This is a genomic window from Massilia sp. MP_M2, from assembly GCF_039123635.1.
GTDB lineage: Bacteria > Pseudomonadota > Gammaproteobacteria > Burkholderiales > Burkholderiaceae_D > Telluria.
This window is the reverse complement of sequence record NZ_JBCHJF010000013.1, coordinates 56,128-113,798: the sequence shown is the minus strand read 5'-3', so window position 1 is coordinate 113,798 and position 57,671 is coordinate 56,128. Positions and strand designations below refer to the sequence as shown.

Below are 57,671 nucleotides of genomic sequence, written 5' to 3'. Positions count from 1 at the left end.
TTGGCTCGAACAGCAGACTCGCGTTCGTGTCGCCACCCGGCAATGACGAAAGGCTGCACAATCCCGCGCTTGCTTCGCCTTGTGTACAGAATTTGTCGCGATGGGTAGCAAGGCGCTGTGTCATGGCGGCACCGACTGACGAAACCATGCGGCCGGGAGCGAGGTCGAGCGCGGCGACGTTTGCTTTCGCAACGCGGCCAAGCGCGTCGAATGCGGCGTCGAGCGTGCGGTTCTTCGCAGTGGTCAAGCATGGCTCATGGCCCTGCCCTGTCGCCGGATTGAAGTCCAGCATCGCACTTGCAATCTGATCGCTACTGCGCTGCGCGCGCACCGCATTGACGAGCTGCGCAGCCGAATCCCTCGACGCGTCGGAGACGATGGATGCGCCGAGGGATTCCTGCTTGGTTGCCACAGCAACGGCTGAGATCGCCTGTTCGAACTTCACAGCCATGTTCGCCCCGAACGTAGTCCCGAACGTACCAATCTGGGACGAAATGGCGGTGGACAGCTTCGTGATCTGCGCAATCGTCCAGCTTTCGGCAGGGCCGAAACCGTAGAGGGCGGCACCGGCCGATCCGCTAACGAAGCAGGTTGCCAGAATGGCTGCACCGGGCGTCAACTTCTTCAAAAAATCCATCTTCACTTCCCTGTAATGACCGGCACGCGGCGCTCAAGCACTTGCCCGACAAACGTGTCGGCCACCATCGTGCCTACAGCGCTCAAGGCGAGCTGCTCTGACGCTGCTGCAGCGCACGCCGCCGATTTACAATCGAGGGCCGCTGGAGCGCGTGTGTCAGCAACCATGGCCGCATACGCGTAACCGGCCAGTTCTCCTTCTGCTGCGAGAGTAGTCTCGCCAAATGCACCGGCATAGTTCGAATCCCAGCCCTGCATGCCGTTTGCCTTCAACTTGCACAGGCCTGCCTTGGCCTCAGAAATCGTGCAATAGGAGTCTTTATGCAGTGACATGCGTTCAACTTCGGCTGCGCCCTTGGATGCAACGCGCGTTGCCGCGAACGTCGCGATTAGCTTCATGCGGTCATACGATATCTGCTGGCGGGCTTCGACCTGTAAAGTCGCGTCCTTCTGGGCCGCGCACTTTATCGTCACCGGCTGGCCGAACGTGCCATCGACCGACATCACTGCCTTGGTAATGCGATCAGACATGCTGATGGCTCCAATTGCCGTCGCCAGCTCGCGATTGGACGCGTGGCGCGATGCGGCAGACTGGTTCGCGGAAAGCGCAGTCTGCTTTACCGTCACCGACCATGCCGACATTTCGGACTGCATAGTTCGCAGCCACATGACCACGGACTGAAACGAGAATGCGTTGGCGTTGGCTGGCGCGAACGCCATGCCGTAGCCAACCACGATCACCACTATTCCTTTGACAAGTCGCTTGTTCATCGCAGGCCGTATCAGTTCAAAACGCCACTGAGCGATTCGAACCAGCTTTTTTCAGGAGCCTGCTGCGGCGCAGGCTGCTGAGGCGCGACGGACCCGGTAGGAGCAGGCTGCGAATAGGTGGTGCCGGGCGCACCAGTCGCGCCGCCCGAGCCGGAATCGAATGTGGTCTGTCCGCTGCTGAAAGGCTGTGTGTTGAGCTGGTAGGACCCTTCTACAGCGTCCGGGTGATACTCGCGGCCCAGCTCCGGATCAATTTTCGTCATCTTCTTCCGGATCGCACCATTGACCATGCCATCAATGTCGCCGAATTCAGCAAGGCCATTGATTTTGTCAATTGCCTGATTCAGCGGCGATGTAACCAAACCAGTTACCCGATTTACGGCTGTGCAAACTTTTTTCTGGGCATATTGCAACACAGCACCTTGTGCCATACTCATGACCGACGCAAGGCTTGGGATGGAGAAAGACAGGTCGAATAACTTCGACAACCCCGAGAAGCAGGAATCGTTCGCGTCGAATAATGTCTCAATCCGTGGCGTCGCCGAAGCGATCTGAATGTGGATATTGACGGCCGTATTGATTGCCGCGCCGATGCTGCCCGGCGCACCTTCCGCACACTTTTCCGCCTCTTCATTGATCGAGGCAGTCACAACCGAATCCTGCTGCGAGATTAGGGCATTGTTCGCACTGCCACCGGTTGCGCCGCTGCTGGAAAACAGGCCAGAGAACCACCCTCCGCCAGTTTGCGCAGTCGCCATCGTGGACATCATGATGGCTGCGCCGATGACGATGCCGCCAATGGTACGGCGGTCGAAACTGCCACGCACGGCTTGCGCCATGCGGTTAAGAGGTTGGTTTTTCATTCTTCAGGATTTCCCATGATCGAGACAATGCGACTGAGCCGCTTGCCGGAAAAGATTTCACCCAGCATCCGCGCCTTTGAGAACGCTTCAAAGCGACGCCGGATCGCAGCGACATGGGCATCATCGCTGTGCTGCTCAAGCAGTTTGGCGATGCTGTCCAGAAATGCGGGATTGTGTTGGCCGATATACCGGATCAGGTACATACAGCGAGTCGTTGTCAGGTGTGCAAGCACTTCGGCCAGCTCATGCGGTACTCGGTGTAAAACTGTGGCTGAGTCGGTAACGAACATCGAAAGCTCTTGCAGGTAATACTGGATATCAAAAGCGTTCGGCGCAGTCATTTCCTTGAAATCGACAGTCCAGTTGTCGTGACGATCCAAGGCGAGCAGGAACGCCAGAAGTTGCCCCCGCTTTCCAGTAGAGGCGAAGTGCTGGAAGACGGCGTGCGCCGTCAGGTCCAAATGGGCAATCTGGGGTATTTCACTCCCAGCCAATGTCTCTTCGATCATAACAAAATACACTTTTCCAATTGCCGAAACACAATTTTAGCTCAAAAGGTATGCGCTAAACGTTTTTGACAGGGTTTTTACGCAGCACGATTCATTTCCGTTGCGCAATTGTCAGCAGCACGTTCTGCTTCATACCGTGCCTTGAGTGACTTGATGGTTGCGTGGTCTGGTTCAGGCAGATAGAACTTACCAACGTGACCGCCGATCTGCATGCGGCGCAGCAAGTCGGGCAACTGCTCGCGCCGGACATCGACCGACATAAAGGCCTTGGTGCCAGAGAGCTTGAGCCGCAAGCTATCTGGGTCGGTTTTCTCGCCGACTTCGAAAATATACCCATCCGTCATCAAGCGACCGGCGCGCGACTTCGTACCCGGCATCGTCAGACGGAAGTCCCTGCCGCCGTTGAGCACTTCGAGCATGATGCCGTCACCCTTTTTCATGTCTTTGACACTCGCGTCATAGACGCGAAGGCCACCAAACATCGCGCGCGAGCGGTGATCGATGTGATCTGGGCGCAGGAATTCTTCGGCATAGGCCACGATGTCTTTCGCGTCCATGGCGATTGGCAGGGCCTTCACCTTCTCAGGCGTGATGCGCTCCTTGAGCAGCACCGCGCGCTGGCGGTTGCCCTCGGCGTCGGAGAACAGGATCGGTGAGCCCAGCGATTGCTGGCGGGCCAGCTCACATGCGCGGAAAATGTTGCCCTGCAGGACGTGGGCCCGTCGCTTCACCTTGCCGTCTTCGACATCATTGAACGGCTTGAGCGTGATCTCAACGGCCGAGCGCACAAAGGCGAATTTCTCCATGCGCTCAGGATCGATCGCACGGTGCGAATGCAGGATCAGAGTTTGACCCTGATTGAAAAGCGTCGCCAATGAGATGTCCTTGGGTTTATCGTCGCCGGGGAACACCACTTTCATCGAATACTTCGACAGCAAGAAAGCATCGTCGGGCGTGGCCGGGAAATACACCTGCGTCACAATGCCCTGCAGATCGCCTTTGAGCAGGTCGGCATAGCTCAAGCATGCGCCCGGCTTGAAATAGGCCAGATTGTTGAACAGAAACTGCTGCTTTTCCTTCGCTTTTTCAAGCTGCGGCAGCTCGTTGGCATTCATGATCGCCGCGAGACTTTGTTCCGAATCGCGCAGCTTACCCGGCAACTGTTTGCGTAGAGCATCGTCGGAGAGACTACCCAGCCGCGCCACAAAAGTGCTGATCGAACCGTTTTCATCCAAAGGCCCGTCCAACTTGTACGCACGCATGCCTGCCGTGATGGCCTCGACCAGTTCAGCCCCCCGGATCGGCTTCACGTCCTGCTCAAACTCCACCGTTACGATCTTGACTGCGTTGTCGAATGTGCTGCCAGTAGGCTCCAGCACACCGCTCATCAGCTCTTCTTCCTTAACCACCGATGCGCCCCATTCGTACACATCGACCCTGAATGGATTCTCGCCGCGCTGTTCCAGCTCTTCGATACGGTCGGAAAAACGACGACCCAGCGTGTCCAGAATTTCCTGCTGCCTCGAAACCTCGACCATCATCAGGCGTCCAAGCAGCTTGTTCACATAAGGACAGTCCTGCGAGAAGCGGCTGATGTCATCGTCATCGCCTTTTGGCAGCGAGATATCCAAACGCTCGGCCACATCCGGGTTTTCGAACAGCCATTCAAGTGCCACGCTGTCGCCCACATCATTGAGCAGGTCCAGATCGTCGCCCTCGGCGTTACCGTTCTCGCGATTACTCGTCGTATTGGCCGACAGTTTTCGCAGCTTCGCGTTGTGCATCATCGTCAGGCGCAGCTCCGCAGGCAGGCCGGAGTCCAGTGTCGTGATGACCGGATCGCATACCTGATCCTTCCGGTTGACGCGGCCCAACCACTGCAGGAACTCGGCGATGTTCGCAGCCTTCTGCAGCACGATGAAGTCACGCTGGCGGATGTCGGAATCAGCAAACCGGTCCGTTGCGTGCAGCGAGATGCCGGTCGAGCCCGACCGGGTGATGATGATCGCATCGTACTTGCCGTTCTGGAAACCAGCCACGTTCGCCACTGCGTCGGACTTCGGGTGGAATTGCGGTGCCCACTTGCCATCGACCATCGACAGCGAAGCGGTACGCCCGGAGACCTCGGAAATCGGGAAATTACGCGTCTCCAGCTCATGCTTGATTACGTCCAGAGGCATGAGCGGCAAGTCTGGGAAGTCTTGAATCAGCGCCCGCAAGTTTTGCTCGGCCAGCTCGTATTCCTCGCTCTCCGGGTACTCCGTCTTCACGTCTCCATAGCGGCCCTGCACTTTGATCTCACCAATGCGGTCCAGCATCACTTCCAGCAGTTCGCGGTACTGCGGCGGCGTTTCCAGCCGAACATCACGCAGCGCTTGACCGATCCGGGTTTGCAGCTCATCCCGGCGCACCTTCTCTTCGTCGGTGAGCGAGCCGTCTCGCTCGTCCAACTCTTCAAGCTGCTTTTCCAGCTCGTCCACACCAGCGCGGCGCGACAGCACTTGTCGCAGCAGCGATTCACCCGTGTTCTCGACCGCGATCACGGGCTTGCGACCTTCTTGCAACGCTTCGAGGCATGCGGCCACAGCCTCTTCGATCTTGATACCCAGCAGGAACTGGCGGTTCAGCGAATGCAGGCGTGAGCCGAAGTTCATGCTCGATGCGCGCATGCGCCCGCCCTTGCGTTCCGATTCCGGAATCTTCGACCAGTCCTTCTCGTATTCCTTGTTCAGCCTGTTGATCATCTTGCCGACATCACCAGCCAGATACGACATCGCAGCCAGAATCTGAGACAGCTTGTTCGCAGCGTCGATGTTGCGTTGCTGCCGCGCCTGCTCTGGAAGGCGGGTCACAAAGGTCAGCTTCGAAAAGTCATGCTCGCGCCGAATGATCACACCGTCACGTGCCATGTTCGCACTGATGGCCTCTTGCAAGGCCTCACCCCCGCCGCGCAGCGTATCGGGCAGCGACTTCAAATCGACCGATGCCGGGAACACCTTGTTGTAGATCGAGAAGTTGGTAACGCCCTTGAGCGGAGTTGCTGACGAGTAGATGACGCCCTTGCTGTTTGCAACAGCTTCACCTACAGCAGCGGAGATGTTCGAAGCACCGGAGGCAACGTGCGACTCGTCCAAGAAGAGCATCACATTCTGCTGCGATATCGCAGTGAGCAGTTGCGACTTCAGGTTCTTCGACGCGGCGCGCTGGAACTGCGAGTACGTGCCCAGAACCATGTCGGTGTCTGGGTCGATTGCCATGTCCTCCAGCGCTTTGCGGCGATCCTGCGGCGTAGTCGCCCGATACAGGATGTCAGACTCGGTGCCGTAACGCATCACGTGCACGCCATCGTTGAACATGAACAGGTTCTTGAAGATGTCGCGCGAGCCGATATCGTCGATATCGCGGAAAATATCGGTGAACAGTTCGGGCTTGATGGTCAGGAACACAGGAACCTGATCGTGCAGCTTTGCGTAGCGCATCATGCCTGCCACGAATCGCCCCTTGCCCATGCCGGTCTGGTCCGCATTGATGATGCCACGGCCCGCTTCGTTCGAACGAATGGCAAGGGCAAGTGCATCGATCTGCTCAGCACTGAAATACTGGCCGAGCTGCGCAGTGGTGTACTGGAGCTTCTTCGCCACGTAGTCATCGACCGAGCCGTGCTCGGCTTCCAGATCGTTCAGGGCCGCGTAGGTGGCACCGGCCATGTTGATCGGTATCATCCCGGAAGGCATGCCCAGCTTCGACGCCGGTTGATACGGGGTCTGGAATTCATTCACGTGTCGCTGCGGCGCAGCTTTCTGGGAAGCCGACTGCTGCAGCGCAGACTGCTCGACCTCGGCCCCGATTCCTGTACCGGCACTGGCACCGGCACCGGCACCGGCCACGGTAACGGACGGCGGATTTGCGGACGTGGTGAAAGCAGGTTCGACAGCGGCAGTGATGGCAGCAGCATCGATAGCAATGGTCTCAACGACAACCGGATCGACTACAGGATCAACAACAGGATCGGCTACAGGATCAACAACAGGATCGGCTATGGTCTCGACCGACACATCAACCGGATCGACTTCGGCGTCGGCCTCGACTTCGACCACCGGCCGGGCTGCGATCAGCGCGCGAGCCGACTCCAACATCAGGCGGGCCTGCCCGTACATGAGATCGTTCAGATTGCGGATTTTGCCGCTCAGCGCTCCGTAGCGTTCCTCGGCAGTCATCTCGCCGAAGTAGCGGTCCCTGTACTTATCGCTCACGCTCAGCAAGGCCATGGCAACCTGTTCATCGCGGCTTGCTACAAGCACGACAGACGCAGCGAGCTTCCGATTTTCTTCCATGAACCGCACGGCCATCGAATCGTCCGGAGTGACGAGATTGTAGTAGCGGCCGTTGAGGAAATCCCCTTCGTGAGCACGCGTTCCCAGAAGCGGGCGGGGTGCATTGAACACCACTGCACCTTCAGGCAAATCGTCGAACGGCTGTGTGTCGGTAATCGCCACCTGCAGCGCGTCAAGTCCCGGCAGCGGCGGCTCCGGCAGCAGCTCGACCTTACCCGCATTGGTGTAGACGATTTTCTCCATGGTGCCTCCGCCCTGCGGCGATGGCATACCGGTATTCAGACGGTAGCGGAACGCGCCAGTGCTAGTTTTGTCGGATGCGATGATCACACCTTCAACGATGCCTACCGACAGGGAATGCCCCGTGTCTTGAGCCGTGAAGCGGACGCGCTGACTGACCACAAACGGCGATACAGGCTCGACGACTTCCGCGATCTCGACGATCTCGGCCACTGGACGCGGTGCGTTGTAAGCCTCGATCACGTGCTCCGACCAGTTCCACAGGTCGTCGTAGCTCGTGAGAATCGTCAGCTTTTCCGGGACACTGACGGTGCGTGGCTGCGGCAATTTCGCGCCGATCACCACCATGCGCACGTTATAACCAGCCCCGTTTCTCGCGTAGAGACGACCATCGACTTCAACACAGCCATGAACCTCGTAATGATCGTGCAGGTAGTTCAGGAACGATTTTGCACCACCCTTGATGGTCCCATCCGAATGCGGGCTATCTGCTCCCATAATCAGAACCGAGCGACCGCCGTCTTTGCGCGCCTGCAGCGTGCGCAGCGCAATCAGATGATCGATACGGCGAACAGACGGGATTTTGTCGAAAGCCTGCGGCGAGTCCAATTGACCGAACGGCGGATTGGCGATGGTGTAGTCAAACCCATCAGGTTCGCCGAAACGCGCACGAAACGGCACCGTCGTTGCATCGCCTAATTCGGCGTGGATACGCGGGTTCGACTGCAATACCTCGACCCGCTTGCGATCCAGCTCCAGTGCATACAGTTTGATTGATTCTGGCATCAGGCCCAACAGCCCACCATTACCGCCCGTTGGCTCCAGTGCACTTTTCCCGGTGGCGTCATCATTGCCAAGCAGCAGGCGTTGAGCGACGACAGCCATCGGCAGCGGAGTCGAATATTGCTGGAGAAATACTGACTCCGCCGTACGCATGCGCGCGACAGGAAGACCGAAGTAGAGGTCGGACGCGATGCCCAAGGCTTGCTTGTCGGGCAGGGACGCTCGCGCTGCGAACGCGGCATAGGCCGATGCTTCAACCGCTTCTTGAAGGCGATGCATCTCGCCGTCCGTTGCATCGCGGCCGAATACCACATTCCCGAACTTGACCAGATCGGGCCAAGCCGCTTTACCGCCGTCAAGGATCGCGCCGAGGAAGCCATCGGCACATTCGCGCAGCTCGCGGTCATCACTGGCACGCAGGAAAATCTCCTTGCCCAGCGCGCTCCCTTCTGGCGAGCGCTCGACGACGACTTCGCTTTTCGAAGTGCGCACGAAACGGCCAGCAGGCGTCTGGTACACGTATTTGCCATCCTTGTTTCTGCCCAATACTTCGGAGCGCAGCGTGACCGCGTTCAGGTTCGCCTGAAACATCTCCAAGCACTTTGCACGAAATACCGATTCGATCTCGCTCACGGCAACTTCGATGACTGGGCACTTCGCAATGCCGAGGGCGGCAGCAATGCTGCTGGGGCGCAAAGCCTGATCGCCAGCCAGATAATAAATGCCCTTGTCAAATCGAGGCGACCCCTCGAACGGCAAAAAGCCGGTATCGCGCAGCTTGTGCGGCGCAATAGCGTTCTTCATATCGATAAGCGTCAAGCGCTCGACCCCATCGGCCATTTTGATGCTGCCAAGGTACACATCGTGTTGGGACAAATCGATCCAGCGTTGTTTTTTCATCGCGCGCTTCCGCTTATCATTTTCAAATTGAGTACATCATTCATCACGTGCTGACACGCAAACGGCCGAACCATGCAAACACATGATCCGGCCGTGGGTACAACCTAAGAGCTAACTACACCCGCGTGCATCACATGCCCGGACCTTCGTCGTCGTAGCGGTTCTCGCCCGCTTCGGCCAACGCAGGTTCCTGCTGTTCTTGAGCGACTGGTTCAGGCTGCGGCTCTTCGCCGCCGACTTCGCTCACCAGTTCGGACGACACGTCCAGTTTCGGCAGCGATTCCATCGGCAGCTCAGCCATCTTGGTCATGGTGTTTTTCGGCCACAGCGCGACAGGCGACGCGAAGACCGCGTACGGCTCGCCATCCGGGTGACGATGCACGCCGATAACGGTCTCGACGAAGCCGACCGTACGCTTGACGGTATCGTTCGCGCCGGGCTCTTCGATGGTGTAGGCCGACAGGTGTGGGCGAGCCTTGTCTTTCAGGTACGTCATGCCCGAATCGACGCCGAAGTCGATTTTTTCGGCAGCGATCACTTCGACTTCCAGTTGGCCTTCTTTCGCGCCCCAGTAGTAGTTCGTCATTTTCTCGATGACAGCAGGATCGGTCGATGTCAGCGCTGGCTGCTCTTCGCCTTTCAGACCAGCGATCACGGCGCGAACCATGTCTTTGCCTTGGGTATCGAAATCGCTGAAACCTTCCTTGCCAGACAACAGGCTTGCGATGGTGACAGCGGCATCGGATTTGACGCTGATCTCGCGGTTTTCGCCGCGTGCTTGGTCGAAGACTTGCTTAGCTTCGCGCTCCGGATAGATGCGCACGGCGGCAAATTGCTTGGCTTCGTGGAAGACACGCACGATAGCGAACGGATCGCGGGCGCGGCTGGCTTCGTCACGAATGCTCAGGGCCTTGAACAGCGCTTCATCCACATTGGTGCCATTGACGGCCGTTGCACCTTGCAGCATTTCGACGTAGGCCTTGGCCTTGACACGCTTGCCGTCAAATTCGGTGGCATCAACCAGCTTGATGTGAGCCATGCCGCTCATGATTTCAGCCGATGGATCGGTCGAGATCACTTTCGGCCAGTGGGCACGGTATTCCGTCAGGCCGTCTTCGCCCTTGGTCACTTTGAGCGCGTCGTCGAACGAAATCAGACGAATCCCGGCCTTCTTCTTGTCCGAGATGGTGTCGCGATGATTCGAATCCGAGATGTACTGGCCTTCGATCTTGTCGGCCTTCACGTCTGGACGATCTGCAACGCGCTCGGCGACGGTCGTGAGTCGGACGCGAATGGCCTCGCCCTCACCTGCCCCGCCGAAGCGAGTGCCGACCGCGTAGTGGAAGCCGTCAGCAGGGGTTTCGTACGAGTCAACCTGCATGAACAGGCGCTCAGGGCGTGGGCCCTGCTGTTTGTTCGAGGTACGTTGAGCCAGTTTCTTAGGGTCAAAAGTGTTGCTGGTAGTCATCAGATTCTCCGAAAGTCGATAAAAACGTGCCAATCGGAGTATTGCCCGGCGGCACTTAGTGCACAATAACAACCCTGAGATTTAAAGTCAATGCAACAAATCGGTTTTTTTACAACAGAATCAATGACTTAGTAAGTTTTTTGGAGTTATGGTTTTCTGCTTTTTTGATAGTTCTACACCGTTGTATTTTTCTTAGTTTCTGGTACAGTGGTATACGTTGACGGTCTATGTATCTATGGGTCACAATTCGCCAGCCACAGGCAAGATTGTATGTCAAGGACGTAGAGCAAACTTAGTAGCAGGCAGTACGAAAAGGAAAAGAAATGTCGTCCTTCGACGCAAATGATTGGGTAAGCAGCTTTACTGGTAGTGGTGGATCGCGTGCTGTTGCAGAACGCATGGCACGACGTGCGCAGGGGCTTCCTGTCGATGAGATAAAACCTGCTGTTCAGCAGCCGCAAGACCTGTTTGATTCCCCTCCTGCTTCACCCTCCCCTTCTACCGCCGTCGCAGTCAAACCTGTGCGGCCCCCAGTTGTCCGGCGCGGCCGAAAGCCGTTGCCAATGAATGCAACGCCTCCTACCCAACAAGAGTTGGACCTGTTTCAGCTCTCGATGGAAATCGACCAGAAGAACGCAAAGGAATCCGGCGATCTGGCCTTCATCGCAACATCGATGATCTACGCTTCTCTGCCTCACTCTGAAATCGAGGGTGGCATTTACAAGCGAACGAATGGCATCACATCCCTGACCATCATGAACGACCCCGCTATTGGGCTTCCATATGGCAAGATTCCCCGAATCGTTACTGCATTCCTCTGCACTGAAGCGCGCAAATATCACGAGTCGCGTGGTCCTGTTGTTCACCTCGGCAAGTCGCAGGCCGAGCTGATGCACAAGTTAGGCATGAGTGCCAATGGCGGAGTTCGCGGCAATGTGCCGCGCTTCAACGAACAGATCAAACGCCTGCTCACTTCCAATATCACCCTTATCGGCCAGCCCGGCACCGAGTTCCATTACAAGAAAGTCGATATCAGCAGCCAAGGCATGCTTCTCTGGAATCCGCACAACATCGAAGAAAAGTCACAATGGCAAACGACTTTGACGCTCTCACAGTCGTTTTTCGATGAGTGTAAAGACCACTCGGTTCCTGTCGATATGCGTGTACTCCAAGAAATGCGTTCGCCACTTGGCATCGACATCTACATCTGGCTCACCTACCGCTATAACTCCCTCAAATACAAAACGCCAATCACGTGGAAACAACTCAAATGGCAATTTGGTTCCAACTACAGTGAAACGCCGCAGGGCGAAAGCGATTTCAAAGTCAATTTCAAAAAACAGCTTCGCGCGGTTCTTGCCGTATATCGCGACGCCAAGGTAGAGCCAACGCAAGACGCGTTAATTCTCTATCCATCGAAAACCCACATTCCGCACGATCCGAGATAACATTAGCTGATAAGTGCTTATTACAGCCATTTCCTGATCAAGACTTCAAACGGACCTTCGGGTCCGTTTTGCATTCTACGGCAGTGTCTAAAGTGGCTTTCAACGAGCCCGCACCGCCATATTATTTCGCTAGTAGATTGGCGTCAGGATGAACTACTTTATAATCAGGTATTAAGAAAGTTAGCGAGCATACCCACAACAATTAATGCGATTCAAATGTGTCTTTTGTGTGCTCTTAGTATGGCATCATTGTGTGATCATTGTGACGTGCAAAAATGCCTCGTTCAAACGCCTCAAGCAGTTCGTGCAACGATCACACAGCTCAAGATTCCCTCAAAAATGTGGATAAATCTGTGATTAGCAAAGTTATTCACGCAGAAACGCTCTTAAATACAAAAAACGTGTGTAACTCATTGATTTATAAGGATTAATGTTGTTTTGGGGAAACTTTATTCACGCAGAAACACTCTTAAAGCATCGCAGAAACACTCTTAAATGTTCGCAGAAACGCTCTTGAAAAAAGTACGCAGAAACACTCAGACAGGCAGTGGCAGTGCTGGTTTCGGGCAGGTAGGCAACAGCCCCAATTAGGGTCTTCAAGTAGTTCTTCAATTAAATTTACAACTAAGGGCGGCTTCGCCTGTGGAAAGACCAGCCTGACCCCTTCGGCTTCGCCTCGGGGACAGCCGCCGCTTCGCGTCGGTCCGCTGGCTTACCACAGGCTCGGGCCACCTGCGCCGGGCCCCCGTGGGCAACGCTCCGCGTTGTCCACCGCGTCCGGCTACGAACCAATGTATATCAACACCTGAAAACCTAAACACCGGCAGAGCTGCATATAACTCCCAGCATAAAACCGATTAATCGATTACGCAGAAACACTCTTAAATCAGACTGGTATAAGATAAGTCGATTTTTAGACTATAGGAACATATCACCATTGACCGGTAAGAGTGTTTCAGCGATACTTCAGCAATACTTTGGATTGGAGAAAAAGTGGATTCATATTTCGGCGAAACGATGAATAGCTTGCGTGATGCTCAAAGCGCTGTTGATTCAGAAGCATCTAATTACTGGAATGCAGTTGAACATGCTGCAGACCTTATACGAGATCACGGTCTTATTGAACAGGATGCGATTGCACGCTGCAGCCGAATTTAGTCTGACGGGTGATGAACTGTTGCCAGTGCCTGAAGCCATTGCCAATGTAATCCGCCAACGAATCGAACAGGAACACCAAGTCAGCGACGACTACGAGCCGTAAAGTCTGGCGGATTCAACCCAGATCAACGAGAAGGGGTCGCCATTGAACGATCCCGCCCTTGCCCAAGGTAGTTGTCGCGCCCTACAAAAATAAACGCCTGTAGGCCCTGTAAACGGTTTTGACACTTCAGTCCTCACCACAAATTGCGAAGGAATCAATTGTGCAGTACGCATTACGCCAAATAAGCGATAAGAATTTTATTCTGATCGACGCTGTTGAGGATTCTGTATTGACAGAGCACGGGGATACCATCGTTGATGGCAAGCAGCCAGCCGACGATGTTTTTGAGCTGATCTACGGCGTTTACATGCCGCAACCGGGGATTGACCGTTACGAAGCTACCACCAACGCAAACGAATCGGTTGGCTACTGGCTTGGCGCGGTACAAGAAACAACCTGTCATGCGATTGGGCTCGAAGACGCTGTGTTCTATCCACCAGTTCAAATCGGGAATGCGATTCGTGTACCTTTTGCCGCATTGGTGTGCATCGGTGCTGATGCGTTAGCTAAAGTACGTACCGACAGCGTGCGCGCCCTCACCTGCTTTCTGCGTTTCCGGGAACAGATGACTCCGGCCACCAATATCCTGAACCGGCGCGGCCTATTCGCGTTCAAATCATTCGATAAGCGTCTGAGCGGCGTCTTGACCAAGAACAACTGGAAAGAATGCATCGATGAGGATCGCGTTCATCGGACGGCAGCAAAGGTTCGATGAGCTACCCAAAAACGAAAAAGCCCCGTTCGAGACGGGGCTTTTTTGTACGTATGCAGGATCAGTGCGGCGGGGTGCCGGGCATGTCTTCCATGTCCGACATTGGCAGGCCGACCAGTGATAAGGTAAATGGGAGCCGTCCGGTAGCTTCAACCGTGCTCAACAGCAGGTCGAGTTGGTGCGCGAGGTCCGCATCGGCGCGTTCCAGCAGGAACTGCATGCGCTGCAGGATCGGCATGCGCGCGCGGAGATTGTCGAACGTGATCGCAGGAGAGCGCACAAGGTCTGGGCCCAGTTCTTCTAGCATCTTCTGCACGCCGCCTTCTTCAGCCATTGTCAGCGGCATGATGCGTTTTTGCTGTGTCTGGCTCGCTGCTACCATTTCGCTACGCGCCCACATGGTTTCAGGTGCCATATTTCGGGCGACATCGAGAAAAGCAAAACCGATTGCTGCCAGCTCGGAGCGCTTCGCATAGAAGCTTACAGCGTCCCGTGCGCCCAGCTTGTTCTTGTCGTTCACCGGACGGATCGACAGCGTGACGCTATCGTGCATCGTAGGACTGGCATAACCGGTTCCTCCTTCGACACACACGGCCTTGCCATCACCGATGTTGAACCTGAAGTGTAGTTTTTCTTTTGACATGCATTCACCTAGAAAAAACGCCCCGAAGGGCGTGGTGTTGGATCAAGACCGCGCTTACCCTTGATAGTCGTCGAAACCGCCGCTGTCGCCGCCGCCGTTGCCGCCGCCGTTGCCGTTGCCGCCGCCGTTGTTGCTGCCGTTGTTGCTGCCGTTGTTGTTACCGCGATTAGCGGCCCGTGCTTCGGCTGCAGCCTTGGTGTCGAGGTATTTGATTTCTTCAACGGTAAATTCGAGCTGATACACCGTTGCGCCATCTTTTTCGTAGTCGTTGTTTTCGACACGACCAGCGATCAAGACTGGTGAACCTTTGGACAGGAACTTCGCCGCGTTTTCAGCTTGCTGCCGCCACAGGGTCCAGCGCACCCGAGTCGTGGTTTCAGTTTTTTGATCCGTCTCGCGATTTTTCGATACCTTGTTCGTGATGACAACCATCGTAGTGCGGGCGACACGGTTCTCGCCATGCCCCACATAAGTCAATTCGGGAGCTGCGGCCAGATGGCCGTATTGTTGAACTACGACATCGGACAGGGACATGGTACTTCCTTTCATTTGTAGGTAATTTTGACATCCGAGTATTTGTGACTTAACCAATTGGCCCACCCGGTGGAGGCATTAATCAGCTTTTCGCGATAGATCGCGTTGAAACGGGGAGTCTTGCTGTGATAGTTCGCAGCACGTGTCCAAAAATCCTTGTTCTGACTTCTCTTGTCGTTCAGGTGCCGGGACAGCAGGTAGCCAGCAATTTCTGCGTTGTAGCAGCCGCGCCATTGCAAGTCTGCAAGCTTGACGCCGTGCGGCTGCAGCTCACTCTTGTAGGTCGAGGTGTTGATCTGAAAGTGCGAGATATCGTAGGTCCCGTTGGTATTGCGTACGGTCTGCCCGTTCTTGCCGCCTTCCACCGTTGCAAGTGCGAGCAAGACATTAGCGGGGACCCGCACCTTTTTAGCGGCTTGAACCACGCATTCGACTGTTGCTGGACGAAAGGCGTAGAAGTCGTTCTGGGCAGCGTTCAGATCAGCCATTTGCCTTGCTTGAACCAGTAGGCGAAAGCGCCTGTTTCGAACAGATGTCCATTGGCGATTTGCCATGCACGGTACGAGCGTTTCATGCCAAAGACCCAGAACATGAAAGCGAAAGAAAACCAGTTCACCGAAAACATCAGCGGTGCATTGATGATCAAGAGACGGATAAAGTTGGCGAACGTCAAAGCTGCTGCGACGAAGAAGATGCGACAGCTCAGGCGATGCCGTTTGGCAATCAGTTCGCGCTCAGCCAGTTCAAGCTCTGTGAAAGCAGCTTTAGCCTGCTGTTGCTTCAAAAGGGCCACTGCCCCTCGAACAGCAGTAGGATTGCGCGGCTCGTACAGCGTGTATTGGCAATCCGAGCATACCCACGGGAAAAGCTGGGTTGATGCTTTCCCCGCGTTCTTGACGTTCGTGGGCGTTGCTGTGTCGCACAACAAGACGCCACGTTCGCACTCAGGGCACGATGGATTTACCGAGCGCGTCCAAAAGCCACGCAGGAACATGAACGTCTTCTTGTTCTGGTTCCAGCCGATGATGCCAAGAGGGACCGTGACGACTGCAAACTTTGCTGCCTTCCCGGCCTTGTTTATGAGACTCACAACGATTCCTTAGAACATGCCAACAATCAATTTTTGAATTTTATGTCCGAAAGGAATCATTGTCCACTTTTAACAAGTGTTTTCGTTGTTATCTAAGAGAATCTTTAACTTCCTGCTGGCAACGCTTCGCGATCTCGCTCAGTGTGATACGCATCTCGCCAACTGAGCGCGGTTGCGGCGTTGGCGGTGCCGGATACTCAGTGGTCTCTTCGATGGAACGGTGCATGGCCGTGATCCTGTCTTCTGCTTCGAACTTCTCTTCCAAGCTGGAGAAAGAGCCTTGTGCGGCCATTTCAGCATCGAGCAGCGTGTCGCGATCAGCGACGCCCATCTCGTCGTAGATGCTGTCCTCGTCCGTGTCCTCGTCCACGTCGTCCAACATCAACAGGCACGAGCGCAGGATCGGCAATGCCTTATCCTTGAACGCGTCAGCTTCCTGATTCGTCACTTGAATGAGGTTGGTCACAGAGCCCGCGTCGATCCTGATCTCACTGTCTGGATCATCGTCCACTGCTGGAGTAGCCGACGTGTATGCAGAGCCGGAGTCCTTCGGCAGCGTCATGACTTTCTCGGCCACGTTCGACAAGGCCTGCAGGATGTTCGCATCGCTTGGAATGATGTGCTGGATGTTCACATTGCCCGGAATCACAGTCACAGAAGGCACTGCGGGTGCTTCCAACGCGCCTGCAGCGGTCTCCCCTTGCCCAGCCTGAGTAGGAGCCGGTGTCGCCGCCACCGCGCTGCCACCATTGCCCGATGCCGAACCAGCAGACGTTGCGGCTGCAGAGCTGGCCGCTTGCGATTGGCCGTCCATGCCGCCGAGGAACCAGCCAAGCACGCCAAACGTCGCATCCTTGCGATCCATGATCGGGCGCTGCGCTTCGGCGTGATTGCGGTCATACATGCGATGAAAAGCCATCAATGTAGGGTCAGGCTTGATGCAGCGTTTGACCATCTCATTGAATGAGCCGTCGATCAGGCTTTTCAAGAGCGTTTCTGCGGCTTTTCGGTTCTGCGGCAAGTCTGCAGGTTCGGGCGGCTCCACAGGAATGAAGTCATTGATGCGCATTTCCTTGGGTGACTTGCTTGCCGTATAGAAGCCCATGCTACGAATGACGCGCACACCGCCAGTTTTGCCGCCCTCTTCCTTCTTACCGATGAGCAGCGTGAATTCGCCGTTTTCTTGCATGGCGAAGTCGTCATAGTCGATGCGGCTCGAACTTTCGATGTTCACATTGTCCTGCTGCGAGAACTTCTCGTTGATTGCCCCCATCTTGCGTTCAAATCCTGAGATCATCGCTTGCGATGCCTTCGCGGCAGCGCCTTGCACGCGCCGCCAAGTCTCGGACTCTTCGCCCGAGGTCAGGCGACCGATAGCGCGGACGTTCGTGTTCTCCCACGTCGCATCTGCTTCTTCAGCGCTCGATTTCTTGAGCGAAGAAAAATCTTGGGCTGCAAAAATTACTGCGAACCCCAAACTGCGTGCTTGAGCGGGTGCAACAGCGAACCCAACGACCGCGTAATAACCGTACTCATCAAGGATGGTATAGAACGGCACAATCGCGTTGGTTGGGCGCGAATCGATGATCTCTCGCACCACGCCTTCCACGCGGTTGCCGAGGCACCCTGCCATCATTTGCTTGATGTTCCCGACGATCATCTTGCCAAGCATGCGCAAGCTGTCTGGGGCCCGCTCCAGCGCGGGCAGGAGAGTAACTAGACAGCGACGGTTGATCACCACGTCGAAGAAGTCCACGTCGCCGACCTTGGACTTGAAAATGTGCCCGTAGTTGAAGGTCAGATCGTTGAAAATACGGGTTAGCTGCATGACGATGAAGCCGTGCTGCTCCAGTGTCTTCTGCTCCTGCTTTTTGATCTTCGTTTTCTGGTAGCCCGGCAGCGTCGTCAGGTACGAGCGCAGCGGTGCGACGATCACGTCGAACAGCTCTCCGTACCGGCCATTGTGTTCCCACACCAGCTCTTCAATCACGTTCAGCTCGAAGTATTCGAGATACTTTTCTGGCGACAGGTTGATGTAGCCCTTGTCCCGCAGATAGCACAGCGGACGCGTGAGCGAAGCCACGAAGCTGATAGCGCGGCCCTTCCACATATCGCCACCGCCCCCTGAGTCGTCCATCAGTGCGACGATCAGCTCGATTAACATGCCTGAAGACGTGTTCGCCATCAGGTTCATGTTGTTGGTCACTTTGTCGAACTGCTTTTCCACAAAGTCCCGGCCGGACGTGATGAAGTTGATGATGAGGATGTCGTCGTCGCGGCCCAGATATCGGGCGAGCCTGAAGATTTCTTTCTGCAGCTTCGGATCACCTTTGCCGTCCACGTAAATGAAGCCAGTGTTCTGGACGAGTGCGTTGAATACAAGGCCCAGCAAGAATTCGGTCTTGCCCGAACCAGTCGTGCCCAGAACGAGCATGTGCGTACGCAAGTCCGAGTCACCGGAGTACACCTGCTCTTTGGTCTCAAGGTCTTGAGCGAGGTATGTGATGCCGGTAGCAGGTTTCCATTCAAGCGCGCCAGTCTTCGAGTTTTTCTGGCGAGCGTACGAACCATCACCTACCTTCGAGTGCAGTGGTGCGCGGAACGGGAAGTCGAACCCCCTCCCCTTCACGTCGATGTAGCGACGCTTGTAAGCCCAAGCAGACAACAGGATCAACTCGCCGGAGAGGGGGACCTTGATCGAGACAAGCGCGATCAGCGGCAAGATGAAGAGCCCAAGCACGGCACCGTCGCCGGACTCGAACAGGTCTTTGAATTTGCGGCCGAAAAGCCGTGTGTCTTTTCGTCTGCGCTGCGCGCTGATCTCAGAAGAGCGTGAGGTTCCCTTGTACTGTGCCATGTTCTTCGCCCTCTTACCCTGCCAGTGCTGCAGTGTTGTAATAGTCGCTCAGGATGTCTTTCCCGATGCGATCAATGATCGAGCTAAATACTTCGTCATCAATAAACTCGGTCGTGCCGGACGTTTCCATTTTCAGCTTCTCGACCACAGCTTTGCAGGAGCCTGATGGGAACCGGTGCGCGAGCAGTGAGCGTGCCACGTTGCCCGGCAGCTTGGAATACAGCAGCGAGCGTAACTTGCGGTCTTCTGCCGTGGTGGACAATGCCCAGAGGCGCATCGGCCCGATAGTTGAGGTGAAGAGCTGGCTATACACCGCGTTCTTCGTCACGAACCGGGCGAGGAACGTCGCACCATGAGCGTTCGCGCCGTGAACGTAGTTAATCAGTGCCGATTCCTCCGTATCGGTCAGGCCAATGTTCTCGCGCATCCAGCGGCGGGTCTCTTCGGTTCCTGAATCGAGAATGAAGTAGCTGGTAGCGATTTTGGTCAGCTCGCCGAAGTCCGACATGAGCTGCGATGCCAGCACGATCTCAAGGTTCCATTTACGAGCTTCGCGACCGTCAGTCATGAGCGTCAGGCACAACAGCTCGTGACCGCCCGTCTTGTGCAATTCGTCCATGCAAAGGACCTTGTAGTCATCGACGATATCGGCGATCAAGCGGCTATAGTACGGCCGGTATATCGGATCGATGAAAGGCAGGTCTTCCTGCGAGAAAGCAACCTTCTTCATGAAGGCTTGGCGAGCGATCATGTACATCAAGGCGGTCTGTTTGTATGCTGCGTCCGAACCGATCAATGCAACGTCCTGAAGGTCAAGAGCCATGACGCGCGACGAGCCGATATCGAACTTGGTGTGCGTTTTGAAGATCGGATAGTCGTTGATGGCTTCGCGAATACCGATGCGGAAAACATCCGGGATCGCTGCGCCGGTATCGGTTTTGACCGGTCCGTATTCATCGACGATTTCCTTGTCTGAGGCAACGGCAACCAGATCATTGAGCGTAGGCATTGCATACCGCTGCGTGACTTCAGCTTCGTGGATCATGCCTGCACTGAACATTGCATCGACCAGCTCCCAATACGTTGTGGCTGGCATCACGTGGAAGCCGAGCTTTGCTACGGCCGCATCGACGAATGCATCGAAGTTGCGCTTATAGCGCTCCGGCTGCGCCTTCTCGTAGGTGTCGGACTTGCGTTTGTAGGCCAGATCGACCATGCGGCCAACGAAGGCAGACATGCCCACGTAGGCCTTGCCACGGCGCTCTGGCGGCGTCGCAAGTGTCGTCAAGAAGTTGACAAGGAAAGCGCGGTCGCGCGGCAGGCAGTCGCGCTTGCCCAGTGGCGTATCCATCGGGTTGATTGCGTCGGTATCGCTGTTTTGCAGACGCTTGTAAATTGCGAGGTACTTGAGCTGTTCCGGCAAATTGTCGCGCACCAAGTCGATGAAGCCGGAAGAGCTGACGCCGATATCGATGATGCCGATGTACGGCAGGCGTGTCAGGCCCGGCAGAATGCAGGCCTCCACGTTGCTGTTGTTCATAAGCACAGATTTGCCTGAGCCCGGTTTTCCCGCGTACAGCGTGATCCACGTGGTTTGTTCAGACGAGAAGCGCTGATACCACAGGATTTTGCCGTCCAGACTGCGGAAGGCGCACGAACCTGAAGGAAATGGCGACGCCGGGCGCGTCAGGGGCATCATCGAGAGCGCATCGTACAATGGAGCTGGTGCCGCGTTGCCGATGTGCTTCCACGTCAGCCCTACGGCATTGCTCTGGAATGCGACCATGGGATTGCCAGTGCGTTCAATGACAGTCGCACTGCCCCACCCTTCAAGCAAACGCCATAGCTTGGACTTGCGGAGAGTCAGTTCTTTGACGCCCTCTTCGCCGATGCTGGCCCAAGTCATCGCTGCGATACGCAGCTTGACGATGCACGCGCCATCGCGTTTTTCTTCGCTCAGCGCTTTTGCAGCGAGGTTGATGTTGCGGTTGATCTCCGATGTCATGCCCAGCAAATTGGAGAAGATCAGTTTCCATCCGAGCACACCCATACCGTCCGATTCGATCATGAATGAGACCGAGTACGGCAGGGCGCGAACTTGGCCCGCCTCGCGCGTTTCCGCGCGATTCAGGGCATTGAACAGGACGTTGAACGTTTGCGGATCGCGTGGCGGGATTTCGACGATCAGCGGCGCATACACACGATTGCCGATGCGAACAGTCGCGGGATCAGGCAACAAGGAATTCTTGCGCGCGCCGATCTCGGCGTTCGCCACCATGATCTGGCGTGGTAGCGACGGGTAAAGGATTTCAGATGCATCGCGCATGTCGCTGTTGTTCTTCCAGCGCATCGGAATGCGGGTGCCGGGAATTGCCGCGCTCCAGTTGCGAGCCGTCAAATCAGGCTGCACGCTGCGCTTCACCGCGCGCAGCATCTCGGTAACATCAATGCGCTCGATGGAGCAGCCAAACTCTGGCGATAAGAGGTCGTCACAAACTTTCGACACGTAGCCAACGTGCCGGTCATAGAGATACGAAATCGGCCGCAGAATGTTCTGCGCGGTTTTGATGGTCGGGAAATCGTGCGATTTGCGGAACTCGGCAACCTCGCTGTTTGCCATGCGCACTTCAGTTGGGTCGAGTAGTGCCGGGCGTGACCAGAACACCATATAGCATTCTTCGTCGTACACATACTGCGCGTACTTCGAGGTGTTCTCATCAATCAGATCGTGCATGTCCAACTGGACACGTTCGGCCGACAAGTGCTGCTGCTGTGCGTTCGCGTCCAGCGTCTCGCGTGCATCCAGATCACGGCGAAACACGAACTGCAGTTGGTGCCCGCGACTGCTCAGGAAAACACTCATCGACTGCTCCAGCAGGCCGATCATCCGATTGAAACGGTCCCGTGAGAGGACGGACTTGGTGCCGTGAAAACGCACGATACTCGCAAGCGAACCATCATTTGCCACGATGGTATTGCCATCGACGGTCTCAAGATCGCAGTAGTCCTCCACATCCGTTTTGAGTGCACTAAGGATTTGGAGAAGTACCCCTTCGAATTTAGCCATTGAAAGCTCCTTGAATCGTTTGCTGAAGTTGCGCTACCTTTTCCTCGATGGCGAGGTCGTCGCGCAAGACAAGCGCATCGATGGCGAGAAGGGTCCGGAAGTCGCCCTTCTGGCGTAAAAAAGTCTCGATAAAGTAGGTGTCGTCGTCGCCCATTACTGGCGAATCGTTGGTGTCGGTCGGCTGATTCAAAGTGTTCCTTCGGGGTGCGCGCGTCGCGCTTCAAGCAGCTTGTTCGCTGGAGCCATCAAGCCAATATCCGTGATCACATCCAGCGAATGGCGTAGACCGCCTTCTGGGTACATCACCACGACATTCCCCCCGCCGTAGCCCCAAACATTCAGGCCGCGTGAGTGCAGCTTTTGCGCATACGAAAGCATTGCCATGCGGTCTGCTGCACGGAACCATGCAGCAGCAGCGGTGTAGCGATGATCGTCCCGCCCTCCGCGCTTCATGGTCATGGCAGTCCAGATTTGCTCGGCTGTCAGTCCGCACGTGAAAGACAGCGCAGCGTATTCACCGCTTGGAAGCAGGCTATGTTGTGAGACCGGCGCAGATGGCGTGCCGCAAAGGAGAAGGCCGTTGTAATCGATCTCGGCCCACTCGTAGATGCGACGCCATTCGACATCGGTCAGCCAATTGCGAATTGTTCGTGCGCCGCTACCGACTGAAAAAACCTCGGCGATAGCAGGGCTGATACGCTTGACTTCGCAGCAAACCAAGAACGCTGTTTCCGATTGGGACAGCAACGATTCGATACCGCGTTTGCTCGCGGGAAGTCGGTCCTTCGCGATGTATTCCCAGTGCGTATCTGGAGGCACCGGCATTGACAGCAGCTCGCGCGCGTGGATCAAGCGATTACGGCGCAGCGTGAGCGTCTGGCCGTTGTTGAGGTAGTTGTTCGTCGCAACGGTGCGCACATACGAATGCTGAGCCGATCCTTCAAACATGCCATAAATTTCGGCCGGAAGCTGCGAACGAGGTGCATTGAGAACATAGGCGTAATCTTCATTCAGCGCTTTACTGCGTGGACGAACCCCATAGCGGTTACAGGCAAGGTCAACCGTCCGCTGGACAACTGTTGCCAATGTCGAGGCCACCACATCCGGGCTTACAAACTGGGGGTCCACTCCCAGTTCGCTGTATATGTGCCGCAGGGACGAGCGCAGATAGCCTTCGCTACGGAAATTCGGATGACTCATGAGTGTCGCCCGGTAGAACTGTTCTTCGGTCAAGTTCGTGACCCACAGAACATCGGACGACAGGTCGTGGATAGACGAGATGCGCACGGCTTGATCGCCGCCAGCAGACGCCCACCCGTTGTCGAGAGAGGCGAACGTCTTGTCGCCAATGGTGATGTTGTTCGCTGAATCGAAAAGGACGACGCCACAACGCATGTGATTATCCTTGCAGTTGGCGTGCGAACGCACCCCAGTTTTCCGATTGGAACTGAGGCCGCAAGTTCGCCGCATAGTATTCGAGCTGCCCGGCGTTGAAAGCCTCTTTCGTCGGAACGATGCGTAATGTCTCGATGCTCTTCAGGCGCTCCGCGTACAGCGTGTCGTCGCACACTGACAAGATTTCGGCGAACAGCAGCGGCGAGCTGATGTCGAGATTGAAAGCAGTTTTGAGCAGGTCAGCGCGAGCGCGAAACACCGCATAAAGACCCGTCAGACGGTCTTTCGCATTTTGGTCGCCGACCATCATCGACACGAAATACGCGCGCGTAATGTGGTTGACTTCGACTTGCGTCAGTTCCGGGATAGCAGCGATGAAACCGGCGTTACGCATGCCGCACATGCCGAGGTGGTGAACCTGATGGCACAGGTTGCAAACAGTAAGTAAATTGCTGGGTTCGTTGTTAGCGTGGTTATCGTCGAAGTGGTGCACTTCCTGATACTTAGCCGCTTTGAACGTGCAGAAACGGCAGGTATATGCATCACGCCGAAGCACATTTTCACGAGTCGGTGCAAATGCCTGATCAGCGAGGTGCGCATGGTCATCGTCCTTGCGCCACATTTGGCGTTTCACACCCAGCAGCGGCTGAAAGTCCCAGCGACCAGCAAGTGCAAGCGACGCTGGCGGCGCAGCAACTTCGATGGTGGAACCCTGAGTGATATTGGAAGTCTGTTGCATCCTCGACCTTCTGGTAAAGAGCGCGGGGCATGCCGCCCCGCACGGTGACGCGGCTTGTTAGCCGGTGACGGTGTTTTTCATGATCCACATGATGCTGCCGACGCCTGCCATGGCTCCGCCGATGAACAGGCCGACGACTGCGCTCATTGGCTTCTCGCGCTCATCCTTCGAGGCTTTCCAAAGCTGATACAGCGAGAGCGCGACGACCACAAAGCCACCGAGGGCGCAAAGTTGGATCAGCAGGCTTGCGCCTTGCTGCGAGGCCGTATTGACGTTGTTCATGATGTCGCCGACCTTCTTGCCGTTCGACGTGTCCTTGGTCAGATCGACCTGATTTACTTGCGCGGATGCAGCGCCGGAGAAAATCAGCGAAGCCATGGCTACATTGATTTTCAGGGCAGTGTTGTTCATGGTGTTTTGTGCCGATTTGATGAAGCGTTTCATGGTCCTGCTCTCCTAGTCGTGGTTGTGTTACTGCGGTAGTTAAAAAGCTGCTTTACAAGCATTTGCCACGCCGTATGGCGTGAAAATTCCAATTACGTTGTAGCCAAACGTGCAGTTCAGAACGTCTGTTACCCATTTGAAGTTCCACGCACAGATGCCGCCGATCATCCAGCCAAAGGCTTGGCCCTTGGATGCTTGGGTTTTCTGGTGCGCGATGTCGTTGAGCGTTGTCCAGCCCTTGGTCATGGATATAAAGCCAACGATCTGCATGATCCCGAGGATGGTCGCCAGTGCTGCCATTCTCTGTTCGTCGAAAGTGGCGTTGTGGGCGGTGTAGCTGAGGAATCTCGAATTTGCGTAGTCGTCAGTCAAACTGCGGGACAGGATGCCAACCATTTCCAGTGTGCTCATCGCAATGAGGCAGGCACCAGTGAACATCTGCATCAGCCCACCGCTCACTGAAAAGCGATCTCTGCCTGAGATGTACTTCAGCGAATTAGGATTCGAGACGCCGTAGAACTCGATCATTGAACTGATCGTAAGGTAGATGCCCATCAGCATCGCCACGGCTTGCAGCATCATGATGATCGGTGTGATCTGCGAACCGACGTTCGCCAAGAGCGTCATCATATCGGGCATGGTTTCTCCTATGTCTGAGTGGGTCTACTCAGTCGGCTACCGACGACATGATGACCACGCCGTTGGCCGCATCGACTGAATGCACGCGTGGGCGGGCAATGGGCAGCGGGTCGCCAGCAGTCACGCTGTCTTCAGCTCCATCAGCACCCCGAACCCAAGCACGATTACCGACAACAGCAAGTGCCTTTACTTCCTGCGGTTGTGGCGACAGGCGGCGCGGCTCGCTCGTGCGCTTGGAGGCCTCAGCAGCTTTGCTGGAAGACTGCGCATGGCTGACACGTCGCGCAGCGCGCGGAGGCTTTGTATGGCCGCTTGATGGGCTTGTCTGTGCCGATTCGCGCTTGGCTTCCACTGCCGCCAGTCGCGACTGGATCGACGCCAATTGACTGTCAATAGATGCAAGGCGGCGCGGCATATCTTGCTGACTGGCTTCTGGATAGACTGCTTGTGTTCCCAGACCCTGTGTCGCTTGAGCAGTTGGATTGCTCTCTGCAGCAGGCGTAATGGTTTGCTGCGGCGATAAAGCTGCTTGTGTTGGAGCTTGAATTGCTTGCTGACCGAGAACCGCAGGATCGTTCGGTACAGTTTGAGCTTGAGCAGGAGCATAGGTCTTGGTCACGATGCTTGGTCCTGCTTTCGTCTGGCTCATTTTCATGAAGACCACTGCGCCAATCAGGATCACGACGAGGAAGCCCCCGAAAATTCCCAGCAGCTTGCCAAACGACATATTCTTCATAGCCATTTTTCTCTCTCTTACTTTGGAAGGGTCACATCGGTGAGGAATATGACTCCAAGCCCGCGACGGGCGTTGATCGTGTATGTAGCTGGCTGATCCACTACTTTGCGCATCTCGCCCGAAGCGTTCGCGCCGACTTCGCCAAGCGCATACATGGCAATGCGACGACCGCTCACTTCATCCTGTTGGCTCACGCTCTGTCCGTTTGGAAGGATGATTACTGACCCTTGCGGTTGTGCAGCAGCCTTGCCCAGCCCGCCGAGGATTGAAGCGGTGAACAGCGCGCCATAGCGCGAAAGCGTGTGGTTGTCGATGCTATCCGCCACGCCCTGACGCGCGTCTTCCTCACGTATAGCGACTGCATTGATGGTCATTGTTGGACGGTCATCTTGGGGTGCGAGTACGGTAAAGCGAACCCCGATATTGCGAGGGCGAATTTCCACTTTGCCGATGAGCTTCGAGCCATCGTATGGGCCACCACGCACTGTTGCGAAGACTTCTGCGCCGTCGTCGGTATTCGTTTCGCCATCGGTCTCCGCGAAGATGGTCTTGCCTGCCTTGAACGCGATCTTCGCGCCGGAGTTTGCGGCGACACCAGCTCCGGGTGCTGCAGCAGTCGCAGCAGTAGGAGCGGAAGAAGCAGCATTTGCAGCTTTTACTTGTGGCATATAGCTGACGCTGCTGTAGGTGCCGGTGTTGCGGATGCTGCCTTTACCCTCGCCCAGTAGTTCGTCAACTGATTTCAGGACTCCCCGGCGCACTTCGCCAACATAAGCATCGCGTTTGCCGGTGCGCTCAGTGATCGCAGCTTGACGACGCTGTTCTTCTGCTGGGTCCACTGCCTGCCCGGCCTGTCCTGCAGGGACCGTTACTTGGACAGTTTGGGCACCGTCAGGTGACGGTACAATCGGAGCAGATGCCTGTGTTTGGCCCGGCAGTTGGCTTGGTTGCGCCGTTCCGGTAGCACCACTTTGCTGAGTGCCTGCAGGCGCGATGTTCGGGTCGAACGCGGGTTGATATGATTGTCCGGCCGCAGCAGCAGCCTGTGCTTCTATGCTGGATTGACTTGCGCGCCGCTCTGCCTCTTTAGGGCTGATGGCGTCAACGGAAACTTCAGTAGTCGGTGCGCCCGGCACATCGACTTGTGTGGTTTTTTCTGGAAGCGGGTCTTTCGGTGACAAGCCGCGAACCGCGAACGCTGTGCCAACGAGGACCACGACACCGGCGGCAATGAGGCCGAGTTTGCCCGCGCCATGGCCGAACACCGTGTTGAAGTTAGCCTTCAACTCGTCCATGCTTTTGCCTTTGCCTGCACTGCGTTTCGCAGGCTCTTCGCGCACGGTCATCTCGGTGCCGCCCTCTGTTTCATAGCCGTTATTCGAAGGCAGCGGTGAGCTAGGATCGGGGTTTTGTTGGTCGGTCGTCATAATTATTCTTCGATGAAAACAGTAGCCGCGCGTCCATTTGTCAGCAGCGTTACGCTGTTGTGACGCGAGGCGAAGCGATAAACTGCTTTGCCAGATGTGCTGCGAGCAGCGGCCAGATAGGCCGGGTACTGCGCATCAGCGTTTGTGCGCAGATACAGGTTTTCTTGGTAGAGCCAAGCTTCAGTGTTCGCAAGCCCCGACACCTTCAGGCGGCGAGCGTCCTTCGGCGGCACGCCGTCAAGGAACGCACTCAGCAGAACGTCGATGGTCGGCATCGACGTGAAACTAACGGCATCGACAGCATCCGGATTGTGGCCCGATACTTTCGCGTCAACCCGAAGATCAACTTCCTGCTGGCCCGAGGTGAGGACAAAAATTACTGGGGTAGTCAAACCCTTCAGACGGATGGACACACTTCCGTAAGCCGATGGGCTCAGCGGATCGATTGTGAGTACATTTGTTGGCTCTTGCGCCGCAGTCCCACTGCCGCCCTGCCCTTCCCGCCCATCACTGAACAGTTGCCGGTTCATGACGACCTGCTGGATGTTCCATGGTTGACCAGTTACATCAGAAAAGACAACGCTGGTAAGTTGTCCCTGTGACAAACGAAGTACGGGCGGTGAGACGCCGGGATCGAGGTTAATCGGCAGTGTGCGGGTGATCGGTTTGGCTGGTGATGCGTACGGAGTGGCCTTCTGCCGTTCTTTGCGCAGAAAAAGCTGCTTTAAGCGCTGGTACTGTGCATCGGTCAACTGAGCATCTTCAATGTCGTCGATTGAATCGCTCACGATTTCAGCTTGCTTCGGCATCGGAACGATGAGTTCAACGGGTTGTGGCTTGGCCTGCTGGCCCAAGCCGCTCTTAGGCTGCGTTGGAGCTTGCGGGGCTGGTGCCTGTTGCGCTTGCTGGTTTGGTGGCAGAGGCGGCTGAGGGGCATTTTGAGCGATGCTGGCGGTGGCAATGCCAGCGAGCAGAAGGCCGAGGTAAGGATTAAAATTTGATGCCATGCTTTACTTTCGGCGATTGGCTGGACGCAAGGTCACAGAATCGACACCATGGCCGGATGGACGAAGCGCAGACGCCTGCTCTTGCATGATCCTGACTTCGGCAATGAAATCTTGGGTGCTGGTTGGCGCAGCGCCGCCACCCATGTAGAACTCGATAGCAACCGGGACCTGAACCGTCCAAAAACGGTGCTGACCCTCAGTTCCCTCAGATTCCAGTTGTGGAGCGTTGGTTGCGAAAGCTTTCATGATCAAGCGGCCTTTAACGACCCGCTCAATGTTGCCGCTGTCGTCTAGCGACTTCAGGAATGCCTTGCGGCCCCGGTCGTTGTACCACTTTGACGTTGAACGGTTGATGGCATCCCGGTAGTTCACGTAGTCGTAGCTGTAGCTGTCGATGACGGCGTTCTTCGCGAAGTCTTCCAAAATTGCCGGGCTGACTGGTGCCGAGCTGGTGGAAGTGACTTCGCAAATAGCCCTGTTGTCCTTGGTAGGGATATAGCGATACTTTGGAAACCACCAGAAAACGGCCCCAACACCCATCACAAGCGCGGTTGACAGTACGCCAGCCGTGGCCCAGACGCGCAGGTTCTGCCGTTTCAGGTAGATGTTGTCGTCTTGAAGACGAGTGTTTTCGCGCAGGGTTGCTGCGTGCGCCGAAGCGTCGCGGTCTGAAAGGACGGCTTGGATTCGATCAGCTTCGCGCGAATCGCGACCGCCCGCTTCAGGCGTGATCTCATTACTTGACATTGATAATTTCCCCGGTGGCCCCATCCAAAATGCAAGACAGGCTGGTGCCGTCGTTAAAGATGGCGTTCTCGAAATTTCCGCTATACAGGAACCAGCCCACGATCAGGATGACGAGGGTGAGCACTGTAAAGACATACATCTCCCCAGCAAAGGCGAGTGCCCGAAGAATCCAGTTGTAACGACGCAGGGCGCGGATATCTTCAATTTCCGCGCCCTGCCCCCACGAACTGCCATTTGATTCGACTGCCATTTTTTCGAGTTCGATGATGTAAATTTGTCTGGAATGTAGAAAAAGCGTAATAGCCAAATTTTGACAGCAGCAGTGCAGATGTGCAAGAGATTTGTTTCCATAGGACATCTGTCTTGTTTGCTAGAAATTTCGAGTGACATCGCGCGCGCAAAAAATGCCCATTTGCAACGCGAAAATTGCATGGGCGCACTTAATGCTTCGGGCGGGATATCACTGTGGTGCGAAGTCGGCTACAGGATGCTTCTAAGCCGTGATCAATACGCTTACAGTGTGTGAACAGATGGGTTAGAGAATGACATCAACGGGTCTGCCTGATGCCACTCATGGGGATACTATGAGGCTAATGTGGGATGCCAGTCAGCCGGTGGCAACATCAAAAGATATCTAGTGATGAACAAAAAATAAGATATTTGACGTTGCCAAAAACTATACTAAATCCGTCGAGAATCACGCTCTTGGACCCAGCTTTCGATCTCTGTAGACATTTCACGAGATAGCACTTGCGTTGGACGAATCGTGGAGCTGCGTGACACTTGCGCCACACTTTCTGGTGACGCGTGGAAGGTCACTCCCCTGTTGCCGCTTCGTTTGTATCCATAGTGCTCCCTGTGTGTTTCGTCCGAGCTGTGTCCAAAAAAGGCCGCGATCTCGCGCTTTTTGATCCCACTGGCTTTGAAGTCGGACACAACCTGATGGCGGGTGCTGTACACGGAAGGGATGTCGCGTGCCGCGAAGCCACTCGCTGTCAAGGCACGCCGAATCATGTTGTTCATCGGTCTGTAGAACAGGTTCGTGAGTTTCTTGGGCTCGATGTCCTTGGGGTGACGCTCGCGAAAGTCCATGACGATCTTCCAGAAGTGAACGAGAGTCTTCAACTCGGCCGACGTGATGCCTTTGAGAATCAGCTCACGTCGCTTTCCATTGCCGCGTCCATGAGTCGCCTTGGCATTTTCGACAACGAGCATGTACTCGAAGATCGGTTTGCCATGGGCATCTCTCACAAAGGTGCCATCCTCGTGGCGTTGTATGTACGATGCCAAGCATGCATCGAACCATTCGATAGGGCGCAGGCCAACTAGCAGATTGGCATCAGCGAAAGCTGAAGCACGTCCAGCATTTGGAGCCAGATGGCCGCGTTCCTTGGCGAACTTGGACAGTGCATCCTTGCACTCGGCGGGGAAGACCTTCAGCTTCTTTGCTGATGTCCGTGCCTCGCTGCGCAGCTTGTCATGGTTGATCTCCTTCAGCTCGGCGAACGCGCGACCGTAGTCGAGCGTATCGTCGCCGCTTGCGATCAGGGCTTGGGCTTGCTGAGCGATCCAATACATGATCGCGGACTTGTAAAGCCGGAACGTGGAGGCAGCGATTTCGTTGTACTCAACCATTTCGCGAAGCCGTGCTAACACCATTGCAGGTTTCAAAGTGTCATCAGCGCCGACGCGAATCTTCTTACTGATCTCACGCATCCTCGACGTGTATTCACGTTTTGTCCGATCTGATAGCCGGTCTTCCATCTGGGCGATGTACGCCATCAAGTCGCCGTTGGAATCAGAAGTCAATCTCGTTGTTTGCATCATTCCTATCCCTGCAGTCCCATGCCATGGTGTCTTCACGCTTCTACCGTGTATTCAGCCGGACGAGCCCGGCGCGCCAGAACGTGCTGGCAGTTGAGGTGACAGTTTTTCGCGTTGCTCGGAACGTGCCGACATGGGGGTAACAGTGTGTGTTGTTTGTGCCCTCAGTGGGTCAAGTTGATCGCAAAGTGCCCGTAGTTGGTTTCAGCCCCGTTAGTGCATCCAGTCGGCGACGTTACCGTCGCCTCTAGGGATCAGTTAGAGGACTTATGCGCACATGAAGGATAGCATGTAGAGACTATAGTGCACAGCAGTATCGCAGTTAGGGCGTTTCGTTGGTCGTGTTAGAGGATAGCGTCACAAAAAAGGTGTGTGCAATTTTGATATTACGATGTGCGCGAATTAGTCGGGCAAAGCCCGCCTAGCACTAACGGGGCGAGGTCACGCTGAAAACAACGGCCGGGAGAGTTCCCGGCTGGGTGTAAGGTGCGATCATCAGTTTTTTAAGGGGTGAGGGCATACGCAGAAACACTCAGACCGGCAATCACAGTGCTGGTTTGCCAACATGAGTTGGTAGAAATTACGCGGTGCAGCGCGCACCCGAGATCAGCAGGACTTCATCCAAGCCCATTTGTTGCCTAAAAACATCAAAGGCTGTGTTTTGAGCGGCAAGCCACGGAAATTCGACAAAACGGACGAACGGTGGGTACACGTGGTCAACAATCTGAGTCCAGAGTGCTTACAGAGCGTCATCACATAGATTACAATGTGTGAATAGTCGGGTCAAAGGTTGTAAAGAGTGTGTTGTTTTTACCGGCTCTTGAGTGAAAAGTGTGTGAAGAGTATGCCTATCAATGTGCAAACTATTTTTCCACAGCAAATTTCTCTATGTTATGATTGTGCGAACACGAGGCAGATCAATGTGTCTGCTCTAAGGCATAAGTGGGTGTGTTATCTGTGTTTCGTGTGACAGGGTAGAAAACTGCCATCATATTTTTCGTACAAGTTCAGGGATGTTTTACATGCTGATTAATAAGCGCTTCACCGCTGCTGCTGTTGTCGTGTTGCTGACTGGATGCGCAGCTACGCCTGCCGTCGTGGTGACGCCAGACTCGGAAGCCCATGCACGGCAGATCGTCGTGGAGAAGGTCGATGCAGCGGTTCAAGCGTTGCGCGAGCTGGCGGCGACGACCCAAGAGGGGCGCGAAATGGTTTTGCGCAAGCAAGCCGCACTAGATAGCGACGAAGTGGACATTGATTACGCTGGCAAGCCACAGCCTCTGCTGGAGTCGGTCGCGCATCGTTACGGATACAAGTACATCGAAACCGGCAAGCGGATTGAGTTGAGAACAATCAATCTGCGTGTTTCGCGTGCGCGCGTCATCGAAGTCTTACGCGATGTTGGGCTGCAGATAGATAGCGGCGCTGACGTGGTTCTGGACAAGGATGCCAAGGTAGTCCGCCTGATCTACAAGAAGGGTTAAGCCATGTTCTTTGATCCAGTGCCAATGTCTCTCGAACAGGTGCAGCGACTCGTCGATCGTCCAGCACACGTGCGCTCAGTCGATGCAACCCCAGAGGGAGCCGGTCGAGGGGTGAATGAGGCCCAGAAAGCACGCGCCAAAGCTGTTCATGACATCGCATTGAGCTTCGGCTTGAAGGCAGGATTGACGTGGCAGCTCAAGAACATAAATTCGGTAATTACCGCAATGTCTCGTGATCTGGATCAGGTGTACGACTTCGATGCGCTGATGATCAATCAGCGAGTGGTGCCACCGGTAATCACGGAGGCGCGTAATTTATACAACCAAGAGGGCGACTATTCCGTGCGCCTTTCGGGTGCCTTTTACAACATCGAAAGGCAGGCGCGGTTGACATCCGTGCCGCCAAATTGGCGTGAGTACATCAACTTTCCAAATGGCGCGGCTTCTGATCAGTCGGACATGCTAATCGTCAGGACCGACACTGAGCGAACAGTGTGGCAAGAAGCTGTTAAGAATGGGTGGGGTCAAGGGGTAGAGCAGGCGAACCTGATGTTGACTCAAGCAATGGATCGGCTCAACCGTGACTTCAGCGGAATGGGGCGTTTCCATCGCTTCGTGGTCGAAGGCAAGGTGTCGCTTCCAGCGATTGCCTCTGAGGACATCCCGGTTAGCCGTAATGGATCGACGATGGCGGTGGACGAGACGCTTTTGCGAATCACAACGCTTCCAGAGTTCAATAGCAAGATGAGCACATGGCAGGGCGTCGTGATATCCAACAGCAAGGCATCAGCGAACAAAGGGGCTGGGAAATGAATAACCAAGAGCACAGCGGATTGCCCCTGCTGACGTACAAAACGGACTTTCAGCAATCATTCCGTTTCAATCATCCGGATCAATTCAAAACGCTCATGCTGGAAACGCTTGCTCACGGTGCTAGTGATATCTTCGTCCAGCCAACTAAGCCAATCGTCACCAGTATTGATGGCCGTCTGTATGCGGTAATGACCCGTGAACTTGACGATTCAGAAGTCAAGTTGATTTTGAAGTGGGCTGCTGATCGAGAAACGGCCCAGTCAGACATTCTCGAAGGAAGGCCAGTAAATGGCCGCTACGAGTTATTCGATCCAACGAAGCGGATGGAGAGCGGAGCAAGGCTTCGCCACGCTTATCGAGTCAACGCCGTGCCTATTTACACGGAAGGTGCCACCTCCGCCCAGATCGTGCTTAGAGCAATCCCGACTGATCCTCCTACGCCGGAGCAAGTTGGTTTGAGCGATGAAATCCTCAGCTACATGACCCCGAGGGATGGAATCGTTTATGTCGCAGGTGCTACTGGCTCCGGTAAGACCACGACGCTCGCCGCTACCCTGCACTATATTCTGATTAATGACACTCCGATCAAAGGCAATATTGTTACCTACGAAGAGCCAATCGAATTCGATTTCTCACGTATTTTGAGTAGGCACTCCATCATCGTTCAGACTCAAATTCCGACCATGATGAAGACGTTTTACGAGGCTATCCGCGAGGCGATGCGCCGGGCTCCAAAGCTGATCATGCTTGGAGAGTTACGCGATGAAGAAACAATTCGCGCAGCGGTGGAAGCATCTCTGACCGGCCACACTGTATTCGCTACTGCACATGCTAATAGCGTGGCAGCGGTCATGCGTCGCTTAATCTCACGCTTTCCAGAGACAGAGCGAGCAACCGCAATTTTTGACATCGTTGAAACCACGCGATTCATCATGGCGCAACGGCTTGTTCCGAAAGTCGGCGGCGGACGAATCGCGGTACGCGAGTATCTTGCCTTCGATGAAAGCATCCGTGAGCGCCTTAGCGAACTGTCTGACATGGGTAAAGTGACGCGAGTTGTACAGCAGATTGTTGATGGGCGGGGCCATAGCTTCGCGAAGGAGGGTGAGCGTCTGCTTGCTGCTGGCTTGATCGACGAAGCAGTTGCACGCGAACTCAGAGAGTCCTGACGCCTGAAAATTGACGCCGCCGATAGGAAGCAAGGGTGGTGCCTGTTTCGGCTGTTTTAAGCAAAGTTCTCCACAAAACCTGTGGATAAATGTAGCAAGGGGGAAGTGTGGCAAAAGGACGGTATCACTGGAGTAATGCAGCGCACTCTGCACGTTTTTTCAAGATCAACGCGGTTGCTGCTGTACCGATTTTGATTTTGGTGCTGTTCCCGTCGATGACGTGGTTGTTTATCACGCTGGGCATCATCGGCTTCTTGATCTGGGTGGAAGTGATTAAGAAGATGTCCCTGCGGGCGTTTTTCAGGTCGGTCAACATCGTATTGACCGGTCGGGTTAAAGCGTCACTTAGTCTCATAAAAGAAATCAAACGATAAATCAAATATATGAAAGGTAAGGAAAAAATGAGCAAGATTGAGAAACCGGAATTCGTCGGCGTTGATGACGGCCACTACGCGATCAAAGTGGTGACGGATAGCGGCGCGATGTTCAGCGTACCGTCGCGCGCACGTTCAGGCAAACATCTGATCGAATGGCAAGGTGGCAGCAACACTGACGGCGCAATCTACGTCGCCGAAGAGGGTACAACCTTCACCGCGCATGCGCACCTGTCTGAATATGACGACACGCGTTTCCGGGAATATCCGCAATCTGCGCTGAACCGGGTGCTGGTCCACCATGCGCTGCGTAAAGCAGGTTTAGCAGGCAAGGCAGTCAGCATCGCGACCGGCCTGCCGGTTAACTACTATTACAGCGGCGGTGTCCCCAATACCAGCCTGATCGAAGGCAAGGTAGCAAACCTGAAGAAAGCTGTCATGTGCGAGACCGGCGATTGTGCTCGTATCGTTGAAAACATGGTTGCGACCGAAGCTATTGCTGCCTACTTCGACCAGTTCATCGCAATGGATGGTACGCCGACCCCGCTTTACTCCGAAATCGAGCATTCGCACGTTGGGGTAATTGACGTGGGCGGCAAAACCACGGACTGCGCTGTTATCTTGCCGGGCGGCGCGCACGTGGACACCCAACGCTCAGGCTCTAGCGACGTGGGCGTGCTCAAGCTGCACGATCAGATCGAGGCAACCCTTCGTACCAAGTTCGGTTTTGATATGGTTCCACCGCGCGTCATCGAGGCCGCAATCGCTACTGGCCGTATCAAGGTATACGGCGCAGAAGAAGACGTGTCGGGCATTGTTCGCGAAGCCAAAGAAATTCTGGCTGAATCGATCATGAATATCGTGCGTGCGAAGATCGGGACCGGCAAGGATTTGGACTGGGTGCTGTTTGTTGGCGGCGGTTCTATCGTCATGCGCGACCAGCTCGCCAAACATTTCCCGCACTCGCGCTTCCCAGAACATCCGGAATTCGCCAACGCTCGCGGCATGTTCAAGATTGCCAAGTATATCTTCGGCCAGAAGGGATAAGCCATGCGACAGAAGCGGTATCCGCTGCTTCTCGATTCGAGCTACCCGCCTGAACAGCGGGTAATCGAAGCGATCTCACTTGTGCCTAAAGGGGATCAGACGGCTTTCATGCGCGCGCTGATCCTCCTTGGGCATCAAGACCTTGAATTGTCGAAAGGAATGGCGGCAAAGCCTGCCGCGATCCTGAATGAAAGGCCTGACAATGGCGATTGAACGTCTTGAAGTGCGCTTCAGTCCAAGCAATGCGGATGAGCAGGCAATCATCGCAGCGCTGGAAGAACAGAGCGAATACGGCGCTAAAGGACGCTTCCTGAAGGCTCGCCTGATTCGGGGATACGTGCGGATGATGCGTGAGATTGAAAGCATCAAAAGTGAAAGTGATCCGCTTGCAGCTTTAGAGCGGGTGGCCGAATCCATGGATTCAGGGACGTATTACGCGCTGCGCTCTTTGCTGTACCCGGCTGATGCCCCGTCAGCCCCAAGCGTCGCGGCCGTCCCCGCAGAGATCACCACACCGTCCACGCAGGCCGCTGCCGCCTTGGTGCCGGAAATGCCACATAGCGCGGCAAGCGCACCAGCGCAGGCGTTGGATAGCGTGGCTGCTGTGGCGATTGCTCCCGAAGCCGAGAAGGCTGCTGACGCTGAACCTGTGCTGTCTCTGGCGATGACTCGTGCGAGCAGCAACGATGCCCCTACGGTACGGGCCGAAATCCTCCCTGCAGCTTTCGAACCTGTTGATGTAGTGCCCGAGCTGGTTCCTGTTCAGCCTGACACTATTCCGGATGCCACAATTGAGGCCGCTGCCGCTGCGCCGGTTATGGCGGATGACGGGGCAATCGAACCTGAGCCTGCCGCGCCTGCCGCATCTCCTGCGATTAACTGGGGCCGATTCGCCGGTATTGCAGGTTCGAGGGGGAGCGACTGATGGCAAAACAAGGGCAGGGAGAAGGACGTACTGTCACGTTCGATGATCCCATCTTTATTGGCGTCATGTGTCTCGCGCTCTACCTTACTGGCTGGGCGATTTGGTATTTTTGGCACACGCCAATTTCGACTATCTATGGATATTGGCGTTACGTCCAGTTTTATATCCCGCACCTTTTGGGCGAGCTGGCGAACATTCCCGGCTTTTCGCACGTTCATTCGTGGATTTCAGGACTTTGCGCTCCAAACAACGGCATCGGATTTTGCACCCGAGATTTTGGTACTGTCACGTGGCCCGAGATTAGCGACAGCTCGATCTACGTGAATGCTTTTTTATTGCTGTGTCTGATCACATACTGCGTCCGGCTCTTTGTTCACACTAATAAAACCCATCCAAAGCTGAAGTTCACGCGCAGCCATAACATCAAGAGCTTTGTAGCAGAGCAAATGGCAGCAACGGACAAAGACGACAAGCTGCTTTATCCGCATCTGCGAATGTTCTCAGCCATTAATTTGATCGATGCATCACTGGATCATCCGGTTTTCGGAATGTCACAGACATCACGCCAATTCGTATCGATAAATCGGCTGATCTCAGATTGGCGCGACGAAGGATCAGGGATTTGGGCACCAACGCTGGATCGTGAAAAGACGGCCGTGATACTGCGCGAGCAACTCGGCAAGCATTGGACATCATCAGTGAACCTGTCGCCGGGCGAGACACTGATTATCGCAATTGCTATGCCGCGTGTTGCGGCCACTGACCCATCACTTGACGATAAGACATTCGAAAAAGCGATGCAGGATAGCAGAGACATGATCGCTTACTGTTGGAGCAAGTTCATTCCCTTGGCTGCAACCGAGAAAGCTGAAAATCCGGATGCATGGCTAAAGCCAGAGATCGATCTTGCGCTACCGCGCGAGGTCATCAAGCGGTACATCGGGACAAAGGCCGTGCAGAGCATCATTGAAAGGCACGCTTTTAACCGTACGGTGCTGTTTGCGCTCGTCATGCAGGCGCGGCGGCTTGGCGTTCTGCAGCCCGCTGAGATGCGGTGGCTGCGTTTTTACGACCGCGCGCTCTGGTACGTCGTGCAGACAATTGGGCGGCAGGCACCGTTTGCAGAAGCGGCAGGAGTGCTGTCGCACTACCTGTACGAAGCGAAGTGTGGGACCGGCCTTGTGGAGCCCCAGCTTGATAAGGCAGTGACGGGGGTAGATGCCGCAATCAACAACTACAAATTCACTGAGGACGATAAGAAGAAGTACGAGTCGCAAGCCCCGGCTTCGGAAGCTCAGCCAAAAAAGGACTGAGGGCAACACTTTTTCTACTGGGAAACAGGATGTTTTGTTAGAATATCTTCGCGGCACATTTCCGACAAACTGTAAGAAATCATGAAACGAAAAATTGCACTCTCGTTAGCCTGCCTACTGTCGCTTCCTGTCTTCGCACAAGCAGGGAAGGGCGGCATGCCTTTGCAACTGCGTGATCAGGGCGCGGCAGTGCAACCGCTCGAATCGATGAATCCCCGTGCTGTCATGGAAAAGTACGGGAAAGTAGTTGATCAGCGTGTGATCGGCGCAGGTGGTCTAACTGCTTGGACTCTCGAAAAAAACGGACGCCGTGTTGTGCTCTATACCACGCCTGATGTGGGAGTCATCATTTCCGGCGTGGTATGGGATGCAGCAACCGGCCAGAACTTGAGCGATCAATTTGTTGTAAGACCGGCAGGTCTGCCTGCAGGTGCGGCAACTACGGTTCCATCCCTACAACCGGTCGCCCAGCCCGACCGTGGCGCACTGGTGGGCGCATATAGTGGCGCGGTTCCTGAGTCCATCAAAGCAATTGACTCGCTTGCCGGTATCAAAGAAGGCAAGGGCAGCGCAGCAGATACCCTTTACGTCATCTTTGACCCGCGCTGCGGCTACTGCCGCGCGGCGTATCAACAAACGCGCGCTTACGTAAAGCGCGGCTTCTCAATTAAATGGATTCCAGCGATGGCACTAGGCAATCAAGCCCAAGGCGTCCCACTGGGTGCAACCGTATTGCAAGCCAAGCCGGGCCAGCAAGCCGAAATGCTGCGCAGAGTGCTCGGCAATAAAGAAGAGATCGCAACGGAACCTACCAAGGCCTCTCAGGAGGCACTCGCGCGCAACCTCGAATTCTTCTTTGCTGCATTCCAAAACAACCGCGTCGAGCAAGCAGGAGTCCCAGCGGCATTCTTTCTTGATAAGCGCACTGGAAAGCCACGCATGATGACCGGCGTATCTGAATTGCCTGTGATCGAGGCCATTTTTGGCAAACTTTAATCAACAAGGAATAGGAATGCTGGAACAGTTCAAGCCTGACATGCGCATCGTCGCAGTGGATGGCGAGCAAGCATTGGTGACTTTCGACTCTGGAGCGGCTTACGATCTTCGCCGTAGTCCAGTGGCACTGCGCATCCCCAGAAACTTTGCATCGCTGAAATTGGAAGTGGTAGAAGTCGTTGAGGTCCCTGATGGGAAATTCGACTCTAAACGCGTGTATCGGGGTGCCATTAAACTTCATGTTAAATGCGCAGCCGACACCCAGATTTATGATCTGGCCGATTTCGATCTGCTCATTGCTGCAGTAGGCAAACCGAGGCGTGGCCTTCCTCCATCCGACTTCCCGCCCGCGTCGGCTGTGACGGTCGTCATTCGCCAAGGTGCTGCTGACGCGCTGTCTCGCGCTCTGGAGGCGTTTTCGGCTAAAGAGGGTGAGGTCGCGGTGCTTCAGCGCTTACCGGTCGGCGCGTATTCCGCACCGACACAGGTTGTCGCGGCAGGGCCCAGTGCGTCGATGTCAATGCCGAGCTTCGTGCGATCCGCGATTGGCAATCGCAATGCCGCCAACGACACGCCTGCCGATGGTAAGAATTTTCGCAAGCAGATGCTTGCAGCAGCAGTATTAACCCCACTGATTGTTGTGGGTTTCATGTGGGCATTAAGCAACAATAAGCCTGCTGATCCTATTCACGATGCTGTAGCGCAGGCTATGGTGCAGAATCCAGCCGCAGCGCAGGCGCAGGTTGAGCTAACTAAAGCGACGCTGAAAGAAATGGGTCTCGATCCGGGCGCTGCTGGTGACACTGGTTGTCTCGCTGCACAATGACCTTGCCATCGCTTCCGGAGCTGAATCTCGACTTCTGCTTGATCTCTTTAGCAGAACAGATAGAGTGGCGAGATGCGCTTAGCCACTCTATCCTGAAGCAGATGGATTTGCCGGGTTGGAAGCGTGAAGAGCAGGTGGCTCCAATGAATTACACGATTGCTTGTCTTGCAAATAGTGGCTTGACCAATCCGGAAACAATCTCACAAATATTAAATACAAAGAGGAACTTGGATGCGTCCAGTCGATGAAATTTCCGATCCCGCAAAGCTCTTGAAGTTCGCACAGGAAAAGCGCCTACTTCAATTCTCTGACGGTGCTACGCTGGCCGATACTACTTCGCTGCTATATAAGATTGCCTTGCTCGCAGATAAGAACCTGCCGATCAAGGCTTTTCTCGATTTAGTCCGGCAAATCCAGAAAGGCGAGGGGCGTCGCACCTGCTTCGAAGACGAGTTTGTATTGGCTGTGTCTTACCTCGATCTTGAGATCAGTAAGCTCGGGGCGATCACTTATCTAAAAGGTGAATCGCCAGATTATAAAGAAACCAAGCGTAATCGTAGTTTACTCGACACGCGGGACGAAAGCGTTTTAAAGAGCCTCAGCTCGGGATTAACTCGCCCGAATGAGGATCGCGGCAGCGTTGAAATGGGGATGATTGAATCCGCCCATAAACGCATGGCAAAGTTGATTGATCTCCAAAACGCGATGATGGACGTGATCAAGCGGCTTGAAGAAGGTGCAACCAAGCTGGATATTCTACGTGAAGTCAAAGTCGGAATCCTTAAAGAAAAGGTGACGCTGACTGATTACGACACGATTACGCGAATGGCTCGCCGCGAAGGACGGCTGAAATTCCGCAATCGTCAAAAGGACCCGGAGAACAGCTATGAGCTTAATGTCCAGAATCATGAGCGGATTAAAAGTGTTGCTGATCGGCTTGGTATGACTCCACGCCGTGCGCTCAATAAAGTTATCGACGATTTCTTTACAATCTCGGAAAAGCAACAGCAGTTCGGTGGGACATTCGGCGGCAAAGCAAGCAAAGGCGTCAAGAAAGGTTCGTGATGGCAGGTGGTCGAAAACAGGACGATGAAGGCCCGCAGATAAGCCCAGAAGAGCAGGCACGTATTGCCAAGGCCGCGAAACAAGTTGCGGCTTACGCTAACTTTTTGAGATGGGCTGCGAACTTCCGGAAAGACGAAATCACACGTCATCCGAAAACCGACAAAGTGATGATGCTATCTCCAATGCTATCAGGTCGTTTTTCCTACTGCATTGAAGGCGATACAATTTATCTCGGGGCACAACCATTCGAAGCTGCATGGCTATCTGCAATGCCAATTGCAAAGGCTTATGTTTCGGATCGACTTTACCTCTCAGTAGAGGGGGTCGGATGCATGGATAGCAAATTGCCACCACTTGGTATAGGCGTCTTCATGGACGACCAGCGGAAACGTGCGCACATCGCTAGTGCAAAGTGGTTACAAGTCATTCGCGTTCAAGTTCGCGATGGCGTTGTTTGTGCAGTCGAAAACCAGCTCGGCCAGCGTATTGAGATCACACGGCAAGATATTGTCTTGGGATTGAAAGATGCTGCGAAAGCGAAACTTGAACAACAAGATATGTCACGGTACTTTTAATATGTATAGCTTCTGCCGTAGTTTACGTGTTGCTGCTGTTGGGATTTTTGTGTGTTTTTCTGCTGCTTGCGCGACACCGGTTTACACCTTGCCGGTGCGTACCGCGAGTATCGTGGACGTGCACCCAACACAGCGTGTCATCGCGGCACCAAATGCGGGAGGCGCGCTAATCGGCGCGCTTCTTGGTGGAGTCGCTGGAAATCAAGTGGGCAAAGGCCGAGGCAAGAAAGTTGCTACCTTGCTAGGCGCGGTTGCGGGGGCGGCTGCAGGTGCAGGTGTCAATGCTCAGCGTAATACTGTTCCAGCATCCTACTTATTGATGCGCGATGACCAATCTGGTGAGTTCTTTAACGTCACGCTCGATGGAGTATGGCAGACCGGTATGAAGGTCCGGTATTCCAACCGCGATGGCGGGTTCGTTTTGCGATGACCTCATGGCGTGCCTGAGTGGGGTCCCAGATAGGCGATCCTACCGGCCAACTCTTCCGCTTGGTTCTGCGCGAGTAGCACGCTGCATAGGCGAAAAAAAAGGGGCTCAGGCCCCTTTTCTTATGGTGTCAGGTCTTCTTCCATCCACGGGTCTTTCTCACCGATGGACTGCTCACTCAGCTTGCGGCCGGGGCCTTCACCTGCAGCCCACTGCTGATCGAGGCCGATCCCTTTTTCTGCGTTGTCGATAGCATGTTCGCGCATCAGGATCGTATCTTCGATGCTGGAGACGAGCTGCGCAGTTGGTTCGCGGTACTCCGACATCAGAGACCGCGAGACTTCGGGCGGCATGGCACTGATCGCAGCGCGTACTTCGCGGCCATGATCGGCCAGCACGGGTTGTTTCCCCAAAATCACCTCAACATCTTGGGATGGGAGGACAGATGAGAGCATTCCTTGAAACTGCGCAGCGTGAGGCATAAAGAATCCTTAGAAACTTGGGTCGTGGTCGTCGGTACGGCTTGGCGAGGCAGGCTGATATGCCGAGAGACGTTCGGTCATCATCTGGTCCAGATACGAGCGCTGGGCCGCGTCCAATGCGCTGTCGATGTAAGCGGCATCGCTGCTCGCCTCCATGGTTTGTGCTTTTAGCATGTGCAAGAACCCACGCCGTTCTGTGGTGGAGCCCGGCATTTCATCAATCGCTTGAATAGCTTTCTGGAAACTCTCTTGCAGAACATGCTGGGCAGTAGGATCGCCTGCAGAAGCACTCTGACTGTGCTCAAGCGTCGCCATAACAGCCAAACTCAGACTGTTGAGTGTGTGCAACTCTTGTTGCCTTGTATGCATGACACGATCAGTCGCAAGCGTGTGCGGCGGCGTGCTACGGAACCACGACGCCTCCTGATCGGCCAAACGTTCAATGGATGAACGTAGGCTTCCGCTGTCTCCGGCCGGGCGCAAAGCGGCCTCAGCCACGTTTGCAAAGGTGATATTCGTGCCCGGCGAGTTCTGTATTGCCATGTCACGCATGATGGCTGCGCCAATTACAAAACGGCTGGCTTCTCGGATCGAGAGCATTTCCATACAACTTTCAGTTAGGGTGAGGGCGCAGCATCTTCGGTAACAACAAGCCGCTTTTCAAGAAGCTGTTTAGCATCGGCCGCAACACGTGCGCCACCGGGCAGCATCCGCACGGCAATAGCCGAGCTGATGTCTAGCAGAACTGTATCTGAAGTAAGCGGATTTTCGACGAAGTGACGGAGGGCACCCGGCGTTTTCGACGTTTGAGCGTACATTGCGTCCAGTTGTTCCGTATCTTTGCAGACAGGGACGAGGTAAGGAGCAAGATCGCTGTGGAAGTTATCGAAAAGAGCATTATATACCGCCTGTTTTTCAGTCTCACGACTTTCGTCGATGATTCGCATGCTTGGCGCAAATTGAGCTGCTAAAGCTACTTGCACCTGCCTATCAGGATGATGCGCCAATTGCGTAAGTACATCCAGCATTGTGTTCGGATTGTGCGCCAACCCGATCATTGTTGTTTTCTGGCGATAGCAGTGTGCCAGTAGGAAATCCTGAACTTCCGCAGCCACGCCCGGCTGGTGCGCCGCTGCCGAAGTAACCGTCTCGCTGAATTTTCCCAGTTCCAATAGCTCAAGCTGCTTGGCGAGTGGGATGCGCATATCGGCCGCGTACCGGAGTTGCAGAGCTGCGCGCTGATTTTGATCGCTCATGTCAGCAAGCTTGCGCTCGATGGAAGCATCCAGCTTGTCCCATGCGCTGTGGAAAGCGTTGTCGATCTCAGAAGCAACATTGGCAACGTTCGAGAAAGCGGCACGGATGACAATACCAACCCGCAGGGGTTTGTTGCTTTCTTGCAACCTGCCAGCTAAAAAGTCACTGGCTTTGGTGAATAATACTTGGCCCATGGCAACTCCGATTAGGTTTCGAGCAGTGTCAGGCCCAGCGCTCGCAGCACAGTGCTGCGTTCTGCTGGAAGGTAGATGACTGCTTGAGCACCATCGTCGAACTGGTAATGCACCATGTCGTTATCAGAAGCCCTCATGTGCATGAGCAACGCGTTGCCCATGGCTGCGAGTGCAGCTTGTGTAAGAACGCTATCTTTGATCAGGGGATCAGGGTCGAGCGATGCGTTTTTGAGCCCCAGTTTTGGCACATAGATTGCTTCCAGCGAAGCGCCGGGGAACAGGTCCGGCACCATGATGCACGCTTCGCATTTGCCTGCTGATGCATACAGCGACGCCAATGACTGGGTGATCTCGCCTTTAGAGGCTGTTACTGGGATGCTTAAATCGTGATGTTCAAGTACCCATTGAGCTACAGATTCAAAATTTGTGTGTGGCATGTTTTTTACATTCAGCAATATTGTCGTGTAGAATTATGTACTGTTTATATCCCAACTTGCAGTGAATAACAAGGGGTTTTCGGGCTCCCGCAGGCCTACTGCAAAGCCGAAATCAAAAGGGTCGTTCTGATGCCAATGCCGTTTTCACCATGCGATCCGTCGCAGCCAACTTGCAACGACGCAACTGTTGCTCTTCTCCAACATATCTTCGGGCCGATCATCGGAACGCTTGTTACCGGTGCGGACCCGAACACAGTTTCAGCCAGTTCAAGCGTCCTTGCCGCTATGATCGGGCACTTCAATTCAGGGGTGCTTGTGGTTGCTTCGCTCATCATCAGCTATGTTGCTGCGATGGGCACAGTCAATACAGCGAATGATGGCGAAGCTATGGGGAAGGCGTGGTCGTCAGTCTGGACGCCACTTCGTATTGTGGGTGGTGGAGCGGTTTTGCTGCCCTCTGCCAGTGGCTATTCCTTCATCCAGATGTTCGTGTTGACGCTCTCACTGTGGAGCATTGGATTCGCCAACGGTGCATACAAACTTGGGATGACGATGGGGGTGCTCAAGCCTGATGGAATCGTGGCGAGTTCGTACCAGCCCGGCACCTACTTTGGTATGCGCGATTTTGCCAAGCAGTATCTTGCAAGCGCATATTGCGCTCGCTCTGCCAATGCGGTTTATAGCAATCCAGACCAAGCGGATCAGACGCCAATGTTGAAGCCGGATTCCGCAAGGCCAGATCGCAAGATCGTGACCGGAACCCGCACCGATTACACCTATTACATCAAGGATCGCAACCCAATATCGAACCTCGCAGGTGGAGAGCCTGTGTGCGGGACGATCACTTTGACATCGTACGGTGTGGCCGGGAAATATGCGGATGACTCTGGTAGCCAAGCCGCTTTAGACTCGCTGCGGGCGAGTCTTTCTACTGCAAAGCTGACTGCCACGATGGCAATGATGAAAGATATCGATGGCTGGGTAGCCACCATGCCTTCGGATATGGGTAAAAGCGGCTGGGATAGCGTGCAGTCGGCAAAGCTCAATGAAATCGTTAAAAGGCACGAAGACCAGATTGCTGCGCAGATCGCCACCGCCATGCAAGGTGGCGGCGGCGCAGCGAATGCATTAAAGCAGGGCTCTTCGGCATTCATGGATTCGATGGTGCGCGAGGGCTGGGCCATGTCGGCTAGTTGGTATCAGCGCGTCGGGATGCTGCGCTCGAAGCTCACAGCAGTTACAGCCGAATCTGTGGGCAGCGTGACGCAACCATCGATGTCTGGACTTCCATCCGATGCCCGCTCTGTCACGCTCACGAGCAGTGTCGGGACTGTCGTGGAAACGATTGTCAAGAAATCCGAACAGGCGGGCAACGGGTATGAGGGCTCCAGTACACCCCGTCCAGAAGATTTGAGCAGCCTTCTTCCTGCGAGTGCTGAAAGCGACATCAATGTCGGAGCGCTGTCCAATGACGTTGGCACGAAGATTACACTGCTCGTGAATGGCGTGATGCAGGGGGCAACCAACACCGTTATCGGTAGTGGGACCGATGTCGATGCAATCTCGCGCATGAAGCTAACTGGAGACCTGCTGGCATCGTACCGGGCCATCCTGCTCACTGCTAAATTTGGTATTAACACGGCCATGACGGCTGCTCGTGTTGTTGTCAGCGGGGTTGGCGGCGTTCAGGTGCTTGGCACCAAAGTGGACGGTAGTGGAGCCATGTCTAATGTATGGGATTGGCTGCAGGCCGAGATCACTCCTGTGTTGGCCGAGCTTGCCTACTATCTGGGCCTACTCGGATTCTACTTCTCGGTCTTCCTCCCCAGCTTGCCTTACATGATCTTCACGATCACGGTAGTTGGCTGGGTTCTGGGAGTCATCCAGACCGTTATCGCCGCTCCGCTCTGGGCGACAATGCACATGCGCCCATCCCAGACATTCATCGGCTCTGACGCGCAAGGCTACCTGCTGCTGCTGGCCTTGTTCGTCCGTCCTACGTTGGCCGTGATTGGTCTATTCGCGGCTATGCTGACTGCTGATCCTATTGTGGATTTCATCACAAAGGCATTTTTCTCCATGCGTGGGGACGTTGTGGCTTCCACAGGATTCATCGGTGCAATCAGCCAGTTCTTCACGTTTTTCTGGTGGTTTGCCGCGTTCGGTATGTTGCTGCTGCCAGTGCTGTACATGATCTACGGTCTGCCTCAAGTGCTGCCTGACCACGTACTCAAGTGGATCAATGCAGGGGTACACGATCTGGGGGCGACTGGTGCGTCCGCTCATATGCAAAATCAAGGCACGCCGTCTGCATCGAAGGCAGGTTCGCAGGCCCTTCAGCAGCTTGGTGGTAGTGGCGGGCCCGGTGGTGGTCGTAATGGCCCGAACGCGCCCGGTAGTGCAGGCCTGCTGCGTGCAAACAGCAATGGCAGCGGCGCGCGGAGCGAGCCGATCAATGCAGGCCAACAAGGGATCATTCCTGCATCCCCTGATGGCGGAATGAAAGGCAGCAGCGGCGGTAGCATTGGCGGCGGCGGCGGCAACTCACGTGGCGCACCACTGGCAGGAGGACAGGGCAGCGTTGGAGCAGGTACTGGGACATCCTCCGCATCGAATCGTGGGCTGGGCAACAGGCTTAGCGACGGCCTTGGGGTTGCCATTGGTCGCTCGGTAACGGACTCAGCGATGGCGGTAAAAGATGCGGCTGCAGGAGGCCGCTCCGGGTTTGCTGGGCGTGCTGCCACCAACATGAAGGACGCCATGGTGTCTGCAGGTAAAGAAGGTGCCGCTGCGTTCCAAAGTGGTGCTGATAGCAGGATCGGCGCGTTCAAATCGGAAATGGCATTGCGTGGTGCTCTGCAGGGCGGGCCACAAGATTCAGGCGAAGCTAAAGCATCTCCAAATGCGATCAGTGCAGCTCCCGGTTCGACCAGCAGTGGTGGCAGCTCGACGGCGACTGGAGCTGCTGCAGCGACTATGACGGGCGGACAAGCAGCCATGGCGGCTGGTGCCTCGATGGCCGGGTCTGGTGGCGGACGTGAGGCCATGCCGGGACAACCACGCGGTGAATCTGCAGCTCAATCAAATGCGAGCGCGCAGGCGTCTTCTTCCCCCCGCTCGGCGTCTGAGCAGATTCTCAGCTCGACGCAATCACCGGCTCCATCATCTCAAGCAGATGACAGTTTGCCTCCGATAGCAGACGTATGAAAAAAGCCCGCTAATTAGCGGGCTTTTTTTTCGGCACCAAGCCGCGTCACATTGACGGAGAGTGCTCTTCTGATTCCGGCTGCTGAGACGCGATGTTCTTTGCAATGTGTTGCGGGCCGTTCAGTTCCACTTTACGCAGCATGTCAGCCATGAATTTAGCGACCTTCGGCATCGTCTTCGCCAGCGTCTCATCGCGGTCGAGCGGGGTACGCAACAAACCCTTGTTCAAGGCACCTTCGATATTCTCGGCATAGCGCTTCGAAAACAGCGTGCGCACGTGCTCCGCCTGCGCTCCGCCTTCGGCCGTCATGTCCTCCATCACGCACCTCACGGAATTCATGAATACCGCACACCGGTTGTACTGCCACAGATGCTCGCTATATTCCTTGGTCCGCGCCTTGAGCTTGGCGTCGAGTTGCGACACTTCCGTGCGCAGCCGTTCGTTTGCGTCACGTAGAGCATCGACGACTTGGCGGAGTTCGGTGTTGGTTCCCTTCAGGCTCGCATTTTCCTGTTCGATCTGGTCAAGCTTGGTAGTCAACAGCTCGATCAGCCGTTGCTGCTCTTCCAGCCGTTGAGACAGAGCTTCTTTGTCTGCAATGTGCTGACGAGTGAATTCCATCTGCTTGACCATCTCAGCGTTTGCGCGCTCGATGGCTGCATTCCAGCCTATGTCATGGCCTTCCAGATAACCGATGTTGTAGCCGTCTTGTTGCCCCTCAGAGAACCCTGCGTTATGGCCTTCACGTAGGCCTTGCATTTTCCCCTCATTCTGGCCGTGCTGGAAACCGGCCGTACGGGCAGAAGCGTTAGGGTCAAAGTAGTCAGTCATGATGATTCTCCGGGATTGCCAGTATTCAATAACGAGTCTAGGATTGCGTCAACATTGTGTCAACAAGTATGTCAACTATTCGCATAGCCGGAAGGTTTGTGTGAAGACTGTGTTGCTTTTTTCACCGCATCCGATGCGAGAGTGCAGGGTAGGTTGAAGTGGTGCATGCGCTCAAGCGCAATTGATACCCAGTCGCCGAATCGATCATCGCATGTCACCGACTTGAGCGCGAGGATTGGCACACAGTGCTCAGGGTTGCCATCAACATAAAACGCTGCAAACCATTCAGGGATAAGGTGCTGGACACCATCACGAACCTCGATTGAAAACGGCATTGCCAGTATTCCCGGCATGTTCTTCACCGTTTGGCTTCGAAGCCCTTCAGATAGCCAGAACGCGATCAACTCCAACTGCATCTGAGGAATCGAAATCAGTGCTATGACCCGTTCAGCTTTTTGATCGACCAAAATCGATGGCGCAAGATCAGCGATAACCTCATCGCGCGGCAAAACCGAAATAGTGCTGGAACTGAGAAAATGGTCTAGCAGGGTATACATCTCGAAGGCGCTCGGAATGTCCTGCCTGATATGAGGATTGCTTTGGGCCATGACAGCAACAAAACCACCCCCTTCTTCGGTCAGGACATCGCCTCCGATAGCGGCTTTAATGAGAGATTGCAGCCAATGTTGGCTGTCAGAAACGGAGTTCATATTTACGTGTAGGTAGTCTTGTTGCGGGAATGCAGATCATGAACATCATTCGCACAGCCAGCACGCCACCGCGCAATTGCACAGTCGTTCAGCTCGTGCAAGGCATCAAGCAGCTTGGAAGTCGGCTGTACAGCCTGAACTGCGAGCCCGTTTTCCGGGTCAGCCATATATGCAACAACTTCATCCATTCTGGATCGAAGCGTATCTGCAAGGGTCGGTCGTGACGGGAAGCTGTTGATCATGTCGAATACACGCGAGGGGCTGGCGGGCATAACGGCGCAGAAATCAGCCGCCCTACATGCGGTACTCACCCATTCTACGTGCACCGGCTCAGCGGCGGCTTCATGTTTGATCAGGTCGTGCAACAGGTCAACGGCATAACGCATACGGCCGAGACGCTTGTCTTTTAGCCATTCCCAATCTTGCGCAGCTACCGCGCTTTGCGCGGCATGGAATGCTGCCATGTCAATTGACAGGCCACTTGCCTGCAACTGCGATGCAAGCTGCTCTGCGGTCAATGGCTCTAAACGCTCGCGGCCTGCAGCATCAAACCACCGTTTAAATTCGGGCGAGCCAGCGCGGATGCTTTCACGCGCCGGGCGAACGGCAAATAGCGACAAGGCGTCGTAGCGTGCAATGTCGGCTGGACTTGCGAGCGGCTCGCGTCCTGTCGCCCCCAGCATAATAGTGGTCAGACGACGGTCGAAATCCCAATCTACGCAAGCACTGTATGCCTCATGTGCATCCATGACTGCGAGGGCATGATCCGCGCCCTGCGCAATCCCGTCTGCGAGCTGTAGTGAGTCCGGAAGTCTGCGATGCGGACGCAAGTAATGGTGCTCAAACAACGTACGCAGATGCGGCATCGCGTTGCCTATTGGCAACAGTGAGCATTCATTGTGTCCAAGATCAGGACGCGTCGAGATAGCTATACCTACTGCTCCGGCCTCAATTACATATGGCTCAAAGTAGATGCGTCCAAAAACTGCATGATCCACAACGTAGTAAAAAGGTTGTTCATCGTACTTTTGGCGCTCTTTCCAAAGCAGCTTGCCGAGCTTTTTTCCCACAGCATCGCTCAGTGCGACAGCCTCTTCATCCATGCTTTCAAGCCGAAGCTTCAGCAGCGAAGAACCTGCATCGGTGATACCAATTTCTTCAATACAGAGAAATCCATGATCCCTAACAGCACGTGCTCTGTACGCCGGAAAATTGGGCTCGATCCAAGCAGCAACGATCCTCCCATCATGGGCACGGTGCTGTCCTAGACCGACTCGCATCATCACAACTCCTTCATCAAACTGACATGGCAAAAATCATTTTTCTAACATAGGATACCACGGCAGTGATAAAATTTCCTTTCATTATTGAAACTTGGTATTTTTACAAACAAAAAAAACGGCACCACGTGGGTGCCGAAAAAATATGAAAGGTGGAAGCGGTCATGGACCGCCGCCCTGATTGTATTACATACCCCGGCAAGGAGGGATCATGGATCACCATTCTCAGAAAATTGTTGCTCACGGACATCGCGTTCCTGCATGCGCAGTCCTTTTTACAATGGCTGTGCAATGAGCGGCACGCAAATCGCAGACCCATCTGAAGATGGCATCGCGCACATCCGGCCTTATTTTCAGCCCATTGTCGAAAGTAAAACTGGCAACATTTTCGGGGCTGAAGCCCTTCTTCGCATGCCGGGCATTGAGACATGCGATGCACTTTTTCGGCGCTGGGAATCGACGGGTGAAGTGGCTCTGGTCGATACCACGATGGCGCGGCGTATTCATACCAGCTTGGCCGCGCACCCCCTACCGGGAATCATTACGCTCAATGTGTCGGCGCTAACTGTCGCGCTCGCACCGGCTGCTTATTTGACGGCAGTGGCCCCGCTGGCTCAAGTAGCCAACCACGTCATCATCGAAATCACCGAAACATTTCCTGTCCTGACCCCAAAAGCGCTGGAGTCGTTCGTCCGTGAATGCAAGCAGCTTGGTTTCGGTATCGCATTCGATGACTGCACGCCAGCTCATGAGTTTTGCACCCCATCGGCTCTCCATCGGATTTGTCCAGACATGATCAAGCTTGACGGAGCTTTTGTGACCCAGTGCTACAGAACTGGTGCAAATGACGCTATCAGCAACATGATTGAATTGGCTCGATCAACCGGTGCACTGGTCGTTGCCGAGCATATCGAAACGCTTGAAATGTGGAGCTGGGCGCGTGATCTCGGCGCGCAGCTCTTGCAAGGTTACTGCTTCTCACCGGCTGTCCCCGTCACGAATTTTCCCGTCATCATTCCCCACCTAGTAGGTTAATCATGCAAGCAAATATTACGACACCAAAGCTCATGCAATCCCCACGCACCGAGTCCGAGAACAACGTGCACGCTGATCGGCCGCTGGTTGCGCCATATGACAGCAACGATATGGACGCTGCCGTTGAATACAGCAAGCACACTCAACGGCTCTTCAACGAGGGCAAAGTTGACGAGGCATATGCGCACTACCAGCAAGACCCTCTCGGCGGCGCGTCGAACGCAGGCACGATGTTGACGCAGGAGCAGTTCGTCAACTACACCTACGCCATGCGCGATGTACAAGGCGAGCCGCTGTTCCCGCAGCCGGAAGGCTACCAGCACGGCAATCACGTTGTGGGGATGAAGGTTATGCTGGCTGAGGGTGAGCAGTGGAAGCGGGTGCGCCAGATCATCGAGTTTGAAGGCCATGGCACCTACGTCATGGTCGATGGCTCCACCGAGCTGCATAACGATGCTGATCTATTCGCTTCGTTCAAGGAACCGACTGCGCAGCAATATGCAGCGGTACTCGACTTCAGCGAGAAGTACGGGAAGCAGTGGAAAGACCGCATGGCCGACGTGTGGCTCAAAGGCGATTACAGCAAGCGCGGAATCGAGTCCAATCAAGCCGCTCTGTTACAGCAGGTACGCAACGAGTGCGGCCCGGATTGGTTGGCGAACACGAAGCTCGACCGCAAGGTCGAAGTGATCAAGCAAGCCGATACCGAAGTCCAGTACACCGTCTCGATCCACAGCGAATCGTGGGACGAAGATGCCCTCGAAGCAGGCGAGCCGCAAGGGCGCGCCGTGGAAGTTGATTCGGAAACCCTGACGCTCGACGAGCTGGTTCGCGAGGCCAAGAAATACGGCATCGACAGCGTGTCGTCGCCGACGCTGGCAGAGCCGTATGTGTGGTTCAAATCGTCCGCACCGGCTGAAGACCGCGAGCATTTCGAACAAGGCGTCAACAAGTTCTTCGCCCTGCACATTCAGACCGTGGACGGGAAAGAGCCAACCACCGAAAACTATGCTGACCTAGCAGGCAAATTGGGGGTCAAGATTGCTCCCCGCCATGACGCAAGTGCTGACAGCGACATCGCTCTGTAAGGACATCATGAACCCGACCGACGACGCCGTTACCAAGACTGGCACTGAGAGCGCCGCAGAGGGCTCTACAAGCAGCTTGGACAACTCCGTGATCCTGCTTGAAGGATTCCAGCTTGCAGCCTTCCAGAAGCGGCTGGATAGCCTGAACAAGAAGGCCAAAGCGTTCGGACTGGAGCCGATCCGGATTCTCGCGTCCGAGGAAGTCGAATACATGCGTTTGCGCCAGTTCGAAGGCCGCGACAACGAACGCATGGTCGTCTCGCTCGTGCCATGGAAACCGGCAAACGATCCGCTTGACGATGAGCCACCGGTCATTCTCACAAAGGTGCGCATCGAATACCCAATCGTCAAGCTGGGCCAATGGCAGGTCGTTGGCAAGCTGGAAGCGATTGAAGGCGGCAACCTGACCTTTTCTGTTACGCAGGACGAAGAAGATCGAGCAGTCGTCCGCGACAGTGCTGAGCATCCGATCCAGTGCGATCACTGCAAGACCAAACGCAAGCGGAAGGACGGGTTCATTCTGCGCGACGAAAACAACGACAAGTACATGCAGGTCGGAGGCAATTGCCTCGAAGATTTCACTGGCATCGATCCCGGCGCAGCCTTGTTCTTGGCGCGCATGCACACCATGTTCAACATGGCGTCCGATGAGCTGGACGAGTTTGCGTCTTCCGGCCGGGTCAATGCTGTCGAGACTGATCGGTATCTGGCCGCAGTGTCGTTCCTGACAAGCCATTACGGTTTCGTCTCCGCGTCAAAAGCGCGCGAGACCGGCATGACCGCAACCTATGAAGATGCGCGTCAACTGGGCCACATGCTGCAGCAGTCGCCCAAGCTGATGGCAATGTACGTGGACGAGCGCGAGCGTCACATGGAAATCGCATCAACCGTGCGCGAGTGGATGGCGAACAAGCCAGCCGACAACGACTTTGACCGCAATGCAAAGCTGCTGCTGGCCCGCGATGCGATCTCGACAGATCGGAAGCATCTCGCGTTCGCTGCTGCCACTGTCGCCACGTATAACCGGCACGTGGGCAAGCAGGCTGAGGCGAAGCAGCCCAGCGAGCATGTCGGCCAGAAGGGCGAGAAGATGGAGCGGATACTGCGTATCGACCGCATCATCGATATCAACACCGCCTTTGGCGTGTCACGGCTGGTCATGATGACCGACGAAGCGGGTAACAAATTCAAATGGAAGACTGGAGCCTGCCCGTACGACATCTCAAAAGGTGAAGGCAAGTCGATGGTCGCTGCATTCAAAGTCAAGGAGCACGATGACTACAAGGGTGTAGCCCAGACCGCAGTTACGCACTTGAAGGTCAAGGACTGGCTGGAGCCGGAAGCGACAGTCGAGCAATCAGCGTCCCCGGCCGCGCCACTTGTTGCAGCGCCGAAGCCGGTGGCTGAACCCCAACGCCACTGGGCACCACCACGAAACGATTATCGCTTCACCATCTACCAGCACGCAGTCGGATGTGAGCATGACTTCACCCGGCCGGTGTTGGAATCCCACACACTGAACGTGGAGACACTGGGGATGGTGGCAAACTCAATGAAGATCGACGGGGTTTCGCAACAAGGTACGGCTGAGCACGTATGGTATGTGTCCAACGCAGAAGCACGTACGAAAAAGGATGATGGCGAACTGGTTTCGTTCTCGCTGCACATCCATGACGTTGATGGAAATGAGCCAAATCAGGACGATTATGACCGGCTTACCAAGCTGCTCCAGCCAAAGCCTGAGCTGATCGAATCGTTGGACTCCGGGCCTGCTGCCTGACGCGCTTTGCTTGTCGCCTGCCGGGTGAGACACCCGGCAGGTCCGGTCCTACATGCCGTAGCCGTGGGAATTATCAGGTTGTGTCTCACGCGCCAACTTGACGGCATCACGAAGATTGCACTGAAGCATCGCCTGTCCGCCTATAAATCCGCCCAGTGCTTCCGTCGCGCGCGCTTCAATTTCATCTGCCGAGGTCAATCCAAGGCGAACCAATGAGGCAATGTCCTCGCGGTCGTTTTGGGCGAAACGGGCGATTTTGCTCACGGCCAGATCGACAGGGGAGAGCACGTGTACCTGAATGCGATCAACGCCCAGTTCGACTGGAATCGAGTCGTCAATGTAATCCTCATGCATGAGGGCGAAGCTCGAATTGTAGTTCGTGTCCAGATAGACAACCTGCGGCGTGCCGTCTTCCAAGGTGACTTCCACCATAAGGTCATTCGGGAGGAAGATTCGCCCGCTGAACTCGGCATCCACGTCCGTCGTCACGCGGCTCGCAGTGTAAAGATGCACTGCCATGCCACCAGCTATATAGACGTTTACCGGGTCGCGAAGGGAGAGGCGCTGTTCAAGCTGCTTGAAGAGATCACGTAAGCCATCTGCCAAGGCTGTACGAGTGTGGAAGACATATTCCTGCATTACCGGGCCTAGAGTTGCTGGGTGAGCATATCGCGCAAGCGCGGAAGATTAAATATCCAGCCGTTTCGCACTACCGTCTGCGGGGTGAGACGTTCGCTGGGATGCGACGCGAAATAATCGTCGCTCGCCCGCATCAGGCTTTTTGACTCTGCTGGGAAGCGAGTCTGGACCACCATTGCAGCAAGTCGGAAGACGTTTGCTTCACGTTGGTCCTGAGCTTGCGCCGAAGGCTGACGCGCTACGGTAGTGCAGCGGCTCAGTAGCACAGATTCAAGATCACGGGAATTCATAGCAACATCTCCAGCTAGATGCGGAGCGCATCAATGGATTCACTTTACTTGGAAACGAACCGCAATGCAACATGCGTTCCGTTTCAATCCGGTTATTATTCCTTATTTAAAAGGCGAGTCGCAATCATGAGAGCAATGACACTCAGCGCGATTGAGCCTAATAAAATGTAGGTCATGTAATTGCCATTCTGCAGCGCGGAAGCGAAACTCTCAGCATCATGCTTCATCAAAGCCAGCCCTGCCAACGTCGCATGATTTCTGATTGCTAAAGCCAGAATTGCTTGTAAAGGCAAAAAGAAAATCACGAGCCAAATATAAGTTGTAGTGCGGTTGAAAATATTTTTCATAATTAGAATAGTTTGGTTAGTAAAACCGTAGTGTCTGCCAAAGGCAGGCACTACGGCAACAAGCGCAGCGCGTTAGCGGCCTTTGTCGGCAACCAATGCTGGGCTACTATTTAGTTCGATCTCAACCCGTCGATTCGCTGCTCGGCCTTCAGCCGTGCTGTTATCTGCGATAGGCTCGCTCGACCCACGCGAGACGGTGGAAATTCTACCGACCGGAATTCCTTGCGCCTGTAAATAATTGCGTGCTGAAATTGCGCGGGACATTGCAACGTCCGCATTACGCTCAGGCGTACCGGTATTGTCGGCATGGCCGTAAATAGTAACTTTCGCCGCTGCCCTTGCACTTTTCAAAAGCTGCTGTGCCATTGCCAAGTCGGGTGCAAATCGTACGCTGTTCAGCGAGAACCCTATTTTCATCATTGAAGTGCTGGTGTTAGCGATGCGCTGCTCAATCGCATCCAGACGAGAATTGATCGGCTGCACATTCCCACCTTTTCGCGCACGAGCGGAAGCTAAAGCGGCTTTAACACCTTCGAGATCGGCCCGTAGTCGTTCAATTTGGGTATGAATGCGTTCACTTTCAGCTTCAAGTCGTTCGACGCTTAAAAGTGGTTCAGCATCCTGTTGAGCTGCCCGTCGCGGTTGAATCGGCTCTGCAACAGGGCGGGCATACACGGGCTCGGCGGGGCGAGGCACTGGAATAATCGACGTTTCGGAATCGGATTCGACAAGGCTGTATGAGCTGTACGCACTGGGCGCAGGGGCGGGGGCAGCTTTAGGTTTTTGTATAATCAAGAACCCGCTATGAGCTGGCACCATGATTAGCGCCGACGCAGCAACGCTGATTGACAAAAGTCGCTTTTTCATTTGCGTTTCCAAAGGTAGAAGATTCCCCGGATCAGTCCGATGAATACAAAGCCAAGGACGATTGATGCTATTCCCCATGGTGGGATCATTCGCAATTTCTGCGCTGTTGGCACATCCAAGAAGAAAATAGTCGGGAACCAAATAAACAGCGTTTGTATAACCGGAACCCAATACAGTCGAGGGAATATCGCTTCGTCATTGCGGGTAGTTATCCAGAACCATGCGAGCGCAATGGTGTACGCAGGTAGCCATGCGAGCGCTAATGTCAGATATACAAATGAGAGCGCGGCGACTGTCGAGCGCAATGTTCCCGAAATAGGTACGCTCACTGCTGTCAGTGACACTGCCAATATAAAAGCGGCAACAGCAAGGATCAAAGGCGCGAGCAAACAAGCAAATAATGATGTTCGATCCGTCTCCGGTATGAGTCGATCAAGTAGATTCATTTAATGCAATGCGTGTGATTCTGAATTTGTTATTTTATCCCGGATTTGATTGCTTAGGATCAATTAATGCTAATTCGTCAACGTATTTCAATGCTGATTTATATTAAATGTCTCCATTCTGCAGGCGTGCAAGACGCTCGGCATCTTCACGTCGTTGCTCGCCGAGGTCTTGTGTATAAATTCGCGTGGTCTTCGGGTCTTTATGGCCTAGCTCATCTTGAACTGTCTCCAGCCGCGCGCCTGCTTTGAGCCGATGCGTGGCACTGGTGTGCCGCATCCAGTGCGTGCTTAGCTTGCTGATCTTGTCCCGGATATGCTCATCAGGGCAGGTCGCTTGCGCCTGCGCTGCCACTTCACTGATCGTCTTGCCAATCGCCCGTGGCGTCAGCGAACTCTTGCCGTGGCCTTTGTAGACAGACAATATCAACGGATAAGTCTCGCTGGGAAGTGGGCATGCTGGAATCAGCTCATGCCATGAGCGGTAGATTGTCAACTCTTGCAGCAAGACGGAATTCACAGTTACCATCCGCTCGATGCTGCCCTTGCCGATCACCCGAAGTTGCCAGTCGCCGTCCGTGCGCACGAAGTCTCCCATCGTCCCTTTGGCTACCTCATCGCGGCGCAAGGCGGCATGGTAGAGCAGGGCGAAGAGCCACCGGGTGCGCACTGCGTGCGCCGTCTCACGGTCGGTC

56 protein-coding genes (2 of these 56 only partly in view) are annotated in these 57,671 nt (G+C 54.9%); 19 read left to right on the top strand and 37 right to left on the bottom strand.

The window, feature by feature from the left end:
* The 6 genes from RCH14_RS22500 to RCH14_RS22475 form a co-directional block, all read right to left on the bottom strand.
* Positions 1-637, bottom strand: the 5' portion of a protein-coding gene (locus tag RCH14_RS22500; RefSeq protein ID WP_343028334.1) for a hypothetical protein. 506 nt of this gene lie to the left of the window's left edge; only the first 637 of its 1,143 coding nucleotides appear in the window; it begins with the start codon at positions 635-637; its stop codon lies off the left edge, out of view.
* 2 nt (positions 638-639) lie between these two features.
* The gene (locus RCH14_RS22495; protein WP_343028333.1) at positions 640-1,407 is read right to left on the bottom strand and encodes a hypothetical protein; all 768 of its coding nucleotides are present in this window, start codon (positions 1,405-1,407) and stop codon (positions 640-642) included.
* A gap of 11 nt (positions 1,408-1,418) precedes the next feature.
* Entirely contained in the window at positions 1,419-2,270 is an 852-nt protein-coding gene (locus RCH14_RS22490; RefSeq protein WP_343028332.1) for a hypothetical protein, read from the bottom strand.
* The gene (locus RCH14_RS22485) at positions 2,267-2,779 is read right to left on the bottom strand and encodes a hypothetical protein (RefSeq protein WP_343028331.1); all 513 of its coding nucleotides are present in this window, start codon (positions 2,777-2,779) and stop codon (positions 2,267-2,269) included. Before RCH14_RS22485 ends, RCH14_RS22490 begins: the two co-directional genes overlap by 4 nt.
* A 77-nt stretch (positions 2,780-2,856) precedes the next feature.
* Entirely contained in the window at positions 2,857-9,036 is a 6,180-nt protein-coding gene (locus tag RCH14_RS22480) for a strawberry notch C-terminal domain-containing protein (RefSeq protein WP_343028330.1), read from the bottom strand.
* 130 nt (positions 9,037-9,166) lie between these two features.
* The gene (locus RCH14_RS22475; protein ID WP_343028329.1) at positions 9,167-10,504 is read right to left on the bottom strand and encodes a hypothetical protein; all 1,338 of its coding nucleotides are present in this window, start codon (positions 10,502-10,504) and stop codon (positions 9,167-9,169) included.
* Between the two features lie 323 nt (positions 10,505-10,827).
* Between RCH14_RS22475 and RCH14_RS22470 the strand changes: the two genes are divergently transcribed.
* The 3 genes from RCH14_RS22470 to RCH14_RS22460 all read left to right on the top strand — a co-directional run bounded on the left by RCH14_RS22470 (position 10,828) and on the right by RCH14_RS22460 (position 13,928).
* A complete protein-coding gene (locus tag RCH14_RS22470) occupies positions 10,828-11,952 on the top strand; it encodes a replication protein RepA (protein WP_343028328.1) in 1,125 nt (374 codons plus the stop codon).
* Positions 11,953-12,982: 1,030 nt separating this feature from the next.
* Entirely contained in the window at positions 12,983-13,213 is a 231-nt protein-coding gene (locus RCH14_RS22465) for a hypothetical protein (protein ID WP_343028327.1), read from the top strand.
* Between the two features lie 160 nt (positions 13,214-13,373).
* Entirely contained in the window at positions 13,374-13,928 is a 555-nt protein-coding gene (locus tag RCH14_RS22460) for a hypothetical protein (RefSeq protein ID WP_343028326.1), read from the top strand.
* Between the two features lie 58 nt (positions 13,929-13,986).
* Here RCH14_RS22460 and RCH14_RS22455 read toward each other — a convergent pair whose 3' ends face one another.
* The 17 genes from RCH14_RS22455 to RCH14_RS22375 form a co-directional block, all read right to left on the bottom strand.
* Positions 13,987-14,568, bottom strand: a complete 582-nt coding sequence (locus RCH14_RS22455; RefSeq protein WP_343028325.1) for a hypothetical protein — start codon at positions 14,566-14,568, stop codon at positions 13,987-13,989.
* A 54-nt stretch (positions 14,569-14,622) separates the two neighbouring features.
* The gene (locus tag RCH14_RS22450; protein WP_343028324.1) at positions 14,623-15,102 is read right to left on the bottom strand and encodes a single-stranded DNA-binding protein; all 480 of its coding nucleotides are present in this window, start codon (positions 15,100-15,102) and stop codon (positions 14,623-14,625) included.
* An 11-nt stretch (positions 15,103-15,113) separates the two neighbouring features.
* On the bottom strand, positions 15,114-15,590 hold the full coding sequence (locus tag RCH14_RS22445; RefSeq protein ID WP_343028323.1) for a lytic transglycosylase, catalytic: 477 nt from the start codon (positions 15,588-15,590) through the stop codon (positions 15,114-15,116).
* Complete coding sequence (locus RCH14_RS22440; protein ID WP_343028322.1) at positions 15,578-16,192, bottom strand: hypothetical protein; 615 nt, start codon at positions 16,190-16,192, stop codon at positions 15,578-15,580. Before RCH14_RS22440 ends, RCH14_RS22445 begins: the two co-directional genes overlap by 13 nt.
* 88 nt (positions 16,193-16,280) lie before the next feature.
* Complete coding sequence (locus RCH14_RS22435; protein ID WP_343028321.1) at positions 16,281-19,049, bottom strand: FtsK/SpoIIIE domain-containing protein; 2,769 nt, start codon at positions 19,047-19,049, stop codon at positions 16,281-16,283.
* A 13-nt stretch (positions 19,050-19,062) separates the two neighbouring features.
* A complete protein-coding gene (locus RCH14_RS22430) occupies positions 19,063-22,116 on the bottom strand; it encodes an IcmB protein (RefSeq protein ID WP_343028320.1) in 3,054 nt (1,017 codons plus the stop codon).
* Positions 22,109-22,306 carry a hypothetical protein gene (locus RCH14_RS22425; protein ID WP_343028319.1) on the bottom strand — a complete coding sequence of 66 codons (198 nt, stop codon included), beginning with the start codon at positions 22,304-22,306 and terminating at the stop codon, positions 22,109-22,111. Before RCH14_RS22425 ends, RCH14_RS22430 begins: the two co-directional genes overlap by 8 nt.
* Positions 22,303-23,511, bottom strand: coding sequence for a hypothetical protein (locus RCH14_RS22420; RefSeq protein WP_343028318.1), 1,209 nt, complete (start codon positions 23,509-23,511; stop codon positions 22,303-22,305). The genes RCH14_RS22425 and RCH14_RS22420 overlap by 4 nt, the downstream gene beginning before the upstream one ends.
* Before the next feature lie 4 nt (positions 23,512-23,515).
* On the bottom strand, positions 23,516-24,250 hold the full coding sequence (gene icmJ, locus RCH14_RS22415) for a type IVB secretion system protein IcmJDotN (protein ID WP_343028317.1): 735 nt from the start codon (positions 24,248-24,250) through the stop codon (positions 23,516-23,518).
* Positions 24,251-24,307: 57 nt separating this feature from the next.
* Positions 24,308-24,694 carry a hypothetical protein gene (locus RCH14_RS22410; protein WP_343028316.1) on the bottom strand — a complete coding sequence of 129 codons (387 nt, stop codon included), beginning with the start codon at positions 24,692-24,694 and terminating at the stop codon, positions 24,308-24,310.
* A gap of 39 nt (positions 24,695-24,733) precedes the next feature.
* A complete protein-coding gene (locus tag RCH14_RS22405; protein WP_343028315.1) occupies positions 24,734-25,333 on the bottom strand; it encodes a hypothetical protein in 600 nt (199 codons plus the stop codon).
* A 28-nt stretch (positions 25,334-25,361) separates the two neighbouring features.
* Entirely contained in the window at positions 25,362-26,075 is a 714-nt protein-coding gene (locus tag RCH14_RS22400; RefSeq protein WP_343028314.1) for a hypothetical protein, read from the bottom strand.
* A gap of 11 nt (positions 26,076-26,086) precedes the next feature.
* Positions 26,087-27,496, bottom strand: a complete 1,410-nt coding sequence (locus RCH14_RS22395) for a DotG/IcmE/VirB10 family protein (RefSeq protein WP_343028313.1) — start codon at positions 27,494-27,496, stop codon at positions 26,087-26,089.
* Between the two features lie 2 nt (positions 27,497-27,498).
* Positions 27,499-28,503, bottom strand: coding sequence for a DotH/IcmK family type IV secretion protein (locus RCH14_RS22390; protein WP_343028312.1), 1,005 nt, complete (start codon positions 28,501-28,503; stop codon positions 27,499-27,501).
* A gap of 3 nt (positions 28,504-28,506) precedes the next feature.
* The gene (locus tag RCH14_RS22385) at positions 28,507-29,250 is read right to left on the bottom strand and encodes a DotI/IcmL family type IV secretion protein (RefSeq protein WP_343028311.1); all 744 of its coding nucleotides are present in this window, start codon (positions 29,248-29,250) and stop codon (positions 28,507-28,509) included.
* On the bottom strand, positions 29,240-29,608 hold the full coding sequence (locus tag RCH14_RS22380; protein ID WP_343028310.1) for a hypothetical protein: 369 nt from the start codon (positions 29,606-29,608) through the stop codon (positions 29,240-29,242). The genes RCH14_RS22385 and RCH14_RS22380 overlap by 11 nt, the downstream gene beginning before the upstream one ends.
* 323 nt (positions 29,609-29,931) lie before the next feature.
* Positions 29,932-31,032 carry a hypothetical protein gene (locus RCH14_RS22375; protein ID WP_343028309.1) on the bottom strand — a complete coding sequence of 367 codons (1,101 nt, stop codon included), beginning with the start codon at positions 31,030-31,032 and terminating at the stop codon, positions 29,932-29,934.
* 1,064 nt (positions 31,033-32,096) lie between these two features.
* Between RCH14_RS22375 and RCH14_RS22370 the strand changes: the two genes are divergently transcribed.
* The 3 genes from RCH14_RS22370 to RCH14_RS22360 are packed head-to-tail and all read left to right on the top strand — an operon-like array spanning position 32,097 to position 34,540.
* Positions 32,097-32,558, top strand: coding sequence for a DotD/TraH family lipoprotein (locus RCH14_RS22370; protein ID WP_343028308.1), 462 nt, complete (start codon positions 32,097-32,099; stop codon positions 32,556-32,558).
* Positions 32,559-32,561: 3 nt separating this feature from the next.
* Positions 32,562-33,371 carry a type IV secretory system conjugative DNA transfer family protein gene (locus RCH14_RS22365; protein WP_343028307.1) on the top strand — a complete coding sequence of 270 codons (810 nt, stop codon included), beginning with the start codon at positions 32,562-32,564 and terminating at the stop codon, positions 33,369-33,371.
* On the top strand, positions 33,311-34,540 hold the full coding sequence (locus RCH14_RS22360) for an ATPase, T2SS/T4P/T4SS family (protein ID WP_343028306.1): 1,230 nt from the start codon (positions 33,311-33,313) through the stop codon (positions 34,538-34,540). The genes RCH14_RS22365 and RCH14_RS22360 overlap by 61 nt, the downstream gene beginning before the upstream one ends.
* Before the next feature lie 124 nt (positions 34,541-34,664).
* Here RCH14_RS22360 and RCH14_RS22355 read toward each other — a convergent pair whose 3' ends face one another.
* Complete coding sequence (locus RCH14_RS22355; protein WP_343028305.1) at positions 34,665-34,856, bottom strand: hypothetical protein; 192 nt, start codon at positions 34,854-34,856, stop codon at positions 34,665-34,667.
* Positions 34,857-34,941: 85 nt separating this feature from the next.
* On the opposite strand from RCH14_RS22355, the gene parM reads away from it, so the two are divergent.
* From parM to RCH14_RS22310, 9 genes are all read left to right on the top strand, one after another.
* Positions 34,942-35,961, top strand: a complete 1,020-nt coding sequence (gene parM / locus RCH14_RS22350; protein WP_343028304.1) for a ParM/StbA family protein — start codon at positions 34,942-34,944, stop codon at positions 35,959-35,961.
* 3 nt (positions 35,962-35,964) lie between these two features.
* A complete protein-coding gene (locus RCH14_RS22345; protein WP_343028303.1) occupies positions 35,965-36,174 on the top strand; it encodes a hypothetical protein in 210 nt (69 codons plus the stop codon).
* Complete coding sequence (locus RCH14_RS22340) at positions 36,149-36,886, top strand: hypothetical protein (protein ID WP_343028302.1); 738 nt, start codon at positions 36,149-36,151, stop codon at positions 36,884-36,886. Before RCH14_RS22345 ends, RCH14_RS22340 begins: the two co-directional genes overlap by 26 nt.
* Positions 36,886-38,199 (top strand): hypothetical protein, encoded by a 1,314-nt coding sequence (locus RCH14_RS22335; RefSeq protein ID WP_343028301.1) that lies wholly within the window; start codon positions 36,886-36,888, stop codon positions 38,197-38,199. Before RCH14_RS22340 ends, RCH14_RS22335 begins: the two co-directional genes overlap by 1 nt.
* Before the next feature lie 81 nt (positions 38,200-38,280).
* Complete coding sequence (locus RCH14_RS22330) at positions 38,281-39,195, top strand: hypothetical protein (RefSeq protein WP_343028300.1); 915 nt, start codon at positions 38,281-38,283, stop codon at positions 39,193-39,195.
* A gap of 16 nt (positions 39,196-39,211) precedes the next feature.
* Complete coding sequence (locus tag RCH14_RS22325; RefSeq protein ID WP_343028299.1) at positions 39,212-40,021, top strand: hypothetical protein; 810 nt, start codon at positions 39,212-39,214, stop codon at positions 40,019-40,021.
* Between the two features lie 231 nt (positions 40,022-40,252).
* Positions 40,253-41,086 carry a hypothetical protein gene (locus tag RCH14_RS22320; protein ID WP_343028298.1) on the top strand — a complete coding sequence of 278 codons (834 nt, stop codon included), beginning with the start codon at positions 40,253-40,255 and terminating at the stop codon, positions 41,084-41,086.
* The gene (locus tag RCH14_RS22315; RefSeq protein WP_343028297.1) at positions 41,083-41,661 is read left to right on the top strand and encodes a hypothetical protein; all 579 of its coding nucleotides are present in this window, start codon (positions 41,083-41,085) and stop codon (positions 41,659-41,661) included. Before RCH14_RS22320 ends, RCH14_RS22315 begins: the two co-directional genes overlap by 4 nt.
* Positions 41,630-42,091, top strand: a complete 462-nt coding sequence (locus tag RCH14_RS22310) for a glycine zipper 2TM domain-containing protein (RefSeq protein ID WP_343028296.1) — start codon at positions 41,630-41,632, stop codon at positions 42,089-42,091. The genes RCH14_RS22315 and RCH14_RS22310 overlap by 32 nt, the downstream gene beginning before the upstream one ends.
* Positions 42,092-42,210: 119 nt before the next feature.
* Here the strand turns inward: RCH14_RS22310 and RCH14_RS22305 are convergent, their stop codons facing one another.
* Genes RCH14_RS22305 through RCH14_RS22290 form a run of 4 tightly spaced genes read right to left on the bottom strand, consistent with a single transcriptional unit; the run spans position 42,211 to position 44,458 of the window.
* Positions 42,211-42,570, bottom strand: a complete 360-nt coding sequence (locus tag RCH14_RS22305; RefSeq protein WP_343028295.1) for a hypothetical protein — start codon at positions 42,568-42,570, stop codon at positions 42,211-42,213.
* A 9-nt stretch (positions 42,571-42,579) separates the two neighbouring features.
* A complete protein-coding gene (locus tag RCH14_RS22300; RefSeq protein WP_343028294.1) occupies positions 42,580-43,176 on the bottom strand; it encodes a hypothetical protein in 597 nt (198 codons plus the stop codon).
* Positions 43,177-43,187: 11 nt separating this feature from the next.
* Entirely contained in the window at positions 43,188-44,021 is an 834-nt protein-coding gene (locus tag RCH14_RS22295) for a hypothetical protein (RefSeq protein ID WP_343028293.1), read from the bottom strand.
* Positions 44,022-44,032: 11 nt separating this feature from the next.
* Entirely contained in the window at positions 44,033-44,458 is a 426-nt protein-coding gene (locus tag RCH14_RS22290) for a hypothetical protein (RefSeq protein WP_343028292.1), read from the bottom strand.
* 129 nt (positions 44,459-44,587) lie between these two features.
* Between RCH14_RS22290 and RCH14_RS22285 the strand changes: the two genes are divergently transcribed.
* Complete coding sequence (locus RCH14_RS22285; RefSeq protein WP_343028291.1) at positions 44,588-47,665, top strand: DotA/TraY family protein; 3,078 nt, start codon at positions 44,588-44,590, stop codon at positions 47,663-47,665.
* A 46-nt stretch (positions 47,666-47,711) separates the two neighbouring features.
* Here the strand turns inward: RCH14_RS22285 and RCH14_RS22280 are convergent, their stop codons facing one another.
* The 3 genes from RCH14_RS22280 to RCH14_RS22270 form a co-directional block, all read right to left on the bottom strand.
* A complete protein-coding gene (locus RCH14_RS22280) occupies positions 47,712-48,497 on the bottom strand; it encodes a hypothetical protein (RefSeq protein WP_343028290.1) in 786 nt (261 codons plus the stop codon).
* 71 nt (positions 48,498-48,568) lie between these two features.
* Positions 48,569-49,207 (bottom strand): hypothetical protein, encoded by a 639-nt coding sequence (locus RCH14_RS22275; protein ID WP_343028289.1) that lies wholly within the window; start codon positions 49,205-49,207, stop codon positions 48,569-48,571.
* Between the two features lie 2 nt (positions 49,208-49,209).
* Positions 49,210-50,490, bottom strand: a complete 1,281-nt coding sequence (locus RCH14_RS22270) for a hypothetical protein (protein WP_343028288.1) — start codon at positions 50,488-50,490, stop codon at positions 49,210-49,212.
* Between the two features lie 258 nt (positions 50,491-50,748).
* Here RCH14_RS22270 and RCH14_RS22265 point away from each other — a divergent pair, with 258 nt between their 5' ends.
* From RCH14_RS22265 to RCH14_RS22255, 3 genes are read left to right on the top strand one after another with little or no spacing between them, the layout of a single operon-like run.
* On the top strand, positions 50,749-51,522 hold the full coding sequence (locus RCH14_RS22265; protein ID WP_343028287.1) for an EAL domain-containing protein: 774 nt from the start codon (positions 50,749-50,751) through the stop codon (positions 51,520-51,522).
* A gap of 2 nt (positions 51,523-51,524) precedes the next feature.
* Positions 51,525-52,610, top strand: coding sequence for a hypothetical protein (locus RCH14_RS22260; protein ID WP_343028286.1), 1,086 nt, complete (start codon positions 51,525-51,527; stop codon positions 52,608-52,610).
* 7 nt (positions 52,611-52,617) lie between these two features.
* The gene (locus tag RCH14_RS22255) at positions 52,618-54,390 is read left to right on the top strand and encodes a hypothetical protein (RefSeq protein WP_343028285.1); all 1,773 of its coding nucleotides are present in this window, start codon (positions 52,618-52,620) and stop codon (positions 54,388-54,390) included.
* 48 nt (positions 54,391-54,438) lie between these two features.
* On the opposite strand, the gene RCH14_RS22250 is transcribed toward RCH14_RS22255, so the two are convergent.
* The 6 genes from RCH14_RS22250 to RCH14_RS22225 form a co-directional block, all read right to left on the bottom strand.
* Positions 54,439-55,029 (bottom strand): DUF6036 family nucleotidyltransferase, encoded by a 591-nt coding sequence (locus tag RCH14_RS22250; protein WP_343028284.1) that lies wholly within the window; start codon positions 55,027-55,029, stop codon positions 54,439-54,441.
* Between the two features lie 8 nt (positions 55,030-55,037).
* Positions 55,038-55,319: a hypothetical protein gene (locus RCH14_RS22245; protein ID WP_343028283.1), complete on the bottom strand. Its 282-nt coding sequence runs from the start codon at positions 55,317-55,319 to the stop codon at positions 55,038-55,040.
* 95 nt (positions 55,320-55,414) lie between these two features.
* A complete protein-coding gene (locus RCH14_RS22240) occupies positions 55,415-55,666 on the bottom strand; it encodes a hypothetical protein (RefSeq protein WP_343028282.1) in 252 nt (83 codons plus the stop codon).
* 72 nt (positions 55,667-55,738) lie between these two features.
* Positions 55,739-56,533 (bottom strand): OmpA family protein, encoded by a 795-nt coding sequence (locus RCH14_RS22235; protein ID WP_343028281.1) that lies wholly within the window; start codon positions 56,531-56,533, stop codon positions 55,739-55,741.
* The gene (locus RCH14_RS22230) at positions 56,530-56,979 is read right to left on the bottom strand and encodes a hypothetical protein (protein ID WP_343028280.1); all 450 of its coding nucleotides are present in this window, start codon (positions 56,977-56,979) and stop codon (positions 56,530-56,532) included. Before RCH14_RS22230 ends, RCH14_RS22235 begins: the two co-directional genes overlap by 4 nt.
* Before the next feature lie 103 nt (positions 56,980-57,082).
* A protein-coding gene (locus RCH14_RS22225; protein WP_343028279.1) for a tyrosine-type recombinase/integrase crosses the window boundary here: on the bottom strand, positions 57,083-57,671 show its 3' portion. 539 nt of this gene lie beyond the right edge of the window; 589 of the gene's 1,128 nt are visible here — the last part of the coding sequence; its start codon lies beyond the right edge, outside the window — the gene reads right to left on this strand; it ends in the stop codon at positions 57,083-57,085.

Coding starts and splice junctions, on each gene's coding strand:
- RCH14_RS22320 (WP_343028298.1), top strand. CDS start 40,253: ATGCGTCCAGTCGATGAAATTTCCGATCCCGCAAAGCTCTTGAAGTTC.
- RCH14_RS22360 (WP_343028306.1), top strand. CDS start 33,311: ATGGCAGGGCGTCGTGATATCCAACAGCAAGGCATCAGCGAACAAAGG.
- RCH14_RS22290 (WP_343028292.1), bottom strand. CDS start 44,458: ATGCCACACACAAATTTTGAATCTGTAGCTCAATGGGTACTTGAACAT.
- RCH14_RS22365 (WP_343028307.1), top strand. CDS start 32,562: ATGTTCTTTGATCCAGTGCCAATGTCTCTCGAACAGGTGCAGCGACTC.
- RCH14_RS22490 (WP_343028332.1), bottom strand. CDS start 2,270: ATGAAAAACCAACCTCTTAACCGCATGGCGCAAGCCGTGCGTGGCAGT.
- parM (WP_343028304.1), top strand. CDS start 34,942: ATGAGCAAGATTGAGAAACCGGAATTCGTCGGCGTTGATGACGGCCAC.
- RCH14_RS22430 (WP_343028320.1), bottom strand. CDS start 22,116: ATGGCTAAATTCGAAGGGGTACTTCTCCAAATCCTTAGTGCACTCAAA.
- RCH14_RS22495 (WP_343028333.1), bottom strand. CDS start 1,407: ATGAACAAGCGACTTGTCAAAGGAATAGTGGTGATCGTGGTTGGCTAC.
- RCH14_RS22480 (WP_343028330.1), bottom strand. CDS start 9,036: ATGAAAAAACAACGCTGGATCGATTTGTCCCAACACGATGTGTACCTT.
- RCH14_RS22255 (WP_343028285.1), top strand. CDS start 52,618: ATGAACCCGACCGACGACGCCGTTACCAAGACTGGCACTGAGAGCGCC.
- RCH14_RS22375 (WP_343028309.1), bottom strand. CDS start 31,032: ATGGCGTACATCGCCCAGATGGAAGACCGGCTATCAGATCGGACAAAA.
- RCH14_RS22370 (WP_343028308.1), top strand. CDS start 32,097: ATGCTGATTAATAAGCGCTTCACCGCTGCTGCTGTTGTCGTGTTGCTG.
- RCH14_RS22325 (WP_343028299.1), top strand. CDS start 39,212: ATGCTGGAACAGTTCAAGCCTGACATGCGCATCGTCGCAGTGGATGGC.
- RCH14_RS22285 (WP_343028291.1), top strand. CDS start 44,588: ATGCCAATGCCGTTTTCACCATGCGATCCGTCGCAGCCAACTTGCAAC.
- RCH14_RS22405 (WP_343028315.1), bottom strand. CDS start 25,333: ATGCCCGATATGATGACGCTCTTGGCGAACGTCGGTTCGCAGATCACA.
- RCH14_RS22450 (WP_343028324.1), bottom strand. CDS start 15,102: ATGTCCCTGTCCGATGTCGTAGTTCAACAATACGGCCATCTGGCCGCA.
- RCH14_RS22390 (WP_343028312.1), bottom strand. CDS start 28,503: ATGGCATCAAATTTTAATCCTTACCTCGGCCTTCTGCTCGCTGGCATT.
- RCH14_RS22340 (WP_343028302.1), top strand. CDS start 36,149: ATGAAAGGCCTGACAATGGCGATTGAACGTCTTGAAGTGCGCTTCAGT.
- icmJ (WP_343028317.1), bottom strand. CDS start 24,250: ATGCAACAGACTTCCAATATCACTCAGGGTTCCACCATCGAAGTTGCT.
- RCH14_RS22455 (WP_343028325.1), bottom strand. CDS start 14,568: ATGTCAAAAGAAAAACTACACTTCAGGTTCAACATCGGTGATGGCAAG.
- RCH14_RS22355 (WP_343028305.1), bottom strand. CDS start 34,856: ATGTTGACCGACCTGAAAAACGCCCGCAGGGACATCTTCTTAATCACT.
- RCH14_RS22395 (WP_343028313.1), bottom strand. CDS start 27,496: ATGACGACCGACCAACAAAACCCCGATCCTAGCTCACCGCTGCCTTCG.
- RCH14_RS22445 (WP_343028323.1), bottom strand. CDS start 15,590: ATGGCTGATCTGAACGCTGCCCAGAACGACTTCTACGCCTTTCGTCCA.
- RCH14_RS22260 (WP_343028286.1), top strand. CDS start 51,525: ATGCAAGCAAATATTACGACACCAAAGCTCATGCAATCCCCACGCACC.
- RCH14_RS22400 (WP_343028314.1), bottom strand. CDS start 26,075: ATGGCTATGAAGAATATGTCGTTTGGCAAGCTGCTGGGAATTTTCGGG.
- RCH14_RS22300 (WP_343028294.1), bottom strand. CDS start 43,176: ATGGAAATGCTCTCGATCCGAGAAGCCAGCCGTTTTGTAATTGGCGCA.
- RCH14_RS22230 (WP_343028280.1), bottom strand. CDS start 56,979: ATGAATCTACTTGATCGACTCATACCGGAGACGGATCGAACATCATTA.
- RCH14_RS22485 (WP_343028331.1), bottom strand. CDS start 2,779: ATGATCGAAGAGACATTGGCTGGGAGTGAAATACCCCAGATTGCCCAT.
- RCH14_RS22270 (WP_343028288.1), bottom strand. CDS start 50,490: ATGATGCGAGTCGGTCTAGGACAGCACCGTGCCCATGATGGGAGGATC.
- RCH14_RS22380 (WP_343028310.1), bottom strand. CDS start 29,608: ATGTCCTATGGAAACAAATCTCTTGCACATCTGCACTGCTGCTGTCAA.
- RCH14_RS22420 (WP_343028318.1), bottom strand. CDS start 23,511: ATGCGTTGTGGCGTCGTCCTTTTCGATTCAGCGAACAACATCACCATT.
- RCH14_RS22295 (WP_343028293.1), bottom strand. CDS start 44,021: ATGGGCCAAGTATTATTCACCAAAGCCAGTGACTTTTTAGCTGGCAGG.
- RCH14_RS22345 (WP_343028303.1), top strand. CDS start 35,965: ATGCGACAGAAGCGGTATCCGCTGCTTCTCGATTCGAGCTACCCGCCT.
- RCH14_RS22410 (WP_343028316.1), bottom strand. CDS start 24,694: ATGAAACGCTTCATCAAATCGGCACAAAACACCATGAACAACACTGCC.
- RCH14_RS22470 (WP_343028328.1), top strand. CDS start 10,828: ATGTCGTCCTTCGACGCAAATGATTGGGTAAGCAGCTTTACTGGTAGT.
- RCH14_RS22280 (WP_343028290.1), bottom strand. CDS start 48,497: ATGACTGACTACTTTGACCCTAACGCTTCTGCCCGTACGGCCGGTTTC.
- RCH14_RS22475 (WP_343028329.1), bottom strand. CDS start 10,504: ATGACTACCAGCAACACTTTTGACCCTAAGAAACTGGCTCAACGTACC.
- RCH14_RS22235 (WP_343028281.1), bottom strand. CDS start 56,533: ATGAAAAAGCGACTTTTGTCAATCAGCGTTGCTGCGTCGGCGCTAATC.
- RCH14_RS22265 (WP_343028287.1), top strand. CDS start 50,749: ATGCGCAGTCCTTTTTACAATGGCTGTGCAATGAGCGGCACGCAAATC.
- RCH14_RS22435 (WP_343028321.1), bottom strand. CDS start 19,049: ATGGCACAGTACAAGGGAACCTCACGCTCTTCTGAGATCAGCGCGCAG.
- RCH14_RS22240 (WP_343028282.1), bottom strand. CDS start 55,666: ATGAAAAATATTTTCAACCGCACTACAACTTATATTTGGCTCGTGATT.
- RCH14_RS22275 (WP_343028289.1), bottom strand. CDS start 49,207: ATGAACTCCGTTTCTGACAGCCAACATTGGCTGCAATCTCTCATTAAA.
- RCH14_RS22385 (WP_343028311.1), bottom strand. CDS start 29,250: ATGTCAAGTAATGAGATCACGCCTGAAGCGGGCGGTCGCGATTCGCGC.
- RCH14_RS22250 (WP_343028284.1), bottom strand. CDS start 55,029: ATGCAGGAATATGTCTTCCACACTCGTACAGCCTTGGCAGATGGCTTA.
- RCH14_RS22330 (WP_343028300.1), top strand. CDS start 38,281: ATGAAACGAAAAATTGCACTCTCGTTAGCCTGCCTACTGTCGCTTCCT.
- RCH14_RS22305 (WP_343028295.1), bottom strand. CDS start 42,570: ATGCCTCACGCTGCGCAGTTTCAAGGAATGCTCTCATCTGTCCTCCCA.
- RCH14_RS22335 (WP_343028301.1), top strand. CDS start 36,886: ATGGCAAAACAAGGGCAGGGAGAAGGACGTACTGTCACGTTCGATGAT.
- RCH14_RS22245 (WP_343028283.1), bottom strand. CDS start 55,319: ATGAATTCCCGTGATCTTGAATCTGTGCTACTGAGCCGCTGCACTACC.